Source organism: Hyphomicrobium sp. CS1GBMeth3 (assembly GCF_900117455.1).
GTDB lineage: Bacteria > Pseudomonadota > Alphaproteobacteria > Rhizobiales > Hyphomicrobiaceae > Hyphomicrobium_C.
In genome coordinates this window covers 506746-563588 of sequence record NZ_FPHO01000003.1, presented here as the reverse complement: position 1 = coordinate 563588, position 56843 = coordinate 506746, and the positions used below count along the sequence as shown (strand labels likewise).

51 protein-coding genes (1 of these 51 running past the window's edge) are annotated in these 56843 nt (G+C 64.8%); 23 read left to right on the top strand and 28 right to left on the bottom strand.

Annotated features, from left to right (window positions below; all coding sequences use genetic code 11):
- Nucleotides 1-241 precede the first annotated feature (241 nt).
- A complete protein-coding gene (locus tag CS1GBM3_RS09910; RefSeq protein WP_072395021.1) occupies nt 242-745 on the top strand; it encodes a phasin family protein in 504 nt (167 codons plus the stop codon).
- Between the two features lie 91 nt (nt 746-836).
- Here CS1GBM3_RS09910 and CS1GBM3_RS09905 read toward each other — a convergent pair whose 3' ends face one another.
- On the bottom strand, nt 837-1337 hold the full coding sequence (locus CS1GBM3_RS09905; protein ID WP_244534617.1) for an invasion associated locus B family protein: 501 nt from the start codon (nt 1335-1337) through the stop codon (nt 837-839).
- Between the two features lie 582 nt (nt 1338-1919).
- Here CS1GBM3_RS09905 and coxB point away from each other — a divergent pair.
- The 12 genes from coxB to CS1GBM3_RS09850 all read left to right on the top strand — a co-directional run bounded on the left by coxB (nt 1920) and on the right by CS1GBM3_RS09850 (nt 16354).
- Nucleotides 1920-2834: a cytochrome c oxidase subunit II gene (gene coxB / locus CS1GBM3_RS09900; RefSeq protein WP_072395019.1), complete on the top strand. Its 915-nt coding sequence runs from the start codon at nt 1920-1922 to the stop codon at nt 2832-2834.
- 88 nt (nt 2835-2922) lie between these two features.
- Nucleotides 2923-4542: a cytochrome c oxidase subunit I gene (gene ctaD, locus CS1GBM3_RS09895; RefSeq protein ID WP_072395017.1), complete on the top strand. Its 1620-nt coding sequence runs from the start codon at nt 2923-2925 to the stop codon at nt 4540-4542.
- A 154-nt stretch (nt 4543-4696) separates the two neighbouring features.
- On the top strand, nt 4697-5626 hold the full coding sequence (locus CS1GBM3_RS09890) for a heme o synthase (protein ID WP_072395015.1): 930 nt from the start codon (nt 4697-4699) through the stop codon (nt 5624-5626).
- 11 nt (nt 5627-5637) lie between these two features.
- Complete coding sequence (locus CS1GBM3_RS19790) at nt 5638-5811, top strand: hypothetical protein (protein ID WP_171946451.1); 174 nt, start codon at nt 5638-5640, stop codon at nt 5809-5811.
- 19 nt (nt 5812-5830) lie between these two features.
- Nucleotides 5831-6484, top strand: a complete 654-nt coding sequence (locus CS1GBM3_RS09885) for a cytochrome c oxidase assembly protein (RefSeq protein WP_072395013.1) — start codon at nt 5831-5833, stop codon at nt 6482-6484.
- A gap of 209 nt (nt 6485-6693) precedes the next feature.
- Nucleotides 6694-7653: a cytochrome c oxidase subunit 3 gene (locus CS1GBM3_RS09880; protein WP_072395012.1), complete on the top strand. Its 960-nt coding sequence runs from the start codon at nt 6694-6696 to the stop codon at nt 7651-7653.
- Nucleotides 7654-7737: 84 nt separating this feature from the next.
- On the top strand, nt 7738-8130 hold the full coding sequence (locus tag CS1GBM3_RS09875) for a DUF983 domain-containing protein (RefSeq protein WP_072395010.1): 393 nt from the start codon (nt 7738-7740) through the stop codon (nt 8128-8130).
- A 2-nt stretch (nt 8131-8132) separates the two neighbouring features.
- Nucleotides 8133-8900 carry an SURF1 family protein gene (locus CS1GBM3_RS09870; protein WP_083567401.1) on the top strand — a complete coding sequence of 256 codons (768 nt, stop codon included), beginning with the start codon at nt 8133-8135 and terminating at the stop codon, nt 8898-8900.
- A 125-nt stretch (nt 8901-9025) separates the two neighbouring features.
- Nucleotides 9026-10459, top strand: a complete 1434-nt coding sequence (gene thrC / locus CS1GBM3_RS09865; RefSeq protein ID WP_072395008.1) for a threonine synthase — start codon at nt 9026-9028, stop codon at nt 10457-10459.
- The gene (locus CS1GBM3_RS09860; protein ID WP_072395007.1) at nt 10456-11751 is read left to right on the top strand and encodes a M16 family metallopeptidase; all 1296 of its coding nucleotides are present in this window, start codon (nt 10456-10458) and stop codon (nt 11749-11751) included. The genes thrC and CS1GBM3_RS09860 overlap by 4 nt, the downstream gene beginning before the upstream one ends.
- A complete protein-coding gene (locus tag CS1GBM3_RS09855; protein WP_072395005.1) occupies nt 11751-12350 on the top strand; it encodes a GNAT family N-acetyltransferase in 600 nt (199 codons plus the stop codon). The genes CS1GBM3_RS09860 and CS1GBM3_RS09855 overlap by 1 nt, the downstream gene beginning before the upstream one ends.
- Before the next feature lie 35 nt (nt 12351-12385).
- Nucleotides 12386-16354, top strand: coding sequence for an EAL domain-containing protein (locus tag CS1GBM3_RS09850; RefSeq protein WP_139247872.1), 3969 nt, complete (start codon nt 12386-12388; stop codon nt 16352-16354).
- Nucleotides 16355-16412: 58 nt separating this feature from the next.
- Here the strand turns inward: CS1GBM3_RS09850 and CS1GBM3_RS09845 are convergent, their stop codons facing one another.
- Nucleotides 16413-17027: a YqgE/AlgH family protein gene (locus CS1GBM3_RS09845; protein WP_072395001.1), complete on the bottom strand. Its 615-nt coding sequence runs from the start codon at nt 17025-17027 to the stop codon at nt 16413-16415.
- A 165-nt stretch (nt 17028-17192) separates the two neighbouring features.
- Between CS1GBM3_RS09845 and CS1GBM3_RS09840 the strand changes: the two genes are divergently transcribed.
- The 3 genes from CS1GBM3_RS09840 (at nt 17193) to CS1GBM3_RS20115 (ending at nt 19309) form a co-directional block, all read left to right on the top strand.
- Nucleotides 17193-18053: a protein-disulfide reductase DsbD domain-containing protein gene (locus CS1GBM3_RS09840; protein WP_072394999.1), complete on the top strand. Its 861-nt coding sequence runs from the start codon at nt 17193-17195 to the stop codon at nt 18051-18053.
- Nucleotides 18054-18096: 43 nt separating this feature from the next.
- The gene (locus CS1GBM3_RS09835) at nt 18097-18582 is read left to right on the top strand and encodes a peroxiredoxin (RefSeq protein WP_072394997.1); all 486 of its coding nucleotides are present in this window, start codon (nt 18097-18099) and stop codon (nt 18580-18582) included.
- 166 nt (nt 18583-18748) lie between these two features.
- Entirely contained in the window at nt 18749-19309 is a 561-nt protein-coding gene (locus CS1GBM3_RS20115) for a C40 family peptidase (protein WP_244534616.1), read from the top strand.
- 67 nt (nt 19310-19376) lie between these two features.
- Here the strand turns inward: CS1GBM3_RS20115 and CS1GBM3_RS09825 are convergent, their stop codons facing one another.
- The 4 genes from CS1GBM3_RS09825 to ispH all read right to left on the bottom strand — a co-directional run bounded on the left by CS1GBM3_RS09825 (nt 19377) and on the right by ispH (nt 24150).
- Nucleotides 19377-21521, bottom strand: coding sequence for a methyl-accepting chemotaxis protein (locus CS1GBM3_RS09825; protein ID WP_072394995.1), 2145 nt, complete (start codon nt 21519-21521; stop codon nt 19377-19379).
- Nucleotides 21522-21674: 153 nt separating this feature from the next.
- Nucleotides 21675-22127, bottom strand: a complete 453-nt coding sequence (gene rnhA, locus CS1GBM3_RS09820) for a ribonuclease HI (protein WP_072394993.1) — start codon at nt 22125-22127, stop codon at nt 21675-21677.
- On the bottom strand, nt 22124-23095 hold the full coding sequence (locus CS1GBM3_RS09815; RefSeq protein ID WP_072394991.1) for a homoserine kinase: 972 nt from the start codon (nt 23093-23095) through the stop codon (nt 22124-22126). The genes rnhA and CS1GBM3_RS09815 overlap by 4 nt, the downstream gene beginning before the upstream one ends.
- 56 nt (nt 23096-23151) lie before the next feature.
- Complete coding sequence (ispH, locus tag CS1GBM3_RS09810) at nt 23152-24150, bottom strand: 4-hydroxy-3-methylbut-2-enyl diphosphate reductase (RefSeq protein WP_244534615.1); 999 nt, start codon at nt 24148-24150, stop codon at nt 23152-23154.
- A 209-nt stretch (nt 24151-24359) separates the two neighbouring features.
- On the opposite strand from ispH, the gene CS1GBM3_RS09805 reads away from it, so the two are divergent.
- Entirely contained in the window at nt 24360-24995 is a 636-nt protein-coding gene (locus tag CS1GBM3_RS09805; RefSeq protein WP_244534614.1) for a hypothetical protein, read from the top strand.
- Nucleotides 24996-25037: 42 nt separating this feature from the next.
- Here CS1GBM3_RS09805 and CS1GBM3_RS09800 read toward each other — a convergent pair whose 3' ends face one another.
- The 10 genes from CS1GBM3_RS09800 to CS1GBM3_RS09755 all read right to left on the bottom strand — a co-directional run bounded on the left by CS1GBM3_RS09800 (nt 25038) and on the right by CS1GBM3_RS09755 (nt 35067).
- Nucleotides 25038-26048 (bottom strand): alpha/beta fold hydrolase, encoded by a 1011-nt coding sequence (locus CS1GBM3_RS09800; protein WP_072394987.1) that lies wholly within the window; start codon nt 26046-26048, stop codon nt 25038-25040.
- Nucleotides 26049-26174: 126 nt separating this feature from the next.
- On the bottom strand, nt 26175-26666 hold the full coding sequence (gene atpF / locus CS1GBM3_RS09795; RefSeq protein ID WP_072394985.1) for a F0F1 ATP synthase subunit B: 492 nt from the start codon (nt 26664-26666) through the stop codon (nt 26175-26177).
- An 8-nt stretch (nt 26667-26674) separates the two neighbouring features.
- The gene (locus tag CS1GBM3_RS09790) at nt 26675-27259 is read right to left on the bottom strand and encodes a F0F1 ATP synthase subunit B family protein (protein WP_072394983.1); all 585 of its coding nucleotides are present in this window, start codon (nt 27257-27259) and stop codon (nt 26675-26677) included.
- Between the two features lie 80 nt (nt 27260-27339).
- Nucleotides 27340-27564, bottom strand: coding sequence for a F0F1 ATP synthase subunit C (locus CS1GBM3_RS09785; RefSeq protein WP_026867805.1), 225 nt, complete (start codon nt 27562-27564; stop codon nt 27340-27342).
- A gap of 95 nt (nt 27565-27659) precedes the next feature.
- Nucleotides 27660-28379, bottom strand: coding sequence for a F0F1 ATP synthase subunit A (locus tag CS1GBM3_RS09780; protein WP_072394981.1), 720 nt, complete (start codon nt 28377-28379; stop codon nt 27660-27662).
- 62 nt (nt 28380-28441) lie between these two features.
- Nucleotides 28442-28858 carry an AtpZ/AtpI family protein gene (locus tag CS1GBM3_RS09775; RefSeq protein ID WP_072394979.1) on the bottom strand — a complete coding sequence of 139 codons (417 nt, stop codon included), beginning with the start codon at nt 28856-28858 and terminating at the stop codon, nt 28442-28444.
- Nucleotides 28859-29325: 467 nt separating this feature from the next.
- Nucleotides 29326-32784, bottom strand: coding sequence for a chromosome segregation protein SMC (gene smc, locus CS1GBM3_RS09770; RefSeq protein ID WP_072394977.1), 3459 nt, complete (start codon nt 32782-32784; stop codon nt 29326-29328).
- Between the two features lie 50 nt (nt 32785-32834).
- Nucleotides 32835-33647, bottom strand: coding sequence for a DsbA family protein (locus CS1GBM3_RS09765; protein ID WP_244534613.1), 813 nt, complete (start codon nt 33645-33647; stop codon nt 32835-32837).
- 45 nt (nt 33648-33692) lie between these two features.
- Nucleotides 33693-34373 carry a DsbA family protein gene (locus tag CS1GBM3_RS09760; protein WP_072394973.1) on the bottom strand — a complete coding sequence of 227 codons (681 nt, stop codon included), beginning with the start codon at nt 34371-34373 and terminating at the stop codon, nt 33693-33695.
- Between the two features lie 154 nt (nt 34374-34527).
- Nucleotides 34528-35067, bottom strand: coding sequence for a DUF721 domain-containing protein (locus CS1GBM3_RS09755; protein ID WP_171946472.1), 540 nt, complete (start codon nt 35065-35067; stop codon nt 34528-34530).
- Nucleotides 35068-35220: 153 nt separating this feature from the next.
- Between CS1GBM3_RS09755 and mutY the strand changes: the two genes are divergently transcribed.
- A complete protein-coding gene (gene mutY / locus CS1GBM3_RS09750; protein ID WP_072394965.1) occupies nt 35221-36339 on the top strand; it encodes an A/G-specific adenine glycosylase in 1119 nt (372 codons plus the stop codon).
- Nucleotides 36340-36409: 70 nt separating this feature from the next.
- Here mutY and CS1GBM3_RS09745 read toward each other — a convergent pair whose 3' ends face one another.
- From CS1GBM3_RS09745 to CS1GBM3_RS09705, 9 genes are all read right to left on the bottom strand, one after another.
- Nucleotides 36410-37177 carry a slipin family protein gene (locus CS1GBM3_RS09745; protein ID WP_072394963.1) on the bottom strand — a complete coding sequence of 256 codons (768 nt, stop codon included), beginning with the start codon at nt 37175-37177 and terminating at the stop codon, nt 36410-36412.
- Between the two features lie 2 nt (nt 37178-37179).
- Nucleotides 37180-38526, bottom strand: coding sequence for an NfeD family protein (locus CS1GBM3_RS09740; RefSeq protein WP_072397390.1), 1347 nt, complete (start codon nt 38524-38526; stop codon nt 37180-37182).
- A gap of 347 nt (nt 38527-38873) precedes the next feature.
- Nucleotides 38874-39941, bottom strand: coding sequence for a bifunctional transcriptional activator/DNA repair enzyme AdaA (locus CS1GBM3_RS09735; RefSeq protein WP_072394961.1), 1068 nt, complete (start codon nt 39939-39941; stop codon nt 38874-38876).
- Nucleotides 39942-40154: 213 nt separating this feature from the next.
- On the bottom strand, nt 40155-41279 hold the full coding sequence (locus CS1GBM3_RS09730) for a site-specific DNA-methyltransferase (protein ID WP_072394960.1): 1125 nt from the start codon (nt 41277-41279) through the stop codon (nt 40155-40157).
- A gap of 375 nt (nt 41280-41654) precedes the next feature.
- Entirely contained in the window at nt 41655-43334 is a 1680-nt protein-coding gene (locus CS1GBM3_RS09725) for a methyl-accepting chemotaxis protein (RefSeq protein ID WP_139247871.1), read from the bottom strand.
- 148 nt (nt 43335-43482) lie between these two features.
- On the bottom strand, nt 43483-45210 hold the full coding sequence (gene ybaL, locus CS1GBM3_RS09720) for a YbaL family putative K(+) efflux transporter (protein ID WP_072394956.1): 1728 nt from the start codon (nt 45208-45210) through the stop codon (nt 43483-43485).
- A 234-nt stretch (nt 45211-45444) separates the two neighbouring features.
- Nucleotides 45445-45675, bottom strand: coding sequence for a hypothetical protein (locus CS1GBM3_RS09715; protein WP_072394954.1), 231 nt, complete (start codon nt 45673-45675; stop codon nt 45445-45447).
- 359 nt (nt 45676-46034) lie between these two features.
- Nucleotides 46035-46703, bottom strand: a complete 669-nt coding sequence (locus CS1GBM3_RS09710; protein WP_072394952.1) for a ribonuclease HII — start codon at nt 46701-46703, stop codon at nt 46035-46037.
- 69 nt (nt 46704-46772) lie between these two features.
- On the bottom strand, nt 46773-47906 hold the full coding sequence (locus CS1GBM3_RS09705; RefSeq protein ID WP_072394950.1) for a PA0069 family radical SAM protein: 1134 nt from the start codon (nt 47904-47906) through the stop codon (nt 46773-46775).
- Nucleotides 47907-48062: 156 nt separating this feature from the next.
- On the opposite strand from CS1GBM3_RS09705, the gene CS1GBM3_RS09700 reads away from it, so the two are divergent.
- On the top strand, nt 48063-48800 hold the full coding sequence (locus CS1GBM3_RS09700) for a glycosyltransferase (RefSeq protein WP_072397389.1): 738 nt from the start codon (nt 48063-48065) through the stop codon (nt 48798-48800).
- Nucleotides 48801-48950: 150 nt separating this feature from the next.
- Entirely contained in the window at nt 48951-50207 is a 1257-nt protein-coding gene (zigA, locus tag CS1GBM3_RS09695; protein ID WP_072394948.1) for a zinc metallochaperone GTPase ZigA, read from the top strand.
- Nucleotides 50208-50240: 33 nt separating this feature from the next.
- Here zigA and moaB read toward each other — a convergent pair whose 3' ends face one another.
- Both moaB and CS1GBM3_RS09685 read right to left on the bottom strand, forming a co-directional pair.
- The gene (gene moaB / locus CS1GBM3_RS09690) at nt 50241-50783 is read right to left on the bottom strand and encodes a molybdenum cofactor biosynthesis protein B (protein ID WP_072394946.1); all 543 of its coding nucleotides are present in this window, start codon (nt 50781-50783) and stop codon (nt 50241-50243) included.
- Nucleotides 50784-50843: 60 nt separating this feature from the next.
- Nucleotides 50844-51779, bottom strand: a complete 936-nt coding sequence (locus CS1GBM3_RS09685; RefSeq protein ID WP_072394944.1) for a uracil-DNA glycosylase — start codon at nt 51777-51779, stop codon at nt 50844-50846.
- 166 nt (nt 51780-51945) lie between these two features.
- Between CS1GBM3_RS09685 and CS1GBM3_RS09680 the strand changes: the two genes are divergently transcribed.
- From CS1GBM3_RS09680 to CS1GBM3_RS09670, 3 genes are all read left to right on the top strand, one after another.
- Nucleotides 51946-53589 carry an electron transfer flavoprotein-ubiquinone oxidoreductase gene (locus CS1GBM3_RS09680; RefSeq protein WP_139247870.1) on the top strand — a complete coding sequence of 548 codons (1644 nt, stop codon included), beginning with the start codon at nt 51946-51948 and terminating at the stop codon, nt 53587-53589.
- A gap of 137 nt (nt 53590-53726) precedes the next feature.
- Nucleotides 53727-55829 carry a tetratricopeptide repeat protein gene (locus CS1GBM3_RS20110; protein ID WP_072394940.1) on the top strand — a complete coding sequence of 701 codons (2103 nt, stop codon included), beginning with the start codon at nt 53727-53729 and terminating at the stop codon, nt 55827-55829.
- 54 nt (nt 55830-55883) lie between these two features.
- Nucleotides 55884-56756, top strand: a complete 873-nt coding sequence (locus tag CS1GBM3_RS09670) for a 4-(cytidine 5'-diphospho)-2-C-methyl-D-erythritol kinase (protein ID WP_072394938.1) — start codon at nt 55884-55886, stop codon at nt 56754-56756.
- A gap of 15 nt (nt 56757-56771) precedes the next feature.
- Here the strand turns inward: CS1GBM3_RS09670 and CS1GBM3_RS09665 are convergent, their stop codons facing one another.
- A protein-coding gene (locus tag CS1GBM3_RS09665) for a polyprenyl synthetase family protein (RefSeq protein WP_244534699.1) crosses the window boundary here: on the bottom strand, nt 56772-56843 show its final stretch. The gene runs 864 nt beyond the window's last position; the window shows 72 of its 936 coding nt (coding positions 865-936); the start codon falls outside the window, past its right edge — the gene reads right to left on this strand; the stop codon is at nt 56772-56774.

Sequence of the window (56843 nt, the reverse complement as noted above, 5' to 3'; positions counted from 1 at the left end):
TTAGCCAGCCTCATTCGCCTGCTTATGACACTGGCTCCTGCAAGCGATGGAAATTGCGTTCCGACTTGCGTCAGTCCTGACGTAGTACTGAACGCGAGATACTTATCAACTTTTCTTTATGGTCTTCTTTATATCGATTTGTTCTTGATCAATTGCTTTCTCAGCATGTCGTGCCTACGCTGAAATAAGTAACATGAGATCCGGCCGGTGAGCCGGATCCAAGCGTCAGGGAGTTGAACCCATGGGAACGGGCTACCAGCCGGAATTCGATTCCAAAGCCTTCGGCCCCTTCGGGCCGTTGTTTCAGACGTATGCGAACGCTTTTGAAAGCTTCGGCCGTGCGTACGGAATCGCGAACCCCCTTTCCGGGGAGGCCGCTCCGCAGGACTTCACGCAACGCTTGTCGGGCCCGATGAAGGCCGCGGCCCGCTCGCAACTGGAGTGGCTCGGGCTCATCAATCGGCGGGCGCAGGCGTATATGCAAGCGCCCGGCCGGCTCGCGCACTGCCGTACGCCGCATGACCTCGTCAACGAGCAGATGGCGTTCTGGCGCACGGCTGCAGAGCAGTACTCCGACAGCTATCGCAAGATCTTCGAGGCTTGGGCGTCGCCCGACGTCGGCATCAACGGGCGGACGGCTGCTGCGCAGCGCGACTACATTAACTTCAACGGGACGGCCAGCCGCGAGGCCGACGCGCGCGAGACGCGGCAGGAAACGGGTGGACGACAGCGCCGCGTGGCCTGATCGAACACGGCAAGCTCGCTCGCGTGGCACTCAACAACGCCCGTGGCCAACCGGCCCGGGCGTTTTTTGCTATGCGCGGTTCATCACGCGCTCAGTTCAACGCTGTGAGGCCGTCGCCGAAGCCCGCGAGCGATATCGGGATGCCGATGCCAGCTTCCTCGGTCTGGAAGATGATGAAGATGGCCGTCTTGCCGGTCTTGAACTGCTCGAGCAGCTTGTCCTCAACCGTTACCTGGGCGTAGCAGGCGAAGGTGTGGCAGCGCAGGAACGGGGCGTGTCCGATGTCGGCGCCATCGACTTTGAGGCCGATGCCGGGTGGCAGTAGAACGCCGACCGGCGCGAACACGCGCAGCACTTTCGTGCCGTTCGAGAACTTCTGGAAATAGATGGTCAGGCCGACGTTGGCGCGGTCCTCGGCGGTGACGCTCTGCACCAGTGCGCAGGCTTGGTTCTTGGCTCCGGGGGGCGGCGGCTTACAGACGTACTGCCAGTCGCCATACTGGCCTTTGACCTCACCGCCGAATTGCTGCTCCAGCGCGGCCTGTCTCGTTTCCTGGGGTGCTTGCGCGAACGCTGAACGGGAATCGCTCAAACCCGTGCTCGCAAGTCCCGTTATTGTCAGCGCCAATGCAGCGCACAAGGGCCGTGGTGCGCGGCGCCGGAGAGTCCCAGCGAGCCGTGCCCAAAGACCGAAGAGAGGTGCCATGTCGCTTGGAAGATCCCCATAGTTGCGGTCGAAGGCGCCAGCAGACCGCTTGCGGGCGCGCATCTAGCGCACTCTGCTCGTCTCGACGAGGAAAAAGGCTAAAGTGGGGAGCCCGCACGACAATGCTCCGATTACGCACCGTGGCGTGACGTTTGAGCGACGCAGCTTGCGGCGACGAGATGCTGCGATGCACAACGAGGTTTTGGGTACGTCGGTAGTCTCAACGCGTAGTTATGACGCAGAAAACTTGACTTGAGCTAAGTTTGACGATTGTGCTGTGTGTCGGTTTGGGGGACTCCGCCGCAACTGCGCGCACGCAACGGTGCTGCGTGCCGGGAATGCGCGGTTACGGATGGCTCCTGCCCGTCCGGCGGTGACGCCGACAGGAATGATCGGCAAGATCAAACGACCGAAATCAGGGAGATGTCCGGCGTCGTTGCCGGAAAGCGGAACTCGGGGAGCGGATTAATGCTGAATTGGACTCTCACACGCATGCCTCGGATGGCGCTGGCCGGGCTCGTTGCCCTGCTCGCTCTGCCGGGGAATCTTGCTGCAAATGGACTGGGACAGCCAGCTCCTAAGCAGATGGGCCTGCAGGAAGCCGCAACGCCGATCGCGCATGAGCTGCACGCCTTCTACAACCTGACGAACACCATCATCATTGCGATCGCGCTCTTCGTGCTGATCCTGATGATCTACGTGATGGTCCGTTTCAACGAGAAGAAGAACCCGACTCCCAGCACCACGACCCACCACACGCTCCTTGAGGTTGCCTGGACGGTGGTGCCGATCCTGGTCCTGGTCGTGATCGCGATCCCGTCGTTTAAGCTCCTGATGAATCAATACACTTATCCGAAGCCCGATCTCACAATCAAAGCCATCGCGAACTCCTGGTTCTGGGAGCACGAATATCCGGATCAGGGCAACTTCAATATTACCTCCAACATGCTGACCGACGAAGAGGTGGCGGAGCGCGAGGCCAAGGGCATTCCGTCGCCGCGTCTGCTTTCCGTCGACAACGAGATCGTCGTGCCGGTCAATAAGGTCGTGCACATGCTCGTGACCTCGAACGACGTGATCCACAACTGGACCGTGCCGTCGTTCGCCTCGAAGGTCGACGCCGTTCCGGGCCGCATCACCTCGACTTGGTTCCAGGCCCAGAAGGAGGGCATCTTCTACGGTCAGTGCTCTGAGCTTTGCGGCCTCAACCACGCGTTCATGCCGATTGGCGTTCGCGTCGTGTCCGAGCAGGTGTTCAACGAGTGGGCCGGCGCCATGCAGGCCAAGGACCGCAAGAAGGCGCGCGAAATTCTCGACAAAGTGGCTCTCGAGCAGGCCGGCGTCAGAACCGTCGCCGAGAGCGCAGCCTCCGGCACGCGTTGAGATGCACGGGGCAGGGCGCCTCTTCGGATGGTCGCCCGCCCTTTGAAGCCAAGGAACGGAAACACCCAGGACAACAAGGGTTCGCAAAATGGGTAGCACCACAGCACACGCCGGCCACGATCACGACCACGCTCCTACGGGATTGCGTCGCTGGCTGTTCTCGACCAACCACAAAGACATCGGGACGATGTACCTCATCTTCGCGATGATCGCGGGCATCATCGGCGGCGGCTTGTCGGTGGCCATGCGCCTCGAGCTCGCAGAGCCCGGCATGCAGTATTTCTCCAACCCGCACATGTTTAACGTGTTCGTCACCGGCCACGGGCTGATCATGGTATTCTTCATGGTCATGCCCGCAACCATGGGCGGGTTCGGCAACTGGTTCGTGCCGCTCATGATCGGCGCGCCGGACATGGCGTTCCCGCGCATGAACAACATCTCGTTCTGGCTGCTCCCCGCAGCGCTCGGGCTGTTGCTCATCTCGATGTTCGTCGAAGGGCCGTCGGGCATGAACGGCGTGGGTGCGGGCTGGACGATCTATGCTCCGCTTTCGACCTCGGGCCATCCGGGCCCGGCGATGGACTTCGCGATCCTCGCGCTGCACGTGGCGGGCGCATCGTCGATCCTCGGCGCCATCAACTTCATCACCACCATCTTCAATATGCGTGCACCCGGCATGACGCTGCACAAGATGCCGCTGTTCGTGTGGGCGGTGCTGATCACGGCGTTCCTGCTGCTGCTCTCGCTGCCGGTCCTGGCTGGCGCGATCACCATGCTGCTGACGGACCGCAACTTCGGCACGACCTTCTTCGCGCCGGCGGGCGGTGGTGACCCGATCCTCTACCAGCATCTGTTCTGGTTCTTCGGCCACCCCGAGGTCTACATCCTCATCCTGCCGGGCTTCGGCATGATCAGCCACATCGTGTCGACCTTCTCGCGCAAGCCCGTGTTCGGCTATCTCGGCATGGCCTACGCCATGCTCGCCATCGGCCTCGTCGGCTTCGTCGTGTGGGCGCACCACATGTATGCGGCAGGCATCACGGTCAACACGCAGGCCTACTTCGTGTTCGCGACCATGGTCATCGCGGTGCCGACGGGTGTGAAGATCTTCTCGTGGATTGCCACGATGTGGGGCGGGTCGATCCAGTTCAAGCTGCCGATGATCTGGGCGCTTGGCTTCATCTTCCTGTTCACGGTCGGCGGCGTCACGGGCGTCATGCTGGCGAACGCCGGCGTCGACCGCGCGCTGCACGATACCTATTACGTCGTGGCGCACTTCCACTACGTGCTGTCGCTCGGCGCCGTGTTCTCGATCTTCGCGGGCTTCTACTACTGGTTCCCGAAGATGAGCGGCTACATGTACTCAGACTTCTGGGGCAAGCTCCACTTCTGGACCACGTTCGTCGGGGCCAACGTGCTGTTCTTCCCGCAGCACTTCCTGGGCCTTGCCGGCATGCCGCGCCGCTACGTTGATTATCCGGATGCCTTCGCGTTCTGGAACTACGTGTCGTCGATCGGCTCGTACATGACGGCCGTCGGTACGCTGTTCTTCTTCATCGGTGTGTTCGTGGCTCTGGCCCGCAAGGTGCCTGCCGGCGACAATCCGTGGGGTCCGAGCGCAACGACGCTCGAGTGGACGCTGTCGTCGCCGCCGCCGTTCCACTCGTTCGAGACGCTGCCGCGTATCTCGGCGAGCTCGCACCACTAATGGGCCGCGCGGCGGGGACGGAAGCCTCGCCGCGGGCTTTTTTGATCCGAGCGGCGGTGGGCACTAACCGTGCCCACCGCCCACCCTCAGGCCGCAACACAGAATTGCGCGCCTCAATGAGCGGGGTCTACCCGCGGCGGGAGGATTGGAGACGATGAGTGGACTGATAGCCGAGAGCGCGCTTGCCCGCTCTGCCACGACGGCGGAGCCGTCGGTCGGCGATTTCATTGAGTTGATGAAGCCGCGGGTGATGTCGCTCGTGGTGTTCACCTCTCTTGCCGGTCTCTTTGCTGCTCCGGGCACGCTGCATCCCGTGCTCGCGATCATCGCTATTCTCTGCATTGCCGTCGGCGCCGGTGCTTCGGGCGCTCTCAATATGTGGTACGACGCCGACATCGACGCGCGCATGGCGCGGACGGCGGCCCGGCCCATCCCGCGCGGCCGCGTGACCCCCGACGAGGCACTCGCCTTCGGGACCGTGCTGTCCGTGGTGTCGGTTCTGACGCTTGGCGTGTTGATCAACTGGGTGGCGGGCGCGCTTCTGGCGCTGACCATTGCCTATTACGTCTTCTTCTACACCATGTGGCTCAAGCGCCGGACGCCTCAGAACATCGTCATCGGCGGTGCTGCCGGCTCGTTCCCGCCAATGATCGGCTGGGCGGCCGTGACGGGCACGGTGACCATCGAAAGCGTGCTTCTGTTCCTCATCATCTTCATGTGGACGCCGCCGCATTTCTGGGCGTTGGCGCTCTATCGCTCGCGCGACTACGAGCGCGTCGGCGTGCCGATGCTGCCGGTCGTTGCCGGGCCTGACGAGACGCGTCGACAGATCCTGCTCTACTCGCTCGTACTTGTGCCGCTGGCGGTGGTGCCGTACTTCATCGGCCTGGGCGGGATCGTCTATGCGGTGGCCTCGGTGGCCCTCGGACTCGTCTTCCTGCACTTCGCCGTCAAGGTGTGGCGGATCCGCGAAGGGCGTGCGGCCGATCATGCGGCCAAGCAACTGTTTGGCTTCTCGATCCTGTACTTGTTCCTGCTCTTCGCCGTGATCCTCGGCGAGCATCTTGCGCTCAAGCTGGTATAGGATCGCGGCCCGTGAGTTATATCGACGTCAAACAAGGCGAGGCCAGAGTGGCAGACGACGCGAACCAGGAAGCAAACCGCCAGAAGCGGCAGCGCCTGCGCTCGCTTGCCATCGCGCTCGGGCTGGCGTTCCTGGTTCTCTTGTTCTACGCGGCAACCATCGTTCGACTTGGCGGCAACCACTAGACGGGAACCCGGAGCACACGTGACAACAGACGCTCAGAACGAGACGAGCAAGGCGGCGAGCGCGACGCCCAGGCCGGACCCTGTCCGCCGGGCTTCGAACCGCGGCGTCGTGCTTGTCTGCCTGACGGCGCTGCTCACCATGGGCGCCGCGACCTGGGCCGCCGTGCCGCTCTATCGGCTCTTCTGTCAGGTCACGGGGTTCGGCGGCACGCCGATGCGCGCCGATCAGGTGCCGGACAAGGTGCTCGACCACACCATCACCGTTCGCTTTGACGCCAACGTGTCTCGCAGCCTTCCGTGGACATTCCAACCCGAGCAGCGCACGGTCGAGGTCAAGCTCGGCGAGAGCACGCTTGCCTTCTACAAGGCTCACAACAATTCCAACGTGCCCGTGAAGGGCACCGCGACCTTCAACGTGTCGCCTGACAACGCGGGGGCTTACTTCAGCAAGATCGAATGCTTCTGCTTCACCGAGCAGACACTGGCGCCCGGCGAAAGCGTCGACATGCCGGTCTCGTTCTTCGTCGATCCGTCGATCATCGAGGATCGGGACGCACGGGTGATCAAGGAAATCACGCTCTCCTACACTTTCTATCCAGTGGAAGGCAGCGGTGCCAAAGCCGAGGCGCCGACCACGGATAGCGGCGCACAGGGGACGCAACAGGGAGGTTGATGGCAGCGTCGTCTCTCTTCGAGATGTGCTGCCATCTGAGTTGAGATCCGGCGCAACCCTTTACGGGGGGCGACGGGACCGCCGAGATCCCGGGGGACTGTCATCCGGGGCGAACGACGGGCCGAGGAACGAGCTGGCCGAAGCTTCACAGCAGGCCGGTTCGCGCCGGAGCCGGGGGAACAAAACGAACGGGGACTACGGAGACGACTATGGCCCAAGCGCACGGCAAGCAACACGACTACCACCTGCTCGATCCGAGCCCATGGCCCATCGCCGCCTCAGCTGCGGCGTTCGTATCGGCCATCGGCGCCATCGTCTGGATGCGCTCGCTCGGCGAAGGAGCAGCCGGCCTGTTTGGTCTGCACGGACCGTGGGTGTTTGCCGCCGGCTTCGCTGCGCTGGTGGCGGTCGCCTGGCTCTGGTGGCGCGATGTGATCATCGAGGCCAACCGCGGAGACCACACGCCCGTCGTGCAGCTTCACCTGCGCTACGGCATTATTCTGTTCATCGCCTCCGAGGTGATGTTCTTCGTGGCCTGGTTCTGGGCCTACTTCGATTTCGCTCTGTTCCCCGCTGACGTCTACACGCCCGAGAACGTCAAGGAATCGCTCGGCATGGTGCAGCGGAACGAGATCTTCGGCGGGCAATGGCCGCCGGTGCCGGTCGAGGCGACGGACGCTGTGATTCCGACGACGGGCGCACCTACCGAGGGCTTCTTCAAGGGCACGTTCGATCCCTGGGGTCTTCCGCTCGTCAATACGCTCGTCCTACTGCTCTCGGGCTGCACGGTGACGTGGGCGCACCATGCGCTGCTCAAGAACGACCGCCGCGGTCTCGTGCTCGGTCTCTTGGCGACCGTCCTTCTGGGCCTCTTGTTCACGGCGCTGCAGGCCTACGAATACACGCATGCTGCGTTCACCTTCGGTGGCCATGCGTACGGCTCGGCCTTCTTCATGGCTACCGGCTTCCATGGCGCGCACGTGATCATCGGTACGATCTTCCTGCTCGTCTGCTTGATCCGGGCCATCCGGGGAGCATTCACGCCGCAGCAGCACTTCGGCTTCGAGGCCGCGGCCTGGTACTGGCACTTCGTCGACGTCGTCTGGCTGTTCCTGTTCGCAGCCGTCTACGTGTGGGGTGCGGGCGCCAACGCGGGCGCTGGCCACTAAGATCGCAGGGCGTTCAGCCTTGATGTCATGATCGGGGGTCGGGACTTTGAGCCCGGCCCCCTTGCCCTTTCCAGGAGAACCGCCATGGCTGGCAGCGCGAAACATGAACCGAGCGGGCGCGGCGTCCATCCGGTTGTGGCTGGAACGCTGGCGCGGTGTCCCAGGTGCGGGTCCGGCTCGCTGTTTCGCAACGGGCTCATGCTGAAAGAGAACTGCAGCAACTGTGGGCTCGACTACGCGTTCATCGATACGGGCGACGGGCCGGCCGTGTTTGCAATCCTGATCCTCGGTTTTGTGGTGCTCGGGGGCGCGCTCTACGTCGAGTTCAGCTATGAGCCGCCGGTGTGGGTGCACGTCGTGCTGTGGGGCCTCCTCACGCCGCTGCTGGCGTTCGCGTTGCTGCGCTTCCTCAAGGCGATTCTGATCGCGCTGCAGTGGACCAACAAGGCCGAAGAAGGCCGGCTGGCCAAAGACTGACGATGGCGCATCCGATACATACTCAAGAGGCTCGGCAACGTGGGTGGCGCAGCCTGATCTGGCCGGGTGTCTTCACGCTGGCGGCTTTGCCGATCCTGATCGGGCTCGGCGTCTGGCAGGTCGAGCGCTTGGCTTGGAAGAACTCTCTCATCGCTGCGATCAACGAGGGGCTCGGCAAGGCGCGGGCGCCGCTCGAAGAGCCGGCCGACGCCTGGAAGGATCTCGCCGCCAAGGAGTATCGCCCGGTTTCGGTGGTTGGCCGCTTCCGTCACGAGGACGAGCGATTCCTATTCGCGACGCACGGCAGCGAGATGGGCTGGCACGTCTACACGCCACTCGAGACCGCCGGCGGCAAGCTCTTGTTCGTCAATCGCGGCTTCGTTCCGGACCAGCTCAAGGATGCCTCGAGCCGCGCAGCGGGTCAGATCGAAGGCGAGGTCCGGGTGCAGGGGCTCGTGCGCAAGCCGGGGGTCGAGGGCTGGTTCGACGCTCCTTCGGATGCCGCGCACAAGACGTTCTACTGGCGGGACCTCGGCGGCATGACGGCGTTGCTTGCCTCTGAGCAGGACCGGGCCAGGGTGCTCCCCTTCTTCGTCGATGCGGCGGCGGAGCCAGCCAATCCCGGCGGCTGGCCCAAGGGCGGCGTGACGCGGCTCGACATCCCAAACCGGCATCTCGAGTATGCTCTGACCTGGTTTGGGCTGGCGGTGACGCTGGTTGCCGTTTTCGGGGCTTTCACCTGGACCCGGCTCAGGCCGGAATCCGACTGATATTTCGGGGTTTCTCCCGCCGCACCCGGCTGCGTCGGCAAGGCCTTTGCTTGATTGGCGGCGGGTCGCCATTTACAGCTCAAGACATCCAGGCCGCGTGATCGATTGGTCGATGGAAATCGGCGGTGCTACAACCCAGGACGGCAAAGCTCGTGACTTACATCTCTACCCGCGGCGAGGCCGCCGCCCTCTCGTTCGAGGACGTGCTGCTGGCGGGGCTGGCGCGCGACGGCGGCCTCTACGTGCCCGAGACGTGGCCCAGCTTCTCGGCCGAGACCATCGCGTCCTTCGCCGGCCGGCCGTTCGCCGAGGTGGCGGCCGAGGTCATGGCGCCGTTCGTCGGCGACCGCATCGACAAGACCACGCTGCTCGGCATGGCGCGCGAAGCCTATGGCCGCTTCGATCATCCGGCTGTGACGCCGCTCACGCAGATCGACCGCAACCGTTGGGTGCTGGAGCTGTTCCACGGGCCGACGCTGGCCTTCAAGGACGTGGCCATGCAGTTGCTTGCGCGGCTCATGGACCACGCGCTTGCGAAGCGCGGGCGGCGGGCGACGATCGTGGGGGCGACGTCCGGTGATACGGGCGGGGCGGCCATCGAAGCGTTCCGCGGCTCGCGGCGCGTCGATGTGGTCATCCTGTTTCCGGACGGGCGCGTCTCGGACGTGCAGCGCCGCATGATGACAACGCCTACGGATGCCAACGTGCACGCTGTTGCAGTGAAGGGCACGTTCGACGATTGCCAGGCGCTGGTGAAGGGCATGTTCAACGACCATGCCTTCCGCGATGCGATGAGCTTGTCGGGCGTCAACTCGATCAACTGGGCGCGCATCGTGGCGCAGGTGACGTACTATTTCGTCGCCGCCACCGCGCTCGGCGCGCCGCACCGGGCCGTGACGTTCGCTGTGCCGACCGGCAACTTCGGCGACATCCTCGCCGGATGGGTGGCGAAGCGCATGGGGCTGCCCATCGAGACGCTGGTCATCGCCTCCAACGAGAACGACATCCTGCCGCGTGCGCACGCCACCGGCGTCTATGAGATGCGGGGGGTGACGGAAACCTCGTCACCCTCGATGGACATCCAGATCTCGTCGAACTTCGAGCGCTACCTGTTCGAGGCCTCGGGGCGCGACGCGGGCTTCATCCGAGGCGTCATGGGGGCGCTGGCGCAGGGCGGACGTTTTGACCTCGGGACGTGCGCCAAGCGGTTCGGTCAGGAATTCCGCGCGGCGGCGGCAAGCGAAGCGGACGTCGCCGATGCGATCCGGCGCACGAAGGCCGCGAGCGGCTATCTCTTGGATCCGCATACGGCCTGTGGCCTCGTGGCGCTCGAGAGGACCACGCCGCAATCCGAGGTGCCTGGCGTCGTGCTTGCCACCGCGCACCCGGCCAAGTTTCCGGACGCGATGGAGCGCATCACCGGGAAGCGACCTGGATTGCCGCCTCGGCTCGATAGCCTGCTCTCGGATCCGGAGCGGTTCCCGGTGGTTCAGAACGATCTTGTCGCCGTAAAGCGCCTCGTCGAAAGTGCGGTGCGGCCGGCGGCGGAGGTGAAATGACGGAAGAGATCTCGCGCCTTTCGAACGGGCTGACCATCGTCACCCATACCATGCCGCATCTCGAGACGACCTCGCTCGGCATCTGGGTCGGGGTGGGATCCCGTCACGAGGCCCCGCACGAGAACGGCATCTCGCATTTCCTCGAGCACATGTCGTTCAAGGGTACGGCCTCGCGCACGGCCCAGGCCATCGCCGAGGAGATCGAGGCCGTAGGCGGGGAGCTCAATGCCGCCACGGGGCTTGAAACCACGGCCTACTTCGCGCGCGTCTTGAAGGGCGACGAAGGCGTGGCCTTGGAGCTGCTGGCCGATATCCTTCTCAATTCAAAATTTTCGCCGGACGAGCTCGAGCGCGAACGCGAGGTGATCCTGCAGGAGATCGCCGGCACCCGCGACAGCCCGGAGGATATCGCTTTCGAGCTGATCAACGAGGCGGCCTATCCGGGCCAGGCCTTGGGGCGCACGATCCTGGGCCCCGCAGCCAACGTCCGGCGCTTCACGCCTGCCGACCTCACGGCCTTTCTCCGGCTGCACTATCGGCCGCAGCAGATGGTGCTGTCTGCGGCGGGGGCAATCCAGCACGCGCCACTTGTTCGCCACGCTGAGGCCCTATTCGGCGGGCTCACTCAGGACAAGAGTTCGGGGGAGGAGCGGGCTCAGTACCAGGGCGGCGTCCGCTGGCATCAAAAGCGTTTCGAGCAGAGCCATCTCGTGCTCGCGTTCGAAGCCCCTTCCTATCGTGATAACGCGTATCTGACGGCTCAGGTTTTCTCGGGACTGTTCGGCGGAGGTATGTCGTCCCGCCTGTTCCAGGAGGCCCGCGAGAAGCGTGGCCTCTGCTACTCGATTTACTCGTCCGCCTGGGGTCTCGGCGATACGGGGCTCTTGGCGGTGCACGCGGCGACAGGAACGGAGATGATGGCCAGCCTCATTGACGTGACAGGCGGAGAGCTTGAGGCTGTCGCTGCCGAGGGACCGTCGGCTGCGGAGCTGCACAGGGCGAAAGCTCAGCTCAAGGCCGGCCTGCTAATTAGCCTCGAATCATCTTCGGCTCGCGCCGAGCAGATGGCCCGCCACCTGCTCGCGCACGGGCGTATCGTCAGCAGTGACGAATTAATCCGCAAAGTGGATGAGGTGAGTGCCGAGGACGTTGGCCGATTCGCGCAGCAGCTCGTTGCGGCGCGGCCGTCGGTGGCCGTGGTCGGGGCCGGCAAGGCGTCGGAGCGGCTGGCTTCAGAGGCGGTGCAGCGCATCGGGCGTGCGCCGGTCGGCCCGGAGGTGAGGACAGCCTGATGGCGTTTCTGAGAGCCGGAAGCGCGTTGGAATGGGCGGTCATTCAAGGCCGCGGCGTCTGGTTGCGTCCGCCTCAGATCGGCGACTATGGGCCGTGGGCGGAGCTTCGCGCGCAGAGCCGCGCGCATCTCGTGCCGTGGGAGCCGGCGTGGCCGCGCGACGACCTCACCAAGAGCGCCTTCCGGCGGCGTATCAAACATTACCAGCGCGAGGCCCGTGACGATCTCGGCTATGCGTTCCTCGCCTTCGAGACGGAAAGCGAGACGCTGATCGGCGGCGTGACACTGTCGAACATTCGCCGCGGCGTCACTCAGTCGGCCATGCTCGGTTATTGGCTCGGGCTGCCGTTCGTCGGCAAGGGCTACATGACGGCCGCGGTGAGCGCCACGCTCGTGCACGCGTTCGAGCCGCTCCGGCTGCATCGCGTCGAGGCAGCGGTGCAGCCCGGCAATGCGCGCTCGATCGGCGTTCTGAAGCGCGCTGGGTTCGTCGAGGAAGGACTGGCGCGCCGTTATCTCAAGATCAACGGCACTTGGCAGGATCACCTGTTGTTCGCGATCCTGGCCGAGGACTGGATGACGAGGGAGGTCCGCCGGTGAGGCAAGCGGGGGGCCAAGGGGGAACGACAGGACGCTTGGCGTCGCTCCTCGGCGTGCTCAGGCTCTCGCTGCTGGTGCTCGCGGGGTTCCTCGGGTTTTTGGCCCAGGCGGAGCCCGCGCGCGCTCTCAAGGCCATCGAGATCGGCTCCGACCAGGGTCGTGTCGAGATCACGACACTCGGTGAGCTCTACGAATCCCGGGGCGACAGCCTGCAGGTCGAGACGGCAGCGGGCGAAGACGGTCTCGCGGGGCGCATGTCGGTCTCGGCCACGACGCCGGGTACCAATCCCAACTGGATCGTGTTCGCACTCACCAACCCGAGCGACAGGCCTGTGGAGCGTTGGCTGTCGGCAGATCGCTATAGCGTCATCGGCTCCGGCGTCGTGTGGCCGGACCTCGACGCGCGGCGCATCGAGGCAGTGACGCCGTCCATCGGTTTCGTGCCGGAGCGCATCAAGAATGACCGCGCGGACCTGTTCCGCATCACGCTCGAGCCGGGTCAGACGATCACCTACGTGGTGGAGCTTTCGTCCGAACGCTTCACGCGGCTTTATCTATGGAAGCCGCTCGACTACGAAATCAAGATCTCGGACCGCCAGCTTTTCAACGGCGTGATGCTGGGCCTCACAGGCCTGCTCGCGATCTTCCTCACGGCGATCTTTGCCGCCAACCACAAGCTCGTATTTCCGGCCGCCGCGCTCGTTGCGTGGTGCGCGCTCGCCTATCTCTGCGTCGACTTCGGCTTCTTCCATAAGCTATTCCTTCTGAAGCCGGAGGCGAATGCCGTCTATCGCGCCGCGACGGAGTCGGCGCTTGCGGCGAGCCTTGTCGTGTTCCTGCACGTGTTCCTCAGGCTCGCGCTGTGGCACGGCCTGGTCAGGATGCTGATCACGGTCTGGCTGGTGGCGCAGTTCTCGCTGATCGCCGTGGCGATCATCGACCCGCGTCTCGCTGCGACCTTCGCACGGCTGTCGTTCGTGTTCATCGGGCTTACGGGCACCGGCCTCGTCCTGTTCCTCGCCTTGCGCGGCCAGGATCGGGCGTTGTCGCTGATCCCGACCTGGATCCTCTTTCTCGTTTGGATCTTCGGCGCCGGCGTCACGCTGATCGGAAAGCTCTCCGGCGAGGTAGTCGTGTTCGGCCTCGTCTCGGGGCTGGTGCTGATCCTGCTGTCGATCGGCTTCACGGTTACGCAGTATGCCTTCCGATCCATCGAGCCGCTCTACGGCGCGGCGCCATCCGAGCTGCAATCGCGCTCCATTGCGGTCGATGCCTCGGGTGCGGCGGTGTGGGAGTGGAATGCGCGCCGCGACGAGGTCAAGGTCAGTCCGTCCGTTGAGCTGCTGCTCGGGCTCTCGCCCGGCGATCTCTCGACGCGTACCGACGAGTTTCTGCGTCATCTGCATCCGTCCGACCGCGAGCGCTTCCGGTTGGCTCTCTTCACGGTGCAGGAGCGGCGCGACGGGAAGATCTGCTGCGATTTCCGCCTGCGCCAAGCCGATAATAACTATCGCTGGTTCGAGATCGAGGCGGCCGGAGTACCGGGATCCGATCCGCGCTCATTCAAGTGCGTGGGTCTCATCCGCGACGTCACGGACGCAAAGCGGGCGCACGAGCGTTTGCTGCACGACGCGGTGCACGACAGCCTAACGGGTCTGCCCAACCGTGAGCTGCTGCTCGACCGCCTGCAGGTTTCGCTCACGCGCGCCAAGTCGGAGCCGCAGATCCGCCCGACGATGCTCATCATCGACATCGACAAGTTCACGAGCCTCAACTCCTCGCTCGGGCTTGTGCTCGGCGACAGCTTGCTGCTTACCATCGCGCGGCGCCTGCAGCGTCACATCGGGCCTGCCGACACGCTGGCGCGCATCGGCGGCGACCGCTTCGCGCTGATGATGCTGCAGGATCAGCCGGTGCCCGAGCTTGCGCAGCACGCCGAGCGGATCCGCCGCTCGCTGCGCTCGCCGATCAAGATCGCGGGGCAGGAGATCGTGCTCACGGGTTCGATCGGCATCGCAGTCTACGACGAGCAGACGCACGAGGCCGCGGATCTCGTCAAGAATGCCGAGATCGCGATGTTCCGCGCCAAGCGCGCGGGCGCCGACCGCATCGAGGTGTTCTCGCCGGAGATGAAGGGTGACCAGGACGACAGGCGCGCGCTCGAGACGGAGCTGCGCCGCGCCATGGAGAAGAACCAGCTGCGCGTCGCGTATCTCCCGGTCATCTATCTTCCAACGGAGGAGCTGGCGGGTTTCGAGGCCGTGGCGCGGTGGGACCATCCCCAGCTCGGCCTGGTCGATCCGGCGGCGCTGGTGCCGATCGCGGAAGATACCGATCTCATCGCCAAGCTCGGTGCCTATCTCTTGCAGCGCACGTCGCGCGATGTGGTTGCCTGGCAGAAGGAATTCCCGCGCACCGAGGCGCCGTTGTTTGTCAGCGTCAACATTTCCTGCCGACATCTCTTTCGCCAGGATATCGTGCAGGAGATCCGCCATATCCTGGGGCGTACGGTGGTGCCGAAAGGCTCGATCCGCATCGAGGTGACGGAGCAGGTGGCGCTCGAGAACCCCGAGCAGGCGACCGAGATCCTCGAATGGCTGCGGGGCGCGGGCGCCGAGATCGTCATCGACGAGTTCGGCACCGGTTTTACATCGCTGTCCTATCTCGAGCGGTTGCCGTTCGATACCATCAAGCTCGACCAGGCGTTCATGCAGGCCGGCAGCGTGAAGGGTGGTAACGACAGCGTTCTCGTGCGCTCGATGGTGGCGCTTGCTCACGAGCTCGGCAAAAACGTCGTGGCGAAGGGTGTGGAGACGGCCAACGAGGTCAGCTTCCTGCGCTCGATCGAGTGCGAGTATGCGCAGGGACCTTACTGCGGCAACGCCATCGCGGATACGGAAGTGACGCAGGTGCTGGCGCAGGTGCGCACGAGCGAGAACAAGCACAAGCCGGTCGGTATGTTCCGCACCAAGCCCAAGAAGAAGGGCCGCCAGCACGCTGGTGCGACGGACAAGCCGGAAGTCGTTGTCGTCAATGGGAATGGTGCTGCGCACCCGCCGCAGGTCGTCAACGGAAACGGCGCCGCGCATCCGACGCATGCCAATGGTGCAATGCGCCCTGCGGCTTCTGCGAACGGTGCGCAGGTCCCGCAACCGGCCGCCGCGAAGCAAGCCGAGAGTGGCGTCAACGGTGCGCAACGGCGTGGGCGTCTGTCTCGTCTGCGTCAGGAGCAGGCAGCGGGGAAGGGTAGTCTGAAGGACGCCGCCGCGCAGTCGGCACCTCCGCCTCCATCTCCGGCGGCTCCACCTGTTTCGCAGAAATCTGCTCCGCCTCCACCGCCGCCCGCTGCTCTGTCCGCGCCTTCGCCGCTCATGACGCGGCTTTCCGAAGTGCTGCCTGATGTGGCGACGCCGACGGTGCGGACGGCACCGCCGCCAGCCGCGCCTCCGCCGCGTACGAAGAATGGTCCCGGCCCCGGTGCCGGTGGGCCGCCGCCGCTGCGCCCCATCAATGTCGGGCCTCCTCCGGCGGCCGTCGCCTCGCGTCCGCCTCCGGTACCGCCGTCTGCCCCGCCGCCGATTCAGCCTTCGGCCATGGGACCGCCGCCGATGGGTGCCGCGCCTCCGCCTGCACCTCCGCCGATGCCGCCCAAGCGTTCCGAAGCGCCGCCACCGCCGCCACCACCACCGAGGCCTGTGCTCGTGCAGCCCGCGCCGCCCCCGCCGGCGTCCAAGGGACCGCCGATTCCGTTTCCGCCGCCGCTCAGCTCAGGTTCGGCCGGGGTGCCTCTGGCTGCGCCTCCGCCGCCGAGACCTGCCGCTGCTCCCATTTCGGCTCCCGCTCCGGCCGCGGTGCGTCCGGCAGCCGTGGGCGCAGGTGCTGCCAATGGCGGAGCCGGGCCGGGCGCCGCTCCGCGTCCCGCCGATCCGGATTTCTCCAACCTTCCGCCCGCCATCGCAGAAAGCCTGGCGCGGCTCGCCGGTGTTTCGCGAAAGTCGAATTGACGAAGCATGCTGGGGTCGCGCGGCGCGGCATCGATGCGTGCCGTCGCGAGCTCGGCGATCAGGCGTGGCCGGCGTCGCTCACGAGATGGGATGGATCGACGCCGATCTTGGCCAGAGCGCGCGTGTATTTTGCTTCGAGATCCGGATCGAAGAGCAGATTGAGATCGGGCGGACAGTGTAGCCAGCCGTTGGCCTGGATCTCGCTTTCGAGCTGCCCGGCGGACCAGCCCGCGTAACCGAGCGCCAGCATGGCGTGCGTCGGGCCTTCGCCGCTGGCCATGGCTTTCAGGATTTCAATCGAGGCCGTCAGGCTCACGTCGTGGTCGATGGGGAGTGTCGACTCTTCGGAATGATAGTCCGACGTGTGCAGTACGAAACCGCGGCCGGTCTCCACCGGGCCGCCGACGTGGACCTGCCGCTCCAGAATGTCGTTCGAGATGCCGTCCTCGGCGCCGTGCGGAACGATGCCGAGGCGTTCGAGCAGGTCAGGGAAGCTGATGTGGTCCGCGCGATGATTGATGATCAGGCCCATGGCGCCATCCTCGGAATGGGCGCACAAGTAGATTACTGAGCGAGCGAACCGACGATCGGTCATCAAGGGCATGGCGACGAGTAGCTGTCCTTTGAGACTTCCGTCGCCGCGCTTTCTCCGCTTGGTTTTCAGCGTGCTCATGAGCAGAGTCTAGCCCCCAGAACGTGCCCCTGTGAAGCGGTCAAATCTGCGGAGCTTTGGCAGTTCCTAGGATCCAATTGCGGTCGCATCCCGATCCATAAATGCCTATCTATTGAGCCACGTATCTTCAGCGCGCCGATGACCTGACAAGTTCGAGCCCAAACGATGAGCCTTCCAACACGTCGCCCTTACTTTGTTTTCACTCTCATATTTGCGCTGATTGCGGCGGCTTCAAGCGGGGCTGGCCAAGCAACGGCCGCCAGTTCGCCTTGGGTTGCAAACGACAATGCCAAGGTTCGCCTCTTTGCGGGGCGTGCGTCCGACAGCAACGCGCTCTATGCCTTCGTCGAGATCGTACTCGCGCCGGGTTGGAAAACCTATTGGCGCACGCCGGGAGATGCCGGCGGCTTGCCGCCGACGTTTGATTGGTCGAAATCGCGCAATCTGGCCGCGGCCGATGTTGCGTTTCCGGCGCCGCGGCGTTTCACCGACCGGTCGGGGAATACCATCGGTTATGACGGCACGGTCGTGCTGCCGGTCGCGCTCAAGCCGCAAGATCTGACGCAGCCAATCTCGCTCGTGCTCGGTCTCCATTATGGTATCTGCAAGGATATCTGCATCCCGGCCGAAGCCGAGCTGGCGCTTGAAGTGCCGGCCGATGGCGCGGAGGCGCTTTCGGAGGAAGCCCTCGATGCGCTCGACCGTGTGCCGCGGCCGCAAGACGAGCTTCGCGACGGGGATCCGGCGCTGGTCAGCGCCGGTGCAATCCTGGTGGGATCGCCGAAGATCACGATCTCGGCGCGGTTTCCCAAGAATGACGCCGTTGCGGACGTGTTTCTCGAGGCGCCGGACGGGCTCTTCGTGCCGTTGCCCGAGCGTGTCGGCAGCGCGGACGAAAACGGTGTGATCGTCTTCGAGGCGCCGCTTGGCTCCGATGTCGATACCGCGGCCTTCAGGGGGCGCACGCTGACGGTGACGCTGGTCGGTGAAACCGGCGCTTCCACCGCGACGTTCGTCGCCCAGTGACTGTAAGCGCAACTCTCTCTGAACAGCGATGAAGGAGTGAACGATGAGCATCAAAGTCGGCGACCGGCTGCCCGACGCCAAGTTGACCATCATGGGTGAAGGCGGCCCCAAGCCCGTCTCCTCGGACGAGCTGTTCAAAGGCAAGACCGTCGCGCTGTTCGCGGTGCCGGGCGCCTTCACACCGACCTGCAGCGAGAAGCATCTGCCGGGCTTTCTCGCCAATGCCGACGCCCTCAAGGCCAAGGGCGTCACGACGATCGCCTGCACGGCCGTCAACGACGTGTTCGTGCTCAACGCGTGGTCCAAGGAGCGGGGTGCGAACGGGGTCGTCACCATGCTCGCTGACGGCAACGGTGACTTCGTCAAGGCGCTGGGGCTCGATGTCGACCTCTCTCCGTTCGGGTTGGGCCTTCGTTCCAAGCGCTACGCGATGGTGGTCGAGGATGGCGTTGTGAAGTATCTCGCTGTCGAGGACAGTCCTCCTGAGCACGAAAAAGCGTCGGCAGAGAAGGTGCTTGCGTTCTTCTGAGAAAAATTAACCAATCTATACTTGAGTTATACTGTCCGCGGTCCTGGAGGTTTTTCGATCTTGGGCTGCGGACATATTGACGCGCTTATCTCCCCTTTCCTTGTTTATGCCTTGTGCTTGTGCGAATCGCGCCGCGTTCAGTAAACAAGTTCAGGGGATCCGCAACATGAGAAAGACAGCCTTCGCCGTCGCGGCGACGCTGCTCGCGTGCGTCGGTGCGATGACGTCCGCCGATGCGCGTCCGGCTCGTGATGAGAGCTGGAATCCGTTCGTTCAGCAGTCGAAGTCGGTCGGCGGCGAGAGCCGGGCCACGCGCCAGCGGGCCCAGCGTCACCGCTCCGCTTCGCGTCCGCGTGCTGCCTCGCGCCAGCGTGGCCAGCGCGTCCGCTATGCTGCCCGCCATCGTGAAGCCCGCCGTTCGTCCTACAGCAGCGCCTCCTACAGCGGCGGTCGTCACAGTGCCGGTGCGCGTCCGCGCGCCTGGTGCGGCTGGTGGATGCGTACGCAGCGTGGTGGCGGTGCGCACCTCAACGTGGCCTGGAACTGGAGCAAGTGGGGTCGCTCGAGCGGTCCGCAGGTCGGTGCCGTTGTCGTCTGGCGTCATCACGTCGGCGAGATCGTTGGCCGCGCGCCGAACGGTCAGTGGCTGGTTCGCTCCGGCAACGACGGCGGTGCCGTGCGCACGCGTGCCCGCTCAGTGGCTGGTGCGGTGTTCCGCGTCGGCTGATCCAAACGGGCACTGGGAAAGACAAAGGCCGGCACGGGACGTGCCGGCCTTCTTCTTGGGAGGCCGATCAAGCCGCGAGCAGGCGCCCGATGAACTGTTGCAGGCTCTGATTGAGCTCGGAAGCCTCGTGGCCCAGGCTGCGGGCCCGTTCGACGACGATCCCCGCCGCCTTGTCGGTGGTGGTGATCGCGTGGGACACTTCCTCAATGTTCTCCGAGACGGTCGCGGTCTCGCCGGCTGCGCTCTGGGCCGACTTGGCGATCTCACCCGTGGCCGCCGTCTGCTGCTCCATGGCAGAGGATATCGCCACCACGGCGTCGCTGATGTCGGTGACGACCGTGCGAATGCTAGAGACGGCGCCGACGGCGTCCCGTACTCCCTGACCAACCGCATCGATCTGGGCCGCAATCTCGCCCGTGGCTTTCGTCGTCTGGCTGGCCAGCGCCTTGACCTCGCTCGCGACCACCGAGAAGCCTTTCCCAGCCTCGCCGGCGCGGGCAGCCTCAATGGTGGCGTTCAGCGCCAGGAGATTCGTCTGCTCGGCGATGGTCTTGATCATGTCGATGACGTTCTGAATCGTCGCGGCTTTCTCAGACAGGGACTCGACGATGCCGTGGGTCTGTTGTGCGTGCTTGTCCGCCTCGGTGGCGATCGAGCCCGACCGGGCGGTGAGGGATGCGACCTCCCGGATAGAGGCGGAGAGCTGCTCGGAGGCCGTGGCGACGGATTGCACTTCGTGGTTGGCTGAATCGGTCGCGGTCGCAACCTTGAACGAGCTGGTTTTGGTCTGCTCGGCGAGGGACGCCATCTCGAGAGCCGATTTCTCGAGGTTGGCCGCATGGGTGGCCACTGACTTGACGACCGTGCCGACGTGTTGCTCGAACTCGCGTGCCAGGCGCTCGGTCAGCTGACGGCGCTGGCTCTCACGCTCGAGACGCTCTGTTTCTGCGGTGGTTGCGCGGCGCTCGGCCTCCGCGGCCGTGTAGGTTCTGATGTCGTCGACGGCGCGGGCGATCTCACCAATCTCGTCCTGACGCTCCTTGCCAGAAATCTCAGTGGTGAGCTTTCCGCCCGCGATGGCCTGCAGAGCCCCCGTCAGGGTGCCGATGGGCCGCACGATGCTGCGAGCGACGAGCCAGCCGATCAGGATCTGTGCGCCCGCGATCAGTAGCGCGGCAAGACCCATCATGCGCGAAATGCCGGTTGCTGCGGCCAACGCCTCGCTGTCCGCTTGCTTGGCGTAGACTTTCCACGCCGCACCAAGGAACTCGACGCCAGTCTCGGCTGCCAGATCGTTGTTTCCGTCACGATGCAGGCGCGACACGGCGTTCTCCGACGAGATGTCGATGCCCATCGACGCCGCGGGCTTGCCGGCGGTCGGCTCGGTGGCAAGAGGCGTATTGGTGCGGATCAACCCGTCGGCGCCGACGGCGAAGGTTTCGCCCGTCTCGCCGAGACCGTAGCGGTCGCTCAGGACGCGATCGAGAAGCGCGGGGGAAACGCGGATCACCGCATAGCCGACGCGGACTTCGTGCTGAGCCTGATCCATTGCCACGTTGGATTTCTTGAGAATGGGCGTGCCGATGAAGGCCAGGGGCGTAGTCTCGGAAAGGCTCGAGGCGGCGAAATCCTGGAAGGTGACGTCCTTGTCGCCCGCTTCCTTCATCGTCGCAAGCAGCGTGTCGAGGCCGGTGCCTTTCGTTTGCGGAGTGCCGATCGTCTGGCCGAACTCGGGACCCTTTGTTGCGGTGTAAACGACGTTGCCTGCCTCATCGAGCAGTAGCACGTCGTCATACTTCGCCTGGGTCAGCGTGGCCATTACGACCGGATGCACCTTGGAATGGCGCACGCCGTACATGGTGCCGGACATGCCGCCGTCACTCTCGGCGCGCTCCGCCGGGGGCAGCCCCGTGAAGTATGCGATGTTCTGCGCGAGGTTCTCCGGCGCCTTGGTCAGCGTCTCGGAGAGGTCCGTGATGTTGTCGAGCACGAACTTGTGGCTGGCGATGTTCCGGGTGTCGACGCGCAGGCGGTCCGCCACGAGCTCAAGGCTCGTGCGGCGTGATTCGGCGGCCAGCTTCAGGCGCTCGAACGCGGCCTGCTCCAGTGCGCTTTCCGCACCGGACCAGCCGATCCAGCCCATGACTGTTGAACTCGCTAGGCCGAGGCCGACGATTGCGATCGGAAGGCGAAGACGCAGGGTGGATAACATTCCCGGATTTCCATTGGTTGGGGCAGTCGGTTGGCATATGCTCCCAGCAATGAGTATGTAAAATCTTACGAAAATTGGGAATTTTTCTTGGACGTTGGTACTGCACGTCGCTGGGGCCGATTCACCGGAAGCGGCGGGAGGGGCCGGCGACGTTTAACGGATCTTGAAGGCCGCCATGCCCTCGCGAGCGAGTTCGTCGGCGCGCTCGTTCTCGGGGTGGCCGGCGTGGCCCTTGACCCAGTGCCAGCGGACCTTGTGCTGGCCGAGCGCCTGCTCAAGCCGCTGCCATAGCTCGGCGTTCTTAACCGGCTTCTTGTCCGCCGTGCGCCAGCCATTGCGCTTCCAGCCATGGATCCAGCTCGAGATGCCGTTCTTGACGTAGGCGCTGTCTGTGTAGAGGTCGGCCTCGACGCCCGTCTTCAAGGCTTCGAGGGCCGAGATGGCGGCCATCAGCTCCATGCGGTTGTTGGTCGTCAGAGCTTCGCCGCCCTTCAGCTCCTTGCGGTGGCCATTCCAGATCAGAATGGCGCCCCAGCCGCCGGGGCCCGGGTTCCCGGAGCAGGCGCCGTCCGTGTAGATCTCGATCGACTTCGTCTGCTCGCTCACGCTGCGGCCTCCAGTCCGTATTCGGCGGGCGAGGTGACTTCCTGGTGGAAGCGAAGGCGGCGCACGTAGGCGTTGGGATCGTGCGGCTTGACCAGGGCGTGGGGGTCCGTGTGCAGCCAGTCGTGGGCGCGGGTGACGAGGAAGCGGAGCGCTGCGCCGCGGGCCAGCACGGGGAATGCCTCGCGCTCGGTGGCATTCAGGGGGCGCAAGCTCTGATAGGCGGCGAGCAGGGCACGGCCCTTGGTGACGTTGAAGGCGAAATCCGGCTCGAAGCACCAGGCGTTAAGGCAAATCGCGAGGTCGTAGGCCCAGGCGTCGTTGCAGGCAAAGTAGAAGTCGATCAGGCCGGACAGCTTGTCGCCGATGAAGAACACGTTGTCGGGAAAGAGGTCGGCGTGAATGATGCCGGAGGGCAGGTTCTTCGGCCAGGCGCGATCGAGAAAGGCCAGCTCGTAGTCGATCAAGGTGCGGAGCCCCGGTGCGATCTCGTTGGCGCGCTCGGAAAACCGGTCGTAGACGGCGTGCCAGCCCTCGAGGCCGAGGGCGTTGGGGCGCTTCAGCGCGAAGCCTTCGCCGGCGAGATGCAGCTCGGCGAGGGCGCGGCCGACGGCGCTGCAATGGACCGTGCGCGGACGGCGCGGCCATACGCCTTCGAGGAAGGTCACAATGGCCGCCGCGCGCCCGGAGATGCTGGTGAGTACCTCGCCCGCCTGATTGCGCACCGGTAACGGGCACGAGATACCGCGCTGGTTCAGATGCTCGAGCAGACCGAGGAAAAACGGCAGATCGTCCGTATCCACGCGGCGTTCGTAGAGGGTCAGAATGTAGGTGCCCTCAGACGTGTGAACGAGAAAATTGGTATTCTCGACGCCCTCGGCAATGCCCTTGTAAGAGAGCAGCTCGCCGAGATCGTAGTCGGCAATGAGCCGGGCAAGCTCGTCGTCCGTCACTTCCGTGTAAACGGCCATGGGCTCGGTCTTCTCTCGTATCGGGTCGGGGATTGGCTTGGTGGAAAACGGGGCCGTTAGGCGGCGGGCTCGCGCAGTTCGCGTGGGACGTTGAAGGCGATGCGCTCGTTGGCGGTCGTCACCTGCTCGATCGTAATCGCAAAGCGCGCGCGAAGCGCCTCTATCACCTCGTCGACGAGGGCTTCGGGCGCGGACGCACCGGCGGTGATGCCGACGGCCGAGAGGCCCTCGAAGGTCTCCCAAGGGATATCGTCGGCGCGCTGGATCAGGATTGCCTTCGGGCAGCCGGCGCGCTCGGCGACCTCGACCAGGCGCAACGAGTTCGACGAGTTGGGGGCGCCGACGACGAGCGTCAGCCCGACCTTGCCGGCGATCGCCTTGACGGCGGCCTGGCGGTTGGTCGTCGCGTAGCAGATATCCTCTTTGTGAGGGCCGACGATGGCCGGAAAGCGCCGCTTCAGGATGGCGACGATCTCGGCCGTATCGTCCACGGACAGCGTAGTCTGGGTCACGTAGGCGAGGCGGGCGTCGTCCTCGGCCTCGATGGCTTCTGCGTCGGCCGCCGACTGAATTAAGGTTACTGCGCCCGGCGGGAGCTGCCCGGTGGTGCCTTCGACCTCCGGGTGGCCGGCGTGGCCGATGAGCAGAATGCGGCGGCCCTCGGCGTGGTGGCGACTCGCTTCCATATGCACCTTGAACACCAGCGGGCAGGTGGCATCGATGGCAAACAGATTGCGGGATCTGGCCGCCATCGGCACGGACTTGGGCACCCCGTGTGCCGAAAAGATCACAGGCTGATCGGTGTCCGGAATCTCGCTGAGCTCCTCCACAAAAACGGCACCTTTGGCCTTCAGAGACTCGACCACGTATCGGTTATGGACGATCTCGTGGCGCACGTAGACGGGGGCACCGAACTTGGCGAGCGCCAGCTCGACGATTTGGATGGCCCGGTCCACGCCCGCGCAGAAACCACGGGGGGCCGCCAGCAGCACGTTCAGGGCCGGACGCCTCACTGCGCTCATCTCCTCGACGCTCTCGACATGGGGTGAAGGCATTGAAACGAGGTCCTCGGGGGTGCGGCTACTCGGGTGTGCGTTAACGGGGGCGAGCGGTTTGTGCTTCGCCACAGGGGTGGTACAGCTTGAATCGATCGTCCGGGCATCATAACGGCGCGATAGGCCGGGGGCACGCTTTCCTCCGTCGGCGCGACGATCGGACAGGGCAGGGGGATTATGCGGATCAGACCGGAATGGCGCAATCCGTCATGACGAGGGCCAGGGCAGCAGTCGGTGCCGTGGTGGCGCTCGCGGCCGCGCTGGCGCTTGGCGGCTGCGGCATGGGCTCGATCACGTCCGGGCTCGGCACAAGCGTGCTCGGCGGCTCATCGGGCTCGTCCACGGGCGTTAGCGAGCAGGAATTGATTGCGGCGGCGAAAGCGGGCGGAGATGGGGCTGCTGTAGTTTCGGGCGGAGATTCGCAGCCGGGTTGCCCGCGCTTCGTCACTTGGCCGCGCGACAGCTACATCACCATTTATGAGCCGGGCCGTGTCGGTGACGGGCTTGCCATCATGCATCGCGGCGAGATCACCAAGACGGCGCGCGAGTGCCACACGAACGGCGCTCAGGTGACGGTGAAGTACGGCTTCTCCGGACGCATCCTGCTGGGGCCGCGCGGCAACTCGGGGCCGATCTCGCTCCCGATCAACGTGTTCGTCACCGATGCCAAGCGCGAGCGCATCACTACCGACAAGCTGCGCGTCGATGCCTCGGTCGCGGTCGAGAATCCGATCGGTTATTTCTCCGCCGTGCGTGAGGTGACGTTCGAAGTTCCCGAGGGCTCGCGCCCCGGCGAGTTCGAGGTCTACGTCGGCTTCGACCGCAACACGCCGAACGCCGGATAGCTTGTTTTTGGCCTGCGAACGCGTCGCTCTGGCGACGGTCGGTCAGGGCGCCGGTGCAGCAGCGGAAAGCTGCCTTGCGATCCGCTGCAAGCTCGAGCTTCCGCGCATGAGATAGCCGGTGTGGGCATTCTCGGTGCCGAGCTCCGCCGTCATGTCGACGAACACCATCTTGGAAGGCGGCGTGTGCGTCCCGGCGCCGGTAGCGCCCAGGCGCTCGGTTCCGTTCGCAAGGCGTGACAGGCGGGTCAGGACCGTGTCGCTCCTCGAGTACAGCACGGTGAGCCCGTTCTGCAGACGGTCGACGGCGGTGCGGAGCCATGGCGCGTCGGTGACGGCCTCGTCGATGTCCGGTGCGAGCCAGATCATGGATGCGATGCGAGTGGCCGCGCCGGGACGCAGTTTCAGGGCCTCGGCAACCAGATAGCATCCCATGCTGTGTGCCACGACGTTGATGGTGTGCGCTCCGCTCGTCGATAGCAGATCGAGAAGCGCAAGGAATGATCGTGCGCCGATCCCCTGCGCTTGGCGTTGGTCGAGCCCGTACATCGCGAGCTCGTAGCTTGCCTGGGAGGGGCGGTTCGCTCCCATCATATTCATGTCGAGCTGGACGCGCTGGGCGGTCGGCAGCTCGTCGAGCGGCGTTCCGAGCGCGGGCCAGTCGAATACGACGATGGTGCCGTCATAGCCTCCTTCCGACTGCAGGTGGGCGGCCAGCTCGGTGAAATAGGTGGCGACCTTGTGCTCCTGCGCATTGTAGCCGTGCACGAGCACGGTGACGTCGGGCTTCAGGTGTGTGTCGCGCTGGTCTCCTGGCCACCACGGCGTGAGGTCCACGCTCTCGCCGTTTGCCGCGAGCCGCTCAAGTCCTTGAGTCTCGAAGCGGCGCGCTGAGACATAAACGACGCCCGGCTGCAGGGTGACGCCCGCGTAAGGCGGGGGCTTGAGGTAGAGGACGTAGAGATATGCCCCGCCCGTGATTATGGCGCACGGGAGCACCGCGAACATCAGCACGGCTTTGGCGAGATCCCAAAGCGACAAGTCCTCGTCCTGCATGTCCCCCTCACCGGTGTGCAACGGACGCAGGGACAAGCATATACGTGTCGTCAGACAACGTGCAATTGGCGAACAAAAAAGCCGGGCGATAGGCCCGGCTTTTTCGTTCGAAAGGATTGGTGCCGATCAGTTCAGCTTGCCCTTGAGATCGCGGATCGCGGAGTCGACCAGTGAGACGCCGGCCTCGCCTGCGAGCTTCGTCTTGAGGACGGCCTCGGACGCCTTGACTGCGAGGTCGACAGCGGCGGCGCGCACGTCGGCGAGAGCCTGAGCCTCGGCGCGCGCGATCTTCTCCTCGGCCGTCTTGGTGCGCCGCTCGATCTGCTCGGTGAGGGACTGGCGGGTCTCGGCGGCGAGACGCTCGGCCTCGCGCTTTGCAGCCTCGACGATGGACTTCGCCTCGTCCTCGGCCTCACGCGTCTTGCGCTGGTAGTCGGCGAGCAGCTGCTGGGCTTCCTCGCGCAGGCGGCGGGCCTCGTCGAGCTCGGCGCGGATCGTGTTGGCCCGCTTGTCGAGCGCCTGACCGATCAGGCCCGGCACACCCTTCCAGATCAGGACGCCCACGAACAGGAGGAACGAGAGCAAAACCCAGAATTCAGGATAGCCAGGGTTTAGCATGGGATCCTCTACTTGTTCGCGCCAGACGCCGTCAGCGCCCGCTCAACCTCGTCCTTCGAGGCGGGGACGCTGGAGAGCGTGTTGACGATGGCCACTGCGGTGTCGCTGGCGATTTCCTTAACGCTCGAAAGCGCCTTGGTCTTCGTCTCGTTGATGGCGCTCTCGGCGTCAGCAAGCTTCCTCGCCAGCTGATCCTCGACCGCTTTGCGCTCCTTCTCGACCTCGGCACTCAGCGAGTCGCGCGTCTGGCGGGCGATCGACGAGGCGTTGGCGCGTGCGTCGGAGAGCGCCTTCTCATAGGCCTGCAAGGCGGCGTCCGTCTCGCCCTTCAAGCGCTCGGCGGCGGCAAGGTCACGCTGGATGCGATCGCGGCGCTCCTCGATCACCTCGCCGATGCGCGGCAGCGCGATCTTCGCCATGATCCAGTAGAGCAGCGCAAAAGTAAGCGCGAGCCAGAAGAGCTGCGGTGCGAAGTCAGGAGCGTGCAGCTGCGGAAGGCCGCCGCCGCTCGCGCCTTCAGCGTCGAACGCTTCCTTGACGTCCGTCCCTACTTCGATCGCAGCCGCGACGAGCGCGGTCATCGCTGCGGGCATTGGAGTCTCCAGAATGGTACGGCCGCGGGCCAACGATCCGGCATGACGCCGGGATCCTGGCCTGCCGCCCTAGACAGAGATCAGCCGAAGAGGATGATCAGCGCGATCAGCAGGCCGAAGAGGCCGGTGGCCTCGGCGAGGGCGAAGCCGATCAGCAGGTTGGTGAACTGGCCCGGAGCAGCCGACGGATTGCGCAGCGCGCCCGACAGGTAGTTGCCGAAGATGTTGCCGATGCCGATGCCAGCGCCGATGAGCGCGAAGCAGGCGAGGCCGGCGCCGATGAACTTTGCTGCCTGGGGATCCATGGTCGTCTCCTAGTTTTTGAAGTGGCTCTGAACTGAATACGGCACGTTCTCTTCCGGGCCCGCGCTGTGGCGGCAGGCACGGCCTCGAACGCGAATTAGTGGTGGTGCATGTTGACCGCGTCGTTGAGATAGATACAGGTCAACACGGTGAAGATGAACGCCTGCAGGAAGGCGACGAGAAACTCGAGGCCCGTGAAGGCGGCGGTGAAGAGGACCGGGAAGGCCTTGGCCACGAACGGCAGGCTCACTGCGAAGCTCGCGAACACCTTCAGCATCGTGTGACCGGCCATCATATTGGCGAACAGGCGCACCGAGAGACTCACCGGGCGGATCAGGTATGACACGAGCTCGATCGGCACGATCAGCGGCATCAGCCACAGCGGCACGCCTTCCGGCACGAACAGCTTCAGGTATCCGAGACCGTGGCGCGCGAAGCCGATCAGCGTCACCGTGATCCAGACCATGGCGGCGAGCGCGAAGGTCACGATGATATGGCTCGTGACCGTGAACGAGCCGGGGACCATGCCCAGCATATTCAGCGTCAGAATGAAGACGAAGATGGTGAAGACCCAGGGGAAGTAGCGCATGCCTTCCTGGCCCAGGTTCTCCTTCACGATGTTGGCGATGAACTCGTAGAGGCCTTCGGCGATCGACTGCACGCGCCCGGGGACCAGCGAGCGGCCCGACATGGCAAAGATCAGGAAGCCGGAAATGATCACCAGCGCCAGCACCATGAAGAGTGACGAGTTGGTGAAGGAGATGTCGTAGCCGAACGCCTCCAGCGGGATGAGACGCTTGATCTCGAACTGAGACATGGGGCCGTGGGATTCTGCCGCGTGCCCTGCCACTTCCGCTGCTTGAGCCACTCTTCCGTCCCCTACTTCGCGTCGTCTTCGTCGTCCGGAACCGCTTTCGCGCCCCGTTGGAGCGGCTCGGCTTCGGCTTGAAGGCGCCGGGCCGTCCGTATGATGTTCAGGAGGCCGGCGGCAAAGCCGAGCATCAAGAACAGAATCAGAAACCACGGCGCCGTGCCGAACTGATCGTCCAGCACCTTGCCGATGAACCCGCCGACGGCGATGCCGACAACGAGTTCGATGGCGATTTTCATCGCCTGTCCCATGGCCGCGCCCCGCGTGCGCTCATCGGGTCCCTGAGGGGGCTCCTTGGAGCGAGCCTCCGCGCGGACCTTTTCGAGCCGGGCCCCCAATTCGGACGCACGTTTACGGAAAGCCTCGCGATCCTCGGGAGAGAGCTCGCCTCGCGCCGGGTTTTCGTCCTTGTTCGACGCCGACATGGCTTCCCTCCACCCGAGCCAACCCACGGGCTGAAACGGCCGGATTACCAACGGCGCGCACCATACCCGGAGGCTTCGCGGTGTCAAGCAATGGCCACATTTTTACGGCGATCGCGGGGGTACGGCGAAACCGCGCAGGGCGGATGCCGCGCATTCCCTAGGTACAGGCTGCTGGACTCCGGTTTTGCTCAATTTTCGTTGGTATCTCGGGGCTCGGGCAGGGTTGGCCTAATTCGAACACTTGCCTTGGGCGATCTCCACCGTTCTCTGCGGGCGGCCGTATCGGATTTGCTTTGATCGGCTTTTCTCCGTGAACCTATGGATGGGCCTTGGCACGACGGGCGTTCATTATCGGTGGGACCGGGCAGGACACCGAAAACAATGGAGTCCTCGTTCCCGGTGCTGGCCGCCTACCCCTGGCCACTGTTCGACTACGCCAGCGAGGATGAGGGCCGGATCGGGAGCCGTCAGCCGGCTTCGCGGAAGGATTTGGCAGTCTCGAGGTCGACGGAAACGAGCTGGGAGACGCCCTTCTCGGCCATGGTGACGCCAAACAGGCGATTCATGCGCATCATCGTCATCGGATGGTGTGTGATGACGAGGAAGCGCGTCGCCGTCTCCTCGGACATCTTCTCCATCAGCAGGCAGAAACGGTCGACGTTGGCGTCGTCGAGCGGGGCGTCGACCTCGTCCAGCACGCAGATCGGCGAGGGGTTGGTCAGGAAGACCGCAAAGATCAGCGACAGGGCGGTCAGCGTCTGCTCGCCACCCGAGAGCAGGGACAGCGTCGCCGGTTTTTTGCCCGGCGGCTTGGCGATGATCTCGAGGCCCGATTCCAGCGGATCCTCGCCCTGGATCATCTCAAGGCGCGCTTCACCGCCGCCGAACAGCGTCGTGAACAGGCGCTGGAAATGCCCGTTCACGGTTTCGAAGGCTTCGTCGAGGCGCTTCTTGCCTTCGCGGTTCAATTGCTGGATGGCGCCGCGCAGCTTGGCGACGGCCTGCTCCACATCCTCGCGCTCGGTCTCCATGCCGCTCATTTGCTCAAGGAGGGCATTGAGTTCGTCGTCGGCCTGAAGGTTGACGCCGCCGAGGCGCTCGCGGTCGGCCTTGAGGCGCTGCAGGTTGCGGTCGGCATCACCGAGGGTCGGTAGCGAATCTTGGGGCGTGAGGCCGGCGAGGCCGAGGCACTCGTCGGGATTGACGCTCAGCGCCTCGCGGATGCGGCGAGCTTCCTCCTGGCGGCGCGTGCGCGCGCCTTCGAGGCGGGTTTCGATGCGCACGCGGGCTTCGCGCGCGGTTGCGACGGCAGCCTGTGCGTCGCGCAGTGCCTGGGACGCGGCGCGCAGCGCGGTCTCGGCGCGGGCGAAGTCGTCTGCCGCTGCGTTGCGGGCCGCCTCGGCGTCGGACAGCGCGCCGAGTAAACTCTGGCGCCGCTCCTCGAGCGCGGGAATGACCTCCTCGAGCGCCGCAATGTCGCTCTTGGTCTTGGCGAGCCGCTCCTCGAGGGCCGCGATGTGGTGGGCCGCGCTTTCGCTGCGCGATGCCCAACGGGTGCGCTCGGCGGCGATCGTTTCGGCGCGGCGCTTTCTCGCTTCGCGCTCGCGTTCGTGGGTGGCGACACGGGCCTGCGCGACCGACAGAGCCGTGCGGCGGTCCTGCGTGGCTTTCTGCACCTCGGGCAGACGGGCGGCGGGATCCTCCTCGGCGTCGAGGCGAGCAAGCTCGTCCTCGATATGGTCGAGGCTCGCCTGTGCTTCGCGGCGGTCGGCTTCGGCCTGCTCGCGTGCTTCGGCAACTGCGGTGAGCTTGGTTTCCGTCTCGCGGGCCTGCCGCTCGATGGCTGCCAGCGCATCGCGCGTTGCTACGTGGTTGGCCTGCGTGTCGCGCCACAGGGCGCGCAGGCGCTTTTCCTCGGCGGCAGCGGCGGTGTGGACGGCGGTCGCTTCCTGATCGAGCGCGGTCAAGCGCTGCACCTCGGCGCGCTGGACTTTCTCACGCTCGAACATGTCGGACAGGCGGTTGCGCTCAGCGAGCCGCTGGGCGGCGGGCGTCATGCCGCCGGCCACTACGATGAAGCCGTCCCACCGCCACAGATCGCCTTCGCGACTGACGAGACGCTGGCCCTGCTTCAGGTGCGGCTGCAGACGGGCGCCAAGCTCGGGCGGTACGACACCGATCTGGCGCAGGCGGCGTGTCAACTCGGGTGGTGCGCCGACGTGCAGGCTCAAGGGCTCGGCGTCGGCGGGAAGGGCGGAGTCTTCGGGGCTCACCTCGATCGTGCGCCAGCGAACAGGCGCATCCTCGTGGGTCGGTGCGTCGAGGTCATCGCCAAGGGCGGCAACGAGGGCCGCTTCGTATCCCGGCGCGACGCGCAGTTGCTCCACGACGGGCGGCATGCCGTCCTCATAGGTCGGCATCACGAGCTTCGACAGCGTCTCGCGCTCGGTGACGAGCGTAGAGAGCGTCATGCGCGCTTTTTGAACCTCATCGCTTTTGAGGCGCGCGGTTTCGGCGAGGTCGCCGAGCTTGTCCTCGGCTTCGAGTGTCGCTGCCTCAATGGCGGCGATCTCGCGGGCGAGGGCCTGGCCTTTTTCAGTGATGGCCGCGAGCTTGAGGGAATCCGGAGCGGCTGCAGCTGCGGCTTCAGCGTCGCGCTGAAGTGCGGACAGCTTCTCTTCGATGCGCTTCAGCGTGGCGCGGCGTTCCGCTTCTGCGGTCTCCAGCGATTTGCGCCGCGCGCGAGCCTCGGCGGCGCGCTCGGTGACGACCGCGAGTTCTTTCTCGGCGGCTTCGAGCGCGCCGGCTGCTTCCTCCTCCGCCGCGTGGATATGGTCCTCGGCGGCTTCCGCCTCGGCCTCGGCGGTTGCCAATGCCTGCGTCTCGACGTCGAAGCCGGCCAGAATCTCTTTCGCTTCCGAGATCTGATGGGTTTCGCGGGAAAGGTCCTTCTCCAGCTCGCTGGCGAGCTTCACCAGCTCCTGGCGCCGCTCGGCGCAGCGTTCGGCCTCCTTGGCGAGGCCGTCGGTCTCGATGCGGATGCGCGATAGCGCGGCGCCGCGCTCGGCTTCCTTGTCGCGCAGGGGCTGGATGGTCTCGGCCAGCTCCGCTTCCTCGCGGAGCGCCCTGGCCTCGTTCTCGGTGGCTTGGCCAAGGGCGGCCAGCGTCTCGGCGAAGTTGCGCTCCTCGGTGTCGACGAGCGCTTGCGCGTCGAGCCAAGTCAGATGCGCGAGCACTGCGTCGCCGCGGCGGATCTCTTCTGACAGGTCTTTATAACGGCGCGCCTGGCGGGCCTGCCGCTTCAGGCTTTCGATCTGGCTGCCGAGCTGGCCCATGATGTCGGCGAGGCGTGCTAGGTTCTGCTCGGCGCCTTTGAGACGCAACTCGGCCTCGTGGCGGCGGCTATGCAGACCTGCAACGCCTGCGGCATCCTCCAGTACGCGGCGGCGCTGCTCGGGCTTGGAGTTGACGATCTCGGAAATCTGGCCCTGGCGCACGAGGGCCGGCGAGCGGGCGCCGGTCGCGGCATCCTCGAACAGGATCTTGACGTCGCGGGCGCGCACCTCGCGGCCGTTGATGCGGTAGGCGGAGCCAGCCTCGCGCTCGATGCGGCGCGTGATTTCGATCTGGTCGCCGTCGTTCCATTCCGTCGGCGCTTGGCGGGCACTGTTATCGAGGAAGATCGTGACCTCGGCGACGTTGCGCGCGGGCCGCGTCGTGGTGCCCGAGAAGATCACGTCGTCCATGGCGGCGGCGCGCATGGACTTGTGCGATGTCTCGCCCATAACCCATCGGAGCGCTTCGAGCAGGTTGGACTTGCCGCAGCCGTTCGGGCCCACGACGCCGGTCAGCCCGGACTCGATCACAAGATCGGTCGGCTCGACGAAGGACTTGAACCCGAGGAGCCTTAAGCGGCTGATCTTCATGTCGTGCGTCTATTCCCGTTCCGTCTGCGTCGCGGTCAACGCTGGCGCTACTATTGCGCCACGGCGGCCGCGCGTGGGGCAGAGAGCAGCGGATCGACCATCTCGCGGATGTCACCCATGGTGAGCGTCTTCTTCACGAGCGTGTTGCCGACGAAGAAGTTCGGCGTGCCGATGATGCCGAGCGTCCGGCCGCGATCCTTGACCCATTTCAAGCCATCAATCATGGCCTGATTCTTAAGGCAGGAATCGAACTGGGGCCGGGTCATCCCCACCTGCTTTGCGACCCCAAATATGGGGTCGAGGCGCACCTCCTGGGAGACCCAGGATGATTGCTGCTCCATGAATTTTCCATAGAGCGCGAAGTACTTATCGGGCGGGGCACAGCGAAGCGCGATGGTGGCGTTGCCGGACTGCTTGCCGATCGGGAACTCGCGCATGATGAAGCGCACCTTGCCCGTATCAATATAGATGCGCTTGAACTCCGGGAACACGTCGCGGTGGAAGGTGCGACAATGCGGGCAGGTGAGCGACGCGTATTGCACGATGGTGACCGGCGCGTCGGCGCGGCCGAGCGTCATCTCGGGCAGCGCGCCCGTCATCATGACGTCGGCCATCGTCGGCTGGGTGATGACCTGGCGGCCGCCGCGGCTCGAGTCCGGCAGATCGAACGGATTAAACGGCGCGTCATCGGCCTTCGCAGCGCCCGGTTCATCGGGGAAGGCGCTTCCCCCGGAACCGGTGTCGGTGGACGTTGAGGCGACGTCCGCGGCCGACAGGTTCGGAAGGCTCGGCTGCTCGTTTCCGGAGCAGCCGGCGAGCAAGAGGCTGACTAGCACCGAAACGGACGGGGCCGCTCGCAGCATTCGTCGCGGCCCCGTGTGCATCCCACCTTTGCTCCCGACTTGTTGTTAGCCCTGGCTGAGCAGCGGCTCGATGACCTTGTCGAACTCTTCGACCACGGGCGCAGCCTGCAGCCGCTTGCCGTTGATGAAGAAAGTCGGCGTGGCGTTGACGCCGAAGACCTCGTTGCCGCGCGTGTGGATGGCGGTCAGCTGGTCGAGCAGCTTCTGATCCGTCAGGCACTTGTCGAAGCTTTCCTGCGTGAAGCCCGCCTGCTTGGCGATCTCGAACAGCTTCGGCGTCGGGTTCTCCTTCACGAAGGCCCAATTCTCCTGCGTGTGGAACAGCGCGTCGACCATGGCGAACGAACGCTCGGGAGAGCCGGCGCAACGGGACAGCATCGAGGCTGCGAAGGCGCGGGCATCGAGCGGGAACTCGCGGAAGACGAAGCGGATCTTGCCGGTGTCGATGTACTTCTTCTTGATCTCGGGGAAGACCTTGGTGTGGAAGGCCATGCAGTGGCCGCACGTCATTGAGGCGTATTCGACGACGGTGACCTTGGCGTCATTCGGCCCGAGGGCCAGATCCGGCAGGTCGCCCGGCTTCATCAACTCGTCGACGGGAACTTCGGCGGGACCCTGCGCGCGCTGGGCAAAGGCGGGCAGCGCGGAACCCGTCAGCGCTGTACCGGCCACCGCGGCTCCGACCGTCAGGACTTGGCGGCGGTCGAGCCAGCTCATCTCGTTCATCACTTCAACTCCCTAAATCGCAGCGCATTGGCCACGCGCGTCTTTCGCGTCCGGCAGATAACATGGGGCCGGCATCCGATTAAGGCAAATCCCAGCTGAACGCTATTTGAATGCTTGGATAGGCGGGAAAAGGGAGGCGGATCAAACCGGTAGATCAGCTGCGTCTGGACGATCGGTCGCTACGCACGCCGCTTTCGAGGCGAGCCAGGGCGGCCAGCAGCCCCTCGTCGGCCGTCGCAGAAACCGCCTCTTGATGGCGGGCCGGCGGAGCCACGGCCGGCGGTTGCGGGGCGCTTCTGTCGAGTGGCGCCTGAATCAGCCGGATGGTTTCGATGGCGCGGTAGCCAAAATAGCTGTTGATGCGCTCCAGGATCTGGCGAGCCCGGTATTCAACGTCGAGCGCGCGGGCCGGATCGACGCGCAGGGTCAGCGTGGCGCCGCGGCGCTCGTTTTCGTCGTCATAAGCAGCATCGGTGGCGCGCGGCCATTTCAGCTTGTCGGGCATGGTGTAGCGGGCGAGCTCGGCGCCGGCGATGCGCTCCCAATCCGTGATCAGAGCAGCGGTCGAGAAGCCAAATTTCTCGAAGGCCTTTTTGGTCAGCGTCGGAACGAAGCTGCCGACGGCTTTGACCGCGACGAAGCGGGCCGTGGGTGGCGCGGCGAATCGCGGCTCCGTGCGCGGAGGCAGCGCCACGTGGCGGCGCGCGGGGTGCGGCAACGGCGATTTACGAAGGTTTTCTGTGCGCTTCGGGATCACGTGGCGTCGCTGTCATAGCTAAGGTGTGTTGCACGTGCCTAGCATGATGGATGTGATTCGCGTGGCCTTCGAAGGGAGCCCGAGACTCGGATGGGGGACACGGCAAAAACTGTGGCGCGCAAGCAACTGCCGCTCCGTCCGGCAGGCCCCGATACCGTGGCGGCGCTGCTCGACTGGTACGACCGCGAACGGCGCGATCTGCCCTGGCGCGCCAAGCGGGGGCGGCGGACCGACGCATACCGGGTCTGGCTCAGCGAGATCATGCTGCAGCAGACGACGGTGAAAGCCGTCATCCCCTACTACGAGCGGTTCCTCAGACGCTGGCCGACGGTCGACGCGCTGGCGGCGGCCGATCTCGACGACGTGCTCTCGGCCTGGGCTGGGCTTGGCTATTACTCGCGGGCGCGAAATCTTCACAAGTGTGCACAGGCCGTCGTCGCCGAGCACGGCGGCCAGTTCCCGCGCACGGAAGAGGGGCTTGCGAGCCTGCCGGGCATTGGCCCTTACACGGCGGCGGCGATCGCGGCCATCGCGTTTGGCGAGCCGGCGACGCCGGTCGACGGCAACATCGAGCGGGTCGTGTCGCGGCTGTTCGCCTTTCGCCAGCCGTTGCCCGGGGCCAAGCGCGAGATCAAACGGCTGGCGGCGACGCTGACGCCGCAGCGACGCGCGGGCGATTTCGCGCAGGCGATGATGGATCTGGGGGCGACGATCTGCTCGCCCAGGAAACCATCGTGCCTGATGTGCCCGCTGCAGCAGGATTGCCATGCGCACGCGCTCGGCATCGAGGAGCAACTGCCGGTCAAGCTCGTCAAACCCGACCGGCCGGTGCGTTATGGCATCGCCTTCCTGGCGCTCAGCGAGGACGGTCGCGTGCTGCTGCGCAAGCGCCCCGAGGCCGGGCTGCTCGGCGGCATGCTCGAGGTGCCGTCAACGGACTGGGGCGACGATTGGCTGCCGGTGGATCAGGCGCTGGTCGCGCAGCCGGTACGCGCCGACTGGTGGTCGGTGCCGGGTGTCGTCAGCCATACGTTCACGCACTTCCGGCTCGAGGTGATGGTGCTGCGCGCGATCGTGGAAGCGGACTCGAGCCTGACGTTCTGGGCAAGCCCCGATCGCTGCCGGTGGGTGGCACGGCGCGATCTCGGCAGCGCGGCTCTGCCGTCGGTCATGCGCAAGGTCATCGCGCACGCGCTCAAGGAGCATTGAGCGAAGCGGCAGGCAAATGCAGGTGAGCTAGCCGCTTCGTTCGTTTCTGGTTTTGACCCAAGGCGGACATTCAGGATGAGCCGGACCTCGTACCCGCGAGCACGGACATCAGCTCGATGGGCATGGGGAAGACGATCGTCGAGCTCCGCTCGCTGGCGATGTTGTTGAGGGTCCCGAGATAGCGCAATTGCATCGCCTCGTGCCGGCGCGACATGATATCGCCAGCTTCGACTAGCTTATGGGCCGCCTGCAGTTCGCCTTCCGCATCGATGACCTTGGCTCGACGCAGGCGCTCGGCCTCGGCCTGCTTGGCAATGGCGCGCACCATCTTCTCGTCGAGATCGATGTGCTTCAGCTCCACGTTGGAGACCTTGATGCCCCAGGCGTCGGTCTGGGCATCTAGGATCCGCTGCACGTGATCATTGAGCTTCTCGCGCTCGGCCAGCATCTGGTCCAGCTCATGTTGGCCGACGACGGACCGCAGCGTGGTCTGGGAAAGCTGGCTGGTTGCCAAATTAAAGTCCTCAACTTGGATAATTGCTTTCTCGGGGTCGATGACGCGGAAATAGACCACAGCATTGACCCTGACCGATACGTTGTCCCGTGAGATCACGTCCTGTGGCGGTACGTCGAAGACCCGCGTTCTCAGGTCGACCCGTTCCATTTGCTGCACGACGGGGATGACAAAGATCAGGCCAGGGCCCCTGACACCATGGTAGCGGCCGAGCGTGAAGATAACGCCGCGCTCGTACTCGCGAAGGATGCGAATGGCTGAGAAAGCCAGCCACAGAATGACGAGTGCGGGAAGGAGCCACGATAGGGTTTCGATCGGTAGCATGACTACTTCCTTTCATCACAGGGAGTAACGATGAGCTGCAGATCCTTTCGGTCATTGACTTTGACCTGCTGACCGGCCGTGAGCGGAACTGTCGAACGCGCGGACCACGATTCGCCATGCACGATGATGCGCCCCTCGTAGGCATCCGGTGCCCATGACGCAACACGTCCGACAAGGCCAAGCATCTCCTCAGAACCGGTCACCACCCTGGCCCGGCTTACTCGCATCACGAAGCCGAGCAGACCAATCAGCAGCAGCGCGCTGGTCAGCGTAGCGGAAATGATGAGTGGCCAAGCGATGGCGAAATCTATGTCGGCGCCGGCTGGATCGAACAGGAAGACAGCCCCCAGGGCGAAAGCGATGACGCCGCCAAGTCCAAGCAGGCCAATACCCGGCGCCATGGCTTCGGCAATCATCAGGGCAAGGCCGAACAAGAGGAGGGCAAGCCCCGCAAACGAGATGGGAAGAGCAGAGAGCGCCATCAGCGCGACGATGAGAGCGATCCCACCGATGATGCCGGGACCGACCAGGCCCGGGCTCCAGAACTCGAAGACGATGCCGTAGATCCCGATCATCAGCATGATAAAAGCGATGTTGGGATCAGTGATCACGCTAAGGAAACGTGCGCGCCAATCGGGCTCGAGCGGAACGACCAAAGCGTTCTTCACCGCGAGGGTCTGTACACCGTCGGGGCTGCTGTAACTGCGGCCATCAAGACTGGCGAGCAACTCGCCGAGATCTCCGGCCACGACGTCCACGACGTGTTCCTTCAGCGCCTCTGACGCAGTCAACGTCGCCGCATCTCGCACGGCCTTTTCCGCCCATTCAGCGTTGCGCCCGCGCAGTTCAGCGAGGCTCTTGAGATAGGAGACTGCATCGCTGACGATCTTTTGCTCCATAGCGGATCCTGAGCCACCGGACTTATTCTTCTCTCCGGTTGCGGGACCGCGGCCAGGAATGTCCGGCGCGCCGACTTGGATTGGCGTGGCCGCGCCGAGGTGCGTACCAGGGGCCATGGCGGAAAAGTGCGCGGCATAGCTGATATAGGTCCCTGCGCTCGCTGCGCGCGCCCCGCTTGGAGCAATGTAGACTGCAACTGGCACCGGTGAGGCGAGAATGTCCCGGATGATGTCGCGGGTCGCCGAGACGAGGCCACCTGGCGTGTCGAGGCGGATGACCACAAGCCGCGCTTTGCGGCGCTGCGCCTCAACTAAGGATTGCTCCAGGAAATAGGCTGTGCCAACTCCGATGGCACCTTGGATATCGACCACGACGACGCTGTTGTGCACGGAGGCGGTCTCGACCGATCCTGCATGGGCCGGTTCAACCAGAGTCGAGACAAGAGTCATGGCAAAAGCCGCGGCAAGTACCGCCGGCCCGATGATGAAAGGGCGCAAACTGAATACGATACTTGCTCGCATTGGTGACCCTGTCGCGTCAGGATTTCGCGTCAGCGACAATAAGAATATATGGTCGTCACACGCGCACGCCGCAATGGCTGCCCGCGGAGCCTGGCTAATTAAGGAGTCTGGCTAATTAAAGTGCGGCATGCGATCGGACCCCGGTCCTGGCTTCCAATGCCGCTTCCCTGGCCCTTCTCGACAATCCGATGGCGCTTCCGACACGGCAGCAGCCAAGGACAAAGCAGATGCGCTGCGAGACGGCAGCCATGCGTGCAGATGACCCCGTGCAGACGTCATTGTCCGTCTCTCCGCACTGCAAAGCGTCGCTCCAGCTCGATCAATTTTTGTTTGCGCCAAAGCCCGCCACCATAGCCCGTCAAGGCGCCGTCCGCTCCTATGACGCGGTGGCAAGGAATGACCAGTGCGATCTGATTTGCGCCGTTTGCACGAGCAACAGCCCGCGTTGCGGATGGCCTGCCAATGGCTTTGGCAATGTCACTATAGCTACGGATCTCGCCTGCCGGTATTTGGCGCAGCGCATCCCATACCGCACGCGTGAAGGCGCTGGCATGCAATGAGAGTGGGACATTGAAGTCTGCGCTCTGACCCCGGAAATAAGCATCTAGCTCCGATGCAATTTGATCCGTTGGACCATAGCGACCGATGCCCAGTTCTCCATGGGACCGTTCACGGAGTTTCTTCAGTTCGGATGGCAGCGCTTTGCGATCCACGAACTCCAGTAGGTGCAGCGAGGACCGGTCGCTCACAGCAATCATGTGGCCAATCGGCGTGGGGACCCAATCGGCTTTCAGCAGCTCCTTTCCGGTGAAACTGGACGGCGGCTGCCCGGTGAGCCGAGCGAAGGCGGTCCGGAACCCACTGGGCGAGTCGAAGCCGGCATCGAGCTGAGCGTCGATCACTCGTCCGCCGGCCGAAAGAGCTGCGAACCCGTCGCGAATGCGCGACAGGCGCGCCAGTTCAAGAAACGTCATATCGAAGTGCCGTTTGAAGCTGCGGCGCACGGTTGAGGGATCAAGTCCAAGAGCAACGATGTCGTCTTCTGTCCACCGGCGCGCAGGCTCACTTTCAAGTTTGTCGAGAAGCAACCGTATCGCCGGGTCGGTTTCCGCCGCCGGTGCGAGCGGGTGGCAGCGTTTGCAGGGGCGAAAACCCGCCTCGATGCAGGAGGCCACGGTTTCGAAGAAGCGGCAGTGATCGCGCTTAGGCTTTCGTGCCGTACAGGTCAGACGACAGAACACACCGGTCGTTGTCACAGCGACATAAGCACGGCCATCGTATGCGGGGTCGCGCGCGACCAGTGCGGCGTAGAGCGTCTTATTGTCTGGAAGTTGAAACAGCATGGGAGTCTGGTAGCCAATTCCCGGCTCACTGTCCGCCTCAAACCGGGCAACTAATTTCTGAGTGTAGGCCTATAGTCCCATGGCGGCTCCGGGCCACGGCAGACAAGCCGATTGGTGGGTTTAGGTTCGCCTGCGGCGAACAAGTGGACCCAGGGCGCAGCCTTTCAGCGCGCCAGCATGGGCCCTGGATCCTGATTGCTCCCCTGCGCCGGCCTACTCCGCGGCGATGAGGGGGGACGACATGGGTTTCGTGAGGCCGAGCTCGGCCTTGGCGCGCTCGCGCAACTTGTCGATCGGGTGCAGCACGCCGCCGCGCTCGTAGTGCCAGAAGGTCCAGCCATTGCACGCGGACTTGCCCTGCACGACAGCGCCCAAGCGGTGGATCGAGCCACGGCTGCCCGGCACCGCAAGTGTGCCATCGGCCTTCACTTCGGCCAGAACCTGGCGGCGCTCATCGTAAAGCTTCGAGCCCGCGCGCAGGATGCCAAGCTCGATCAACGTTCCGAACGGTATGCGCGGCTCGGCGCGCTTCGAGGGCTGTGTTTCGAGCGCGGACGTCGATAGCGTCTTCACTTTCGCGATGCGCTCTTCCGCGGCCTTGGCGTAATCGGGATCGCGCTCGATGCCGATCCAGTTGCGGCCGAGCTTTTGCGCGACGGCGCCCGTGGTTCCGGTACCGAAGAAGGGATCGAGCACGGTGTCGCCGGGGTTGGTCGTTGCCAGCAGTACGCGATGCAAAAGCGCTTCCGGCTTCTGCGTGGGATGTGCCTTGCGACCCCCGTCGTCTTTCAAACGCTCCGGTCCCGAGCAGATCGGGAACAGCCAATCCGAGCGCATCTGCAAGTCGTCGTTCGAGGCCTTGAGGCTCTCGTAGTTGAACGTGTAGCGGGACTTCTGATCGCGCGCGGCCCAAATCAGCGTCTCGTGCGCGTTGGTGAAGCGACGGCCGCGGAAGTTCGGCATCGGGTTCACTTTGCGCCAGACGACGTCGTTCAGGATCCAGTATCCGAGATCCTGCAGCGCGGCGCCAAGGCGGAACACGTTGTGATAGGAGCCGATGAGCCACATGGCGCCGTCCGGCTTCAGAACGCGGCGGCATTCGGCGAGCCAGGCGCGTGTGAAGCGGTCATACTCCTCGAAGGAGGCGAACTTGTCCCAGGCGTCGTCGACGCCGTCGACGCGCGTGTTGTTCGGGCGCAGAAGCTCGGTCGCGAGCTGGAGATTGTAGGGAGGGTCGGCGAAGACGAGGTCTACGCTGCGATCCGGAATGCGCCGCAACTCGTCGGGGCAGTCCCCGAGGAGGATCTGATTTGGGGCCAGAGACGAACCTTTGGCCACTCGACCGCGACGTCCCGCAGCCGTACCCGCACCACGACGCACACCCATTCGACGCAACTCACTGAAAAGACCAGAGATGCCAGGGACCCAAGAGACGCACCCTGCCGGACCAAAAAGCAATTCCGCAGTTAACGGAGTGTAAACAGCGGCATTTAATTTTCGGTTACGGTGGGAGGCGACGCAAGGTTCCTTCGACGCGTTAGAGAAACTTTCGACTCGCATGCGTTTGAGGCGCACAAAAGGCGAACAAAATGAATCGCGCCGATGGCAAAGCCGGCGCGATCCAATCTCGATTCCAGATCAATGGCTTAAAATTTTTTGCGCTGGAGCGATGTCGAGATGCGAGCGATGTGCCCGCATCTCGAGGATCTCGCTTTAGGCGGCGCGAACGGTGGCGAGAAAGCGCTCGACCTCGGTTTTCAGCGTGCGGCTATCGCCGGAGAGCGACTTCGCCGACGCAAGCACCTGAGCCGAAGCCGACCCCGTCTCGGAGGCGCCCTGGCTCACGGCCGAGATGGAGGACGCCACCTCGCTCGTGCCCTTGGCGGCTTCGACGACGTTGCGGCTGATCTCCTGCGTGGTCGCGCCCTGCTGCTCGACGGCGGCGGCGATGGCGCCGCTCACGGCCGAGATGCGGTTGATGGTAGAGCCGATCTCGTTGATCGCATCGACGGCCTGGCGCGTAGATGCCTGCATGCTCTGGATCTGGCTCGCGATCTCGTTGGTGGCTTTGGCCGTCTGCGCAGCGAGCGCCTTCACTTCCTGAGCGACAACCGCAAAGCCCTTGCCGGCATCGCCCGCACGCGCGGCTTCGATGGTGGCGTTGAGGGCCAGGAGGTTGGTCTGCCCGGCGATCTGGTTGATCAGCTCGACCACGGCGCCGATGCGCTCTGCCGCTTGCGACAGCTCGACGACGTTGTCGTTGGTCTTGCTCGCCTGACGCACGGCTTCCTCAGCGATGGCGCTGCTCTCGTGCACCTGGCGGCCGATCTCGCTCACCGTCGACGAGAGCTGCTCGGAGGCTGCTGCCACGCCCTGGACGTTGACGGAGGTCTGTTCGGAGGCGCTGGCTACGGTGCCCGAAAGCTCCTGAGTGGACGCGGCGTTCATCGTCAGCTGGTTGGCTGCCGTCTCAAGCTGGCTCGAGGCGGCGGAGACCGTGTCGACGACGCGGCCGACGCTTTCCTGGAACTTGTTGGCGAGCTTCACCATCTCCGCCCTGTGCTCGGCAGCGGCGCGTTCCTCGATCGCCTTCTGCTCGGCGCGGAGCCGCTCGGCTTCCAGAATGTTCTTCTTGAAGACCAGTACGGCGCCTGCGATTTCGCCCAGTTCGTCGGTGCGGTCGGTGCCGTAGATCTCGCGATCGGTATGGCCTTCGGCAAGGTCGAGGATGGAGAGCTTCACGCGCTCGATCGGGCGGGTGAGGTTGGTGATCAGCAGCCAGATGCCGCCCACCATGGTGAGCAGCGAAATGACGCCGGCCATCGCGGCCGTGGTGAGTGCCTGGTTGCGAGCGGCGTCGGCGTCCACCTGCGTGGCTTCGACGTATGTTTCGTAACGGCTCGACAGCGCACGCAGCTTGTCGTTCAGAGCGCTGCGGTTGGCGCGGTTGGCGTCGTTGTCGCCGAACTGACGCGCGGCAAAGAGCGACTCTTCACGCGCGAGACGCACGAGCTCGGTGCGGAAGCCGATGAACTGCGCGATCGTGGCTTCGGCGTCGGCGAACTCCTGGCGATGTTCCGGCTCAACGGTTGCTTCCCAGAGTTTCGTCGCGGCGGTTAGGTCGGCTGCGCTCTTGACGATGCCCTTGCCGAAGCTCTCAGCGGACGCCCAATCGTTGGACATGTAAACGCCGCGTGAGTCCATGACGATGGCGTAGACGAGGCCGTTGATGCGTTCGAGATACATCTGGCCGTTCTTGGCACTCATCGCGTGTTCTTGAGCTGCGCCCTCGGCCGAGAGGCTCAAATAAGTAAGGCCGGCACCGGCGACGGGGATCAGGGCCAAGAATGCGATCAGGGCACCGACCTTGTGCTTCAATTTCAATTGGGTCACGGGAGATCCATTGGGCTGGCGCGCAGGCGCAGGCCGGCGCGGCACTGTAGATAATGTACAGTTTTATCTATCTCCGGTTACCAATTGAATAATATGAGAAAAAGCCACGTTCTGTTGCATATGAATCTGGTCGCAAGCGAACTACCCGCTAGCCGTCGCTAGCGGGCCTGGCGCTGTCCAGGGTTGCGCGGTAGGTGGCAAGCAGCGTGTCGGCGAGGGTGTCGGCGCTCATCACGACCGCGGTCGCTCCGTACTTCGTCAGGTATTCGGCCTCGGGCTCGGTTTGTGCGCGGCCGATGATAGGCATCGTCGGGTTGGCCTCGCGGGCCTGCTCGATGACCTGACCGGCCTCGAAGTTGCTCGGTATGGCGACGATCATGACGGCGGCCTTGGCGGGATTGGCTGCCTCGAGAAGGGTTGCGGCGCTGCCCGCGATGCCTTCGATGTTGCGCGCGTGGAGGCGTTTGATCTCCTCCTCGTTCTCGTCGATCACATAAAGAGGAGCGGAACCGGTAGCGAGGCTATCGATGATGCGCTTGCCCACGCGCCCCGTGCCGACGACGATGGTGTGGCCTTCAAGCGTGGTGACGGGAAGGGGCTCCTCCTCCGTGCTCGGCGTCTCCTCGGCGGGCTGGCCAGCTTCGTGATGGCCATCCTTTCTCTCGAGCCAGGGCTTCAGGCGGTCGAGGCCCCAGAAGAACAGCGGATTGATGATGATCGAGAGAAGCGCGCCGGCGAGGATCAGGTCGCGGCCGGCGGTGGGCAGCAGATCGAGACTCATGCCGAGCGCGGCGAGGATGAACGAGAACTCGCCGATTTGCGCGAGGCTCGCCGAAATCGTGAAAGCGGTGCCCAAGGGGTGACCGAAGGCGCGCACGATCGCAAACGCGGCCAGCGATTTGCCAATGACGATGATGAGAAGGGTGGCGATCACAGCAGCTGGTTGCTCGACAATGATCCTCGGGTCGAACAGCATGCCGACCGAGACAAAGAACAACACGGCGAAGGCGTCGCGCAACGGCAGGCTCTCGTTGGCGGCCTGTTGCGAGAGCTGAGATTCCGAAAGGATCAGACCGGCGAAGAAGGCGCCGAGCGCAAATGACACGCCGAACAGGTTGGCGGCGATGAAGGCGACGCCGAGTGCGATCGAGAGCACGGCAAGGCGAAACAGCTCGCGTGAGCCCGTGTGCGCCGTGTAGTGCAGGATCCACGGAATGACGCGGCGGCCGATCACCATCATGATGACGACGAACGCCGTCACTTTGCCGATCGTGAAGGCGACGGTGAGCAACAGCTCATGCACGTCAAGCGACGAGGGGGCGCCGTTCGGAAGACCCTCAGCGTTGCCGCCCAGGAGCGGTGCAATGGCAGGCAGCAGCACCAACGTCAGGACCATGACGAGGTCCTCGACGATCAGCCAGCCGACGGCGATCTGGCCGCGCTCGGTGGTGACGATCCTTCGCTCCTGCAAGGCACGCAGCAGCACGACGGTGCTGGCCACGGACAGGGCCAGACCGAAAACCAATCCGGCGCCCGGTGTCCATCCGAGACCGTGCGCGAGGCCGGCACCGAGGAGCGTCGCGACGGCAATCTGAACGATGGCGCCGGGAACCGCGATGCCGCGCACTGCCCACAGCTCCTTCATCGAGAAGTGCAGGCCGACGCCGAACATCAGCAGAATGACGCCGATCTCGGCCAGTTCATTGGCAAGGCGCTGGTCGGCGACGAAACCCGGTGTGAAAGGGCCGATGGCAATGCCCGCGACGAGATAGCCGACGAGAGGCGAGACGCGCAGGCGATGCGCGAGCGCTCCGAACACGAAGGCAAGTGCCAAGCCTGTAACGATCGTCGCTATGAGCGGCGTGTGATGCGGCATCGAGCGCGAGGGTCCTGTTTGCTTGTGGGAAAGTCTTTTCGCGAAAGACGATCTCAGGCGGAAAGGTAAAACGCAAGGCGCCCCACTGGGCAGTCTGCGCCGCGCACGGAGTGACGTATTCGTTCCCTTGGCGTGGGAACGGAGCGATGGGGCCTTGGGCCGGTTCCAAGCTGGTGTCTGTTGCCAGCCGCGGGCCGACCGCCGCCCAGCGGGGCGGCGTTTGTCCGTTGTGACCTAAAGCGTCACTTTGGGCTTCACGTAGTTCGCGCACGTCCATTTCTTGACGAAATAGGACGCATGCTGCTTCTCCCATTCGTTGACGATGTCGAAGGTGAATTTCGTGCACAGCGTCGGCGTTATGCCGTAGCGGAAATCCTCCTGCGGGGCGACGGGGATGCGAAAGTCCTCGCAAAAGTTCGGGTTCGCGTGCAGGCACCCTACGATCAGAACCTGTATCAGAAGCATCGGCTTGTCCTCACTGTCTGCGTGCCTCGGGTTGCGCGTGTCGCTTTTCAGACGCGGCAGCCGAGCCGAGACGCGCGCTCGCCGGCATTTGAGGTGCAGAGAAGAACGTGAAGGTGCCGATCGCGGTTTGCGGGGCGGGGGCTGGCGGGGCGGGATGGTGCCATGGTCGACCTCGTGGCGCTCATGCATCATGAGCCTTCCGTTCGAGCGAGCGTGACCTCCGGAGCCCGGCGCGGCTTTTCGTTCTCAGCCGGGATATCGGCCTAGCCTAAACTGGGAATGTGCGGAGTTTCAACATCGGTTGCAGGCAAGCGGGTGCGATCGCGCGTAGGCTGTGGCGGCGGCGCGGCGATTGTCCGTCAGACGGATTCGGGTTGGGACGCCGCTTCGTCCGCTGCCAGCCCTAGGGCGAGCTGTACCGGCTTCCACGATTTCCGGTGATGCACGGACAGGCCGAGGCGGATCAATGCCTCGCGGTGCTCGGGCGTGCCGTAGCCCTTGTGGCGCTCGAAGCCGTAGCCGGGAAACTCCCGGGAGAGCTCGATCATCATGCGGTCCCGCGTGACCTTGGCGATGATGGACGCGGCGGCGATGGACAGGCACTTGGCATCGCCCTTGACGATGGTGCGTGCTTCGCATTTGAGGCGCGGCGCCCTGTTGCCGTCGATGATCACGAGGCGCGGTTTGCAGGAGAGCCGGCCGACCGCTTCCGCCATGGACCAGAGCGTCGCGGCGAGGATGTTGTCGCGCTCGATGCGGTCGACGTCGCCGATGCCGACGCCAATGGCAAGGGCCGTTTTGGTGATGCGCTTGAACAGCACCTCACGAGCGTCGGCGTCGAGCGCTTTCGAGTCGTTGATGCCGTCCGGGATGCGGTTGGGATCGAGAACCACCGCTGCAGCGACGACGGGGCCAGCCCACGGACCTCGCCCGGCCTCATCGACGCCGGCAATGGGCCCGCCCGCAAGTACTAGCTCGGCCGCTTCCAGCTCGAACGTCGGTACGATCTTCGAATCATCAACCCGCATGCTCCAACGTTGCGGGTGGAGTGCGGCCTGTCAAAGGCGGATGTGGATAGAGCTGCTGGCGGCTCGGGCTTAGAGCAGGGGCATCTGCTGGCCCTTACCCACCGGCGGCCTGAAGAGATCGAGGCGCAGGGCGTGGCGGCGCTCGTTGAGGCCAAGGCGCTTCAGGGCGAGGCGAAATCGCAGCGCGATCTGGTCGGCATACGGGCCGCGTCCCTTCTGGCGCTGGCCGTATTCGGCGACGTAGTCCCGGCCGCCGTGCATCGAGCGCAAGAGGTTGATCACGCGGTCGGCCCGGTCCGGAAACTCCTCGGCCAGCCATTCGCGGAAGACGTCCTTCAATTCGAGCGGGAGACGGAGGAGGACGTAGCCCGCCTCCGAGGCGCCGGCGTCGCGGGCGGCCTCCAGAATTCTCTCGATCTCCGGGTCCGTCAGTCCCGGTACGATCGGGGCCATCATTACGGACACGGGGACGCCTGCTTGCGCCAGCCCGCGAATGGCTTCGAGCCGCTTTCCGGGCGTGGTGGCGCGCGGCTCCATGGCGCGGGCGATGCGCCGGTCCAGGGTGGTGACCGAGAGCGCGACCTTGGCCAGCCCGCGCGCTGCCATGCGTGCGAGAATATCGGCGTCGCGCAACACAAGAGCGGATTTGGTCACGATGCCGACCGGGTGGCCGGTCCGCTCTAGCACCTCGAGGATCTGACGTGTGATGCGATGCTCGCGCTCGATGGGCTGGTATGGGTCCGTGTTGGTGCCGAGCGCCAGGACCTTCGGCTTATAGGTCCTGGCCGCAAGCTCCTTCTCCAGCAACTCGGCGGCATTGGTCTTGGCGTAGAGCTTGGTTTCGAAGTCGAGGCCGGCGGAATGGCCGAGATAGCAGTGCGAGGGGCGCGCGTAGCAGTAGATGCAGCCGTGCTCGCAACCCCGATACGGGTTGATCGACTGATCGAACGAGATGTCGGGGCTCTGGTTGCGCGTGATGATCGAGCGCGCCGGCTCGGCGTAGACTTCGGTGCGGAAGGCCTCAAGCTCGCCGAGGCTTTCCCAGCCGTCGTCGAAGGTGAGGCGCCGCTCGGCTTCGAAGCGGCCGGAATGGTTGGAGCGCGCGCCGCGGCCGCGCCGGCGCGTGTCGTCGACGGTGCTTTCGGGCGCCGTTTCGGACTTGGAAAGCGGGTTTGCCTTCGGCCGTGATTGCTGCGGGCTCATCCCTGCGAGTCTAAAAGGCGGATGAGAACAAATAAAGAACAAAATACGTGCGTGGACTGCTTTTTTGGTGCGGTTCGGCACTGCTCAACGGCCGCAAAGCTTGAACCCACGGCGCTCGCGCTTGTTCAGACGCAGGAAGTCGTGCAAGAGGAAATCATGATTTCTGTGATTATTCCCGCCACCAATGCCGAGGCGCATCTTGCGGAGACGTTGTCTTCGCTGGTGTCGGCAGCAGTGGACGGACTTGTGCGTGAGGTGATCGTCGTCGACGGTGGCTCGACCGATCGGACGCTCGCCATCGCCGACGATGCGGGTGCGGATATCGTCAAGGCGGACGGCGGACGCGGCTCACAGCTTCGGGCGGGCGCGGCACGGGCGCGGTTTCCCTGGCTCCTTTTCCTCGACGCGGACACCCTTCTCGACACGGGGTGGGAGCGCGAGGTCAATCTGCACATCGAGCGTGTCCAGAGCGGGCGGCGGCGGGCCGAAGTGGCGAGCTTCCGTTTCCAACTCGACGACGAGGGGGCTTTGCCGCGGACGCTCGAGGCTTTGGTCTCGCTGCGCGCGCGCCTTCTGAAGCTACCCTATGGCGATCAGGGGCTTTTGATCCCGCGGGCGCTTTACGATCAGGTCGGCGGTTTCGGGGCCCTGCCGGCGCTCGAGGATATGGACCTGTTGCGGCGGATTGGGCGCAACCGGATCGCGGTGCTGAACAGCCGGGCGATCGTCAACGGGGAGCGCTATCGGCGCGACGGCTACCTCTCGCATATGGCGCGGGGGCAGCTTTATCTGGCGCTTTATCTCATCGGAGTGCCGGTGCGGACGATCGCCAACCTGTTCGGTGCTTCCCCGGACCCCGTCGGAGAGCCGGCCGTCGGGCGCGGGGCCCGCTAAACGCGCCTTTCCTTCCGTCTTCGTCTATCGCTTCTTCCCTCGTTTCCGCCGCGATCCCGCGGTGATGTCGCAGCAGTTTTCGTTCCTCTTGACGGATATTATAACATCCGTAATGTCGGCCGCGTTCCACAACGGTAAGGGAGGAATGCCTTGGACCAGGACTTCATCAATTGTCTCGGAGCGAAAGAGGCGGGGGATCGCCGCCTGCCGGTGACCGTGCTGTCCGGCTTCCTCGGCGCCGGAAAGACGACGCTACTGAACCACATCCTCACCAACCGCGAAGGCCGGAAGGTCGCCGTCATCGTCAACGATATGAGCGAGGTGAACGTCGACGCCGCGCTGGTAGAGCGGGGTGGTGCGAAGCTGTCGCGTACCGAGGAGACGCTGGTCGAGATGTCGAACGGCTGCATCTGCTGCACGCTGCGCGAGGATCTGCTGACGGAGGTGCAGAGGCTCGCGGCGGATGGTCGGTTCGATTACCTTTTGATCGAATCCACCGGCATTGCCGAGCCGCTGCCCGTGGCGGCGACGTTCGAGTTTCGCGACGAGAAGGGTGTGAGCCTCTCCGACGTTGCCAGGCTCGATACCATGGTCACCGTCGTCGATGCGGCCAACCTGCTCAAGGACTACTCGTCCCCCGATTTCCTGGCGGATCGCGGTGAGGTCGCTGGTGAGGAGGACGGGCGCCCGCTGGTCGGCCTGCTCGTCGAGCAGATCGAGTTCGCGGACGTCATCATCCTGAACAAGATCGACGTCGCCGAGCCGCAAGAGATCGCGTCGGCGCGGGCGATCATCCGCTCGCTCAACGCGGACGCGCGTATCATCGAGACGGACCACGGCAAGGTCGAGCTCTGCGATATCCTCGATACGGGGCTGTTCTCGTTCGAAGCCGCACACAGGCACCCGACGTGGTTCCGCGAGCTCAACGGGTTCCGAGACCATCAGCCGGAAACGGAAGAGTACGGCATCTCGAGCTTCGTTTATCGCGCGCGGCGGCCGTTCGAGCCTGCGAAGCTGCACGCTTTCCTTAGTCAGTCCTGGCCGGGTGTCGTGCGCTCAAAAGGCTTCTTCTGGCTTGCCACGCGGCCGGCCTGGGTCGGGGAGCTGTCGCAGGCGGGGCCGCTCGTGCGGCATGAGGCAGCGGGTTACTGGTGGGCGGCCGTTCCGCGCAACCGGTGGCCGGAGGATGAGGCCACACAGGTGCGCATCCGCAAGGGCTGGCACAAACAATGGGGCGACCGGCGCCAGGAGCTGGTGTTCATCGGCACGCGCGAGATGGACAAGGACGCGATCACGGCGGCGCTCGATGCCTGCCTGCTGCCGGTGTCCGAGTCTGGACCCGTAGATGCGAAGAGCTGGCTTGCGCTTGAAGATCCGTTTCCGGTGTGGGGCAAGGAAGCCGCTTAGGCCAGGAGGGACGCGCAACGCTGGCGGTTGTCTTCAGGGTTTGGCGCGGTGCTCCTCGAAGCGCGGCATGATCTCGACGAAATTGCAGGGGCGGTGGCGGTTGTCGAGCTGCCACTTCAGGATGCCGTGCCAGGCGTCCTTGCAGGCGCCCGTCGAGCCCGGCAGGCAGAAGATCAGCGTGCTGTGCGCGATGCCGCCACAGGCGCGCGACTGGATCGTCGAGGTGCCGACCGACTGAAACGAGATCTGATGGAAGAGGATCGAGAAGCCGTCGATCTCCTTCTCGAACAGCGGCTTTACGGCCTCGGGCGTGACGTCGCGTCCCGTGAACCCCGTGCCGCCCGTCGTCAGCACCACATCGATGCCCTTGTCGGCAATCCAGTCCGCTACTTGCACACGGATGGCGTCGGTGTCGTCCTTCAGCAGCTTGCGGTCGGCGACGGTGTGGCCCGCCTCGGTCGCGAGCGCCGCGAGCGTGTCTCCGGACTTGTCCTCGGCCAGCGTGCGCGTATCCGACATGGTCAGGATCGCGATGCTGAGCGGGATAAAGGGGCGTGTCTCGTCGAGGCGGGTCATCGGGCGGCCGGTCTCCGGTGGTTCTGTTTCCTTGAATAACGGAAATTCGGTGCCGCAGGATCAGCTCGCCGAGCCTTGATCAAGCGCGGTCTGGACGGCGAGCAGGTCGCGCCAGGCCTGACGCTTGGCGGCCGGCGTGCGCAACAGATAGGCCGGGTGCAGCGTCGCCATGGTCTGGACCGGATGGCCGCCGACCTCGATCTGGCGCCATTTACCCCGGATGCGCATGATGCCGTCCGTTGTGCCGAGCACTTGCTTGGCCGCCGCGCCGCCGAGCAGCAGCACGACCTCCGGATCAACCAACTGCATCTGCCGTTCGAGGAACGGACGACATACCTGAGCCTCCTGCGGCGTCGGCGTACGGTTGCCGGGTGGACGCCAGTAGACGACATTGGTGATGTGGACGTTCTCTTCCTTGAGGCTGATCGCGGCGAGCATCTTGTCCAGAAGCTGGCCGGCGCGCCCGACGAAGGGTTTGCCTTCGAGATCCTCCTCGCGGCCCGGCGCCTCGCCGATGATCATCAGGCGCGCCTGCGGAACGCCGCGGTAGAAGCAGAGGTTCTTGGCGGTCGCCTTGAGGCCGCAGCCGTCGAAGGCGGCCAGCGCCGTCTCGAGCTCCTCAAGGGTGGCGGCCTTGCCGGCGAGCGAGCGTGCCGCGAGCTCGGCGGCGTCGGGCGGCGTTGCGCTGAAGCCGGGCCTGGCGTCGGCGCGGGAGGTGACAGCCCTCTCTCCTTGTGGAGGCGAGAAGAGAGGGGGAGATTCTCGAACCTGTGACGGCGGGGTTCCCCCCGGCCTTAGCCGCTCCCCGCCAGGGGGAAGGGAATCTGCGTGGCGGTCGGCGGCTGCAGAAGGTAGACGGAATGCCGCGCCCGGGGCCGCGTCGCCCTGCGCGAGCCAGTCGACAGGCTCGTCGGCGATAGCCGTATCGACGCCCATCTCGCGGTACCAGTCGAGGAGCGTTGCGGCGAGGGCGCGCATGTCGGCATCAATCTGCATGGTGCGGCACCTTACTCCATCCCGCGATCCTTTTGCACGCTTCGGGCGTTATCCTCGGGTTGCGCTTGACGCATTCTTGAATTGGGACCAAACCGGCAACGGGCACTAGCGGATAGGATCAAGATATATGGCGCGAGGCGATGCTGACCTTCCTGAGCGGGAGGCCATGGAGTTTGATGTTGTGATCGTCGGGGCAGGCCCGGCCGGGCTCGGCGCAGCGATCCGCATCAAGCAACTCGCAGCCGAGAAGGGCGAAGATATCTCCGTTGTCGTACTCGAAAAGGGCAGCGAGGTCGGTGCCCATATCCTGTCAGGCGCGGTGATCGATCCCGTCGGCCTCAACCGACTGATCCCGGATTGGCGCGAGAAGGGCGCCCCGCTCACGACGCAGGTGACCGAAGACCGCTTCCTGGTGCTCGGGCCGGCCGGCGATATCCGCTTGCCGAATATCCTGATGCCGCCGCTCATGAACAACCACGGCAACTACATCGGCAGCCTGGGGCTCGTGGTGCGCTGGCTTGGGGAGCAGGCCGCTGAACTTGGCGTCGAGGTCTATCCGGGCTTTTCCGTCAACGAAGTGCTCTACGACGAGAGCGGTGCGGTCGTCGGCGTGGCGACGGCGGACATGGGTGTCGGCCGCGACGGCCAACCACACGACGGCTTCACGCGCGGCATGGAGCTGCGCGGCAAGTACACGCTCTTCGCCGAGGGCGCGCGCGGCTCCCTGACCAAGACGCTGATCCGCAAGTTCGACTTGGCGCGGGATTCCGAGCCGCAGAAGTACGGCATCGGCCTCAAGGAGCTGTGGGAGATCGCTCCGGAGAAGCACCGCCCCGGTCTCGTGCAGCACACGTTCGGCTGGCCGCTCGACGGCAAGACAGGTGGCGGATCGTTCCTTTATCACTACGGGAACAACCTCGTGGCCGTGGGCTTCGTGGTCCACCTCAATTACGACAATCCGTATCTGTCGCCCTACGACGAGTTCCAGCGCTTCAAGACGCACCCCATCATCCGCCCGGTGTTCGAGGGCGGGCGGCGCATCGCCTACGGCGCGCGGGCGTTGACCGAAGGTGGCTGGCAGTCGATTCCGAAGCTCGCGTTTCCGGGCGGCGCGCTGGTTGGCTGCGCCGCAGGTTTCATGAACGTGCCGCGCATCAAGGGCAGCCACAACGCCATCCTGTCTGGCATTCATGCGGCGGAGGCGATCGTCACGGCGCTCGGCGCCGGCCGTGCGCACGATGTGCTCGAGACTTATGAAGCCGACGTGCGCGCGGGTGATATCGCGCGCGACTTGAAGCGTGTGCGCAACGTCAAGCCGCTGTGGTCGCGGTTCGGAACCGTCCTCGGCGTCGGCCTCGGCGGCCTCGATATGTGGATGCGCACCCTTCTGTTCGGCTGGTCGCCGCTCGGGACGCTCAAGCACGGCAAACCAGACTACGCATCGCTCAAGAAAGCGCGGAACGCAGAGCCGATCGTCTATCCGAAGCCGGACGGCGTTCTGACCTTCGACAAGCTGACGAATGTGTCCTTCTCGGCCACGATCCACGAGGAGGACCAGCCGGTCCACCTTGTGCTCAAGGATCCTTCAATCCCGATTGACCTCAACTTGCCGGAATTCGCCGAGCCGGCTCAACGCTATTGCCCGGCCGGGGTTTACGAGGTGGTGCGCAACGACGCAGGGGAGCCCCTGTTCCAAATCAACGCCCAAAACTGCGTCCACTGTAAAACCTGCGATATCAAAGATCCGAGCCAGAACATCACCTGGGTTTGTCCGGAGGGGGGCGGGGGCCCAAACTACGCCGAGATGTGAGGGGCCTTGGGTGCCGGCATACCGGAAGTTTCAGTTAATTCGCTTCGGATAGCCGTTTAACCGGAGTCGCCAAGCGGTCGGAAGGTTTGCTACTCTCCACCGATGTCGTGCTGGGCTTGACGAAGAGGACCGTCGGAATGAGCGCTCGCCGTGGCCGGATTGCTGTCATCCTTCCGCTCCTGGCCGCAGGACTGATCGTCACGACATGCCCGGTTCGGGCGGAAACCACCGAGCTCAGCGAGCCGTTCGATGGCGCGCATTCGCTGGTGGGTAGCTATCTTGCCGGCCGGTTCGCGCGGGCGCAGAACGATGCGGCGGAAGCGGCGGAGTTCTATCGCAACGCGTTGACGCACGACCCTCAGAACGAGCTTCTGCTGGAGCAGGCCTTCCAGATCGAGGCGAGCCGTGGGGATTGGCCGCGCGCGTTCAAGCTGGCCGAGGATCTGGTCGGCGTCCAGAAGACCCATCGCATGGCGCAGCTGGCGCTGGCGCTGCGCGACTTCAAGGCCGGTGCCTGGCGCAAATCCGAAGAGCATTTCCGTGCGGCCGGGTCGGGTCCGATCGGCGAGCTGACGAGCGCCATGGGCTTAGCTTGGCTTGAACTCGCGCAGCAGGATACCTCGGGTGCCTTTGCACGGCTCGATCTGCCGAAGCAGGCCGAATGGGCTCAGTTTTTCCTGCGCTATCATCGCGGGCTTGTTGCGGACATCGCCGGGCGTCGCAACGACGCGCGCTCCGCGTTCGAGCGGATCTATGCGCAGGACGCGCGGACGTTGCGCACCGCGCTCGCCTACGCACGTCATGAAGCTCACGTCGGGGATCGCAAGCGGGCTTTGGCGATCGTCAACGAGCAGATCAAGCGCTCGCAGGGCGACGGGCACCCACTGCTGCGCAGCCTCAAGGTCGCGCTCGACTCGGGCCAGAAGATCGATCCCATCGTGACGACGCCGTCCGAGGGCTTGGCGGAAGTGTTCTATGGCCTGGGCGAGGCGCTGATCGCCGAGGGCGCCGCCGGTGTCGGCGTGCTCTATATGCAGATGGCGCTCTATATCGAGCCCGACCACCAGTTCGCGCTGGCGGCTCTGGCGAGCGCCTACGAAGGCAACAAGCAGTACGCCGAAGCGATTGCCACCTACAACCGCATCCCGTCGACGAGCCCGCTCGCGACGGCGGTCGAAATCCGCAAGGCGTTCAATCTCAACTCGCTTGAGAAGGTCGAGGAGGCCAAGGAGACGCTCGAGCGTCTGCTCAAGGACAAGCCGCCGGCCGCTGCTACGGACGAGGCAGGCAAGACGAAGCCGGCCGCGGACGCGGGTGCAATCCCGGATAACGAGGTTCTGCGGCTCGGCAAGCGCGGGCCGGCCGTCGAGAAGCTGCAGACGGCGCTGAAACAGCTCGGCTACGAGATCGAGACGGCCGACGGGCGGTTCGGAGACGCAACGCGCCGCGCCGTCATGGCCTTCCAGGCGAACAACAAGATCAAGGCCGATGGGGTCGTCGGCCCGGCGACCTTCCGCGCCATTGTCAGCGGCGGCGCGACCGGGGTCGCTACGGCGGGTGCAGGCGGTGATGGTCCCTTGCCGCTGACGGTTTCCGATCGTCTCGAGATCCTGGATGCGCTCGGCAACATCATGCGCTCGCGCAAGCACTATGCCAAGGCCGTGCCCTACTATGATCAGGCGCTTGGGCTGATCACCAAGCCCGAACGGCGGCATTGGGTCTACTACTACGCGCGCGGGACGAGCTACGAGCGGCTCAAGAACTGGGATGCCGCCGAGGTCGATCTCGAGAAGGCGCTCTCGCTCTATCCGGATCAGCCGCTGATCCTCAACTATCTCGGCTATTCGTGGATCGATCAGGGGCGCAAGCTCAAAGAGGGCATGGCGCACATCGAGAAGGCCGTGGCGCTCAAGCCCGACGACGGCTACATCGTCGACAGCCTCGGCTGGGCCCATTACATGCAGGGCAACTTCGAGGAGGCTGTGCGCTATCTCGAGCGGGCCGTGGAGCTCAAGCCCGACGATCCGGTGCTCAACGACCATCTCGGCGATGCGCTATGGCGCGTCGGGCGCGAGCGCGAGGCGCGCTATCAGTGGGAGCAGGCACTGACGCTGAGCCCGGAGCCTGACGACGAGGTCAAGATCCGCAAGAAGCTGCAGGTTGGTCTCCTCGGCGTCGAGGCACCGCAGCCGCTCAAGAATTCGAAGCAGGCCGCGCGGTCGGGGGATACCGACAAGTAGGTGGCTTTTTTGCCGCCCTCCGGCGGTGGTGTCTCGGGGGGCGGAACGTAGCGTATGGCCACAATTCGAGAATTCGCGCCCGCTAAAATCAATCTCACGCTCGGCGTAGCCGGTCGGCGGGACGATGGCTTTCATCTTCTCGAGAGCCTTGTCGCCTTCGCGGACCTTGGGGACGTGCTGACACTCGACACCGTGGGGAATGCGGGGGTGCAGATCACGGGGCCGATGGCGGACGGCCTCGCCGGCCCCGATATTCTCGCGCGCACGCTGGCACTGGTGGAGGAGCGTGCTCCCGAGCTCGCACGCGGCGCCGTCCATCTTGAAAAGATCTTGCCGGTGGCGGCTGGCGTCGGCGGTGGCTCGGCGGATGCGGGCGCGCTTTTGCGCGCCTTGTACCGCGCCAACGGGCCCTTGTCGGAAGGCGTGGACTGGCATGGTCTGGCGCGCTCGCTCGGGGCCGACGTACCGGTTTGCCTCGAGGCGCGGTCCCTTTGGATGACCGGGGTCGGTGAGGACCTGTTCGAGATCGAGAACGGACTGCCGGTTCTCCAAGCGGTGCTGGTGAATCCGATGGTCGCCGTGCCGGCCGACAAGACCGCGCGCGTGTTTCGGGTGCTCGATGCAGGTCCGGTGCGCGAGGGATACGTGCCGCCCGTCGCTCCGCAGTTCGCGGATCGCGAGGCGCTGCTTCAGTTCATGCGTGCAAACGCCAACGGGCTTCAGCGCGCGGCGGAAGAGATCGTGCCGGAGGTCGGCGTTGTGCGGGACGCGCTCGCTGCCCTGCCTGGCATCGAGTATGTCGGCCTCTCGGGGGCGGGGCCGACATCGTTTGGCATCTTTCCGAACCGAGAGGCGGCAGAGGCGGCGCGCGCTGAGCTCGCCGCCGTGCACCCCGGCTGGTGGACCATTGCCGTGAAGCTCAGCTGAAGCGCTTTCGCCGCGCTAGTGGGCGCGCGCGATGCAGAAGTCGATGACGTCCTGCATTGCGCCGCGCTCGCGGCTCTCGGGGAAGAT

What these genes read in the sequence shown, in the direction of transcription:
- CS1GBM3_RS09910 (WP_072395021.1), top strand. Translation starts at nt 242, where the DNA reads ATGGGAACGGGCTACCAGCCGGAATTCGATTCCAAAGCCTTCGGCCCC.
- coxB (WP_072395019.1), top strand. Translation starts at nt 1,920, where the DNA reads ATGCTGAATTGGACTCTCACACGCATGCCTCGGATGGCGCTGGCCGGG.
- ctaD (WP_072395017.1), top strand. Translation starts at nt 2,923, where the DNA reads ATGGGTAGCACCACAGCACACGCCGGCCACGATCACGACCACGCTCCT.
- CS1GBM3_RS09890 (WP_072395015.1), top strand. Translation starts at nt 4,697, where the DNA reads ATGAGTGGACTGATAGCCGAGAGCGCGCTTGCCCGCTCTGCCACGACG.
- CS1GBM3_RS09880 (WP_072395012.1), top strand. Translation starts at nt 6,694, where the DNA reads ATGGCCCAAGCGCACGGCAAGCAACACGACTACCACCTGCTCGATCCG.
- CS1GBM3_RS09875 (WP_072395010.1), top strand. Translation starts at nt 7,738, where the DNA reads ATGGCTGGCAGCGCGAAACATGAACCGAGCGGGCGCGGCGTCCATCCG.
- CS1GBM3_RS09870 (WP_083567401.1), top strand. Translation starts at nt 8,133, where the DNA reads ATGGCGCATCCGATACATACTCAAGAGGCTCGGCAACGTGGGTGGCGC.
- CS1GBM3_RS09860 (WP_072395007.1), top strand. Translation starts at nt 10,456, where the DNA reads ATGACGGAAGAGATCTCGCGCCTTTCGAACGGGCTGACCATCGTCACC.
- CS1GBM3_RS09855 (WP_072395005.1), top strand. Translation starts at nt 11,751, where the DNA reads ATGGCGTTTCTGAGAGCCGGAAGCGCGTTGGAATGGGCGGTCATTCAA.
- CS1GBM3_RS09845 (WP_072395001.1), bottom strand. Translation starts at nt 17,027, where the DNA reads ATGAGCACGCTGAAAACCAAGCGGAGAAAGCGCGGCGACGGAAGTCTC.
- CS1GBM3_RS09840 (WP_072394999.1), top strand. Translation starts at nt 17,193, where the DNA reads ATGAGCCTTCCAACACGTCGCCCTTACTTTGTTTTCACTCTCATATTT.
- CS1GBM3_RS09835 (WP_072394997.1), top strand. Translation starts at nt 18,097, where the DNA reads ATGAGCATCAAAGTCGGCGACCGGCTGCCCGACGCCAAGTTGACCATC.
- CS1GBM3_RS20115 (WP_244534616.1), top strand. Translation starts at nt 18,749, where the DNA reads ATGAGAAAGACAGCCTTCGCCGTCGCGGCGACGCTGCTCGCGTGCGTC.
- CS1GBM3_RS09825 (WP_072394995.1), bottom strand. Translation starts at nt 21,521, where the DNA reads ATGTTATCCACCCTGCGTCTTCGCCTTCCGATCGCAATCGTCGGCCTC.
- CS1GBM3_RS09815 (WP_072394991.1), bottom strand. Translation starts at nt 23,095, where the DNA reads ATGGCCGTTTACACGGAAGTGACGGACGACGAGCTTGCCCGGCTCATT.
- ispH (WP_244534615.1), bottom strand. Translation starts at nt 24,150, where the DNA reads ATGCCTTCACCCCATGTCGAGAGCGTCGAGGAGATGAGCGCAGTGAGG.
- CS1GBM3_RS09805 (WP_244534614.1), top strand. Translation starts at nt 24,360, where the DNA reads ATGACGAGGGCCAGGGCAGCAGTCGGTGCCGTGGTGGCGCTCGCGGCC.
- CS1GBM3_RS09800 (WP_072394987.1), bottom strand. Translation starts at nt 26,048, where the DNA reads ATGCAGGACGAGGACTTGTCGCTTTGGGATCTCGCCAAAGCCGTGCTG.
- atpF (WP_072394985.1), bottom strand. Translation starts at nt 26,666, where the DNA reads ATGCTAAACCCTGGCTATCCTGAATTCTGGGTTTTGCTCTCGTTCCTC.
- CS1GBM3_RS09790 (WP_072394983.1), bottom strand. Translation starts at nt 27,259, where the DNA reads ATGCCCGCAGCGATGACCGCGCTCGTCGCGGCTGCGATCGAAGTAGGG.
- CS1GBM3_RS09785 (WP_026867805.1), bottom strand. Translation starts at nt 27,564, where the DNA reads ATGGATCCCCAGGCAGCAAAGTTCATCGGCGCCGGCCTCGCCTGCTTC.
- CS1GBM3_RS09780 (WP_072394981.1), bottom strand. Translation starts at nt 28,379, where the DNA reads ATGTCTCAGTTCGAGATCAAGCGTCTCATCCCGCTGGAGGCGTTCGGC.
- CS1GBM3_RS09775 (WP_072394979.1), bottom strand. Translation starts at nt 28,858, where the DNA reads ATGTCGGCGTCGAACAAGGACGAAAACCCGGCGCGAGGCGAGCTCTCT.
- smc (WP_072394977.1), bottom strand. Translation starts at nt 32,784, where the DNA reads ATGAAGATCAGCCGCTTAAGGCTCCTCGGGTTCAAGTCCTTCGTCGAG.
- CS1GBM3_RS09765 (WP_244534613.1), bottom strand. Translation starts at nt 33,647, where the DNA reads ATGCTGCGAGCGGCCCCGTCCGTTTCGGTGCTAGTCAGCCTCTTGCTC.
- CS1GBM3_RS09760 (WP_072394973.1), bottom strand. Translation starts at nt 34,373, where the DNA reads ATGAACGAGATGAGCTGGCTCGACCGCCGCCAAGTCCTGACGGTCGGA.
- mutY (WP_072394965.1), top strand. Translation starts at nt 35,221, where the DNA reads ATGGGGGACACGGCAAAAACTGTGGCGCGCAAGCAACTGCCGCTCCGT.
- CS1GBM3_RS09745 (WP_072394963.1), bottom strand. Translation starts at nt 37,177, where the DNA reads ATGCTACCGATCGAAACCCTATCGTGGCTCCTTCCCGCACTCGTCATT.
- CS1GBM3_RS09740 (WP_072397390.1), bottom strand. Translation starts at nt 38,526, where the DNA reads ATGACTCTTGTCTCGACTCTGGTTGAACCGGCCCATGCAGGATCGGTC.
- CS1GBM3_RS09735 (WP_072394961.1), bottom strand. Translation starts at nt 39,941, where the DNA reads ATGCTGTTTCAACTTCCAGACAATAAGACGCTCTACGCCGCACTGGTC.
- ybaL (WP_072394956.1), bottom strand. Translation starts at nt 45,210, where the DNA reads ATGCCGCATCACACGCCGCTCATAGCGACGATCGTTACAGGCTTGGCA.
- CS1GBM3_RS09715 (WP_072394954.1), bottom strand. Translation starts at nt 45,675, where the DNA reads ATGCTTCTGATACAGGTTCTGATCGTAGGGTGCCTGCACGCGAACCCG.
- CS1GBM3_RS09710 (WP_072394952.1), bottom strand. Translation starts at nt 46,703, where the DNA reads ATGCGGGTTGATGATTCGAAGATCGTACCGACGTTCGAGCTGGAAGCG.
- CS1GBM3_RS09705 (WP_072394950.1), bottom strand. Translation starts at nt 47,906, where the DNA reads ATGAGCCCGCAGCAATCACGGCCGAAGGCAAACCCGCTTTCCAAGTCC.
- CS1GBM3_RS09700 (WP_072397389.1), top strand. Translation starts at nt 48,063, where the DNA reads ATGATTTCTGTGATTATTCCCGCCACCAATGCCGAGGCGCATCTTGCG.
- moaB (WP_072394946.1), bottom strand. Translation starts at nt 50,783, where the DNA reads ATGACCCGCCTCGACGAGACACGCCCCTTTATCCCGCTCAGCATCGCG.
- CS1GBM3_RS09685 (WP_072394944.1), bottom strand. Translation starts at nt 51,779, where the DNA reads ATGCAGATTGATGCCGACATGCGCGCCCTCGCCGCAACGCTCCTCGAC.
- CS1GBM3_RS09680 (WP_139247870.1), top strand. Translation starts at nt 51,946, where the DNA reads ATGGAGTTTGATGTTGTGATCGTCGGGGCAGGCCCGGCCGGGCTCGGC.
- CS1GBM3_RS20110 (WP_072394940.1), top strand. Translation starts at nt 53,727, where the DNA reads ATGAGCGCTCGCCGTGGCCGGATTGCTGTCATCCTTCCGCTCCTGGCC.
- CS1GBM3_RS09670 (WP_072394938.1), top strand. Translation starts at nt 55,884, where the DNA reads ATGGCCACAATTCGAGAATTCGCGCCCGCTAAAATCAATCTCACGCTC.